This is a genomic window from Acetobacteroides hydrogenigenes, from assembly GCF_004340205.1.
In the GTDB taxonomy this organism is placed as follows: domain Bacteria; phylum Bacteroidota; class Bacteroidia; order Bacteroidales; family ZOR0009; genus Acetobacteroides; species Acetobacteroides hydrogenigenes.
The window spans coordinates 57,672-115,342 of sequence record NZ_SLWB01000010.1; the positions used below are offsets into that span (position 1 = coordinate 57,672).

The 57,671-nt window shown below is 43.9% G+C and carries 41 protein-coding genes, 1 other RNA gene and 1 pseudogene (2 of these 43 cut by a window edge); 19 read left to right on the top strand and 24 right to left on the bottom strand.

The features are described from left to right. Positions 1-195, bottom strand: partial view of a DUF6261 family protein gene (locus CLV25_RS10720; RefSeq protein WP_131839651.1) — the beginning only. It extends 555 nt beyond the left edge of the window; the window shows 195 of its 750 coding nt (coding positions 1-195); its start codon is at positions 193-195; its stop codon lies off the left edge, out of view. A 762-nt stretch (positions 196-957) separates the two neighbouring features. On the opposite strand from CLV25_RS10720, the gene CLV25_RS10725 reads away from it, so the two are divergent. Both CLV25_RS10725 and CLV25_RS10730 read left to right on the top strand, forming a co-directional pair. Beyond that, positions 958-2,526, top strand: a complete 1,569-nt coding sequence (locus CLV25_RS10725) for a sulfatase family protein (RefSeq protein ID WP_131839652.1) — start codon at positions 958-960, stop codon at positions 2,524-2,526. A 72-nt stretch (positions 2,527-2,598) separates the two neighbouring features. Continuing rightward, a complete protein-coding gene (locus CLV25_RS10730; RefSeq protein ID WP_131839653.1) occupies positions 2,599-3,828 on the top strand; it encodes an anaerobic sulfatase-maturation protein in 1,230 nt (409 codons plus the stop codon). Positions 3,829-3,890: 62 nt separating this feature from the next. Here CLV25_RS10730 and CLV25_RS10735 read toward each other — a convergent pair whose 3' ends face one another. From CLV25_RS10735 to rhaD, 8 genes are all read right to left on the bottom strand, one after another. Beyond that, positions 3,891-5,285 (bottom strand): arylsulfatase, encoded by a 1,395-nt coding sequence (locus tag CLV25_RS10735; RefSeq protein ID WP_131839654.1) that lies wholly within the window; start codon positions 5,283-5,285, stop codon positions 3,891-3,893. 46 nt (positions 5,286-5,331) lie between these two features. Further along, positions 5,332-7,365 carry a family 20 glycosylhydrolase gene (locus CLV25_RS10740; protein WP_131839655.1) on the bottom strand — a complete coding sequence of 678 codons (2,034 nt, stop codon included), beginning with the start codon at positions 7,363-7,365 and terminating at the stop codon, positions 5,332-5,334. Positions 7,366-7,375: 10 nt separating this feature from the next. Further along, a complete protein-coding gene (locus CLV25_RS10745; protein WP_131839656.1) occupies positions 7,376-8,038 on the bottom strand; it encodes a GDSL-type esterase/lipase family protein in 663 nt (220 codons plus the stop codon). A 54-nt stretch (positions 8,039-8,092) separates the two neighbouring features. Continuing rightward, positions 8,093-10,150, bottom strand: coding sequence for a GDSL-type esterase/lipase family protein (locus CLV25_RS10750; protein WP_131839657.1), 2,058 nt, complete (start codon positions 10,148-10,150; stop codon positions 8,093-8,095). A gap of 471 nt (positions 10,151-10,621) precedes the next feature. Beyond that, entirely contained in the window at positions 10,622-11,884 is a 1,263-nt protein-coding gene (locus CLV25_RS10755; RefSeq protein ID WP_131839658.1) for a sugar MFS transporter, read from the bottom strand. Between the two features lie 28 nt (positions 11,885-11,912). After that, the gene (locus CLV25_RS10760; protein WP_131839659.1) at positions 11,913-13,700 is read right to left on the bottom strand and encodes an L-fucose isomerase; all 1,788 of its coding nucleotides are present in this window, start codon (positions 13,698-13,700) and stop codon (positions 11,913-11,915) included. Between the two features lie 39 nt (positions 13,701-13,739). Next, the gene (locus CLV25_RS10765) at positions 13,740-15,212 is read right to left on the bottom strand and encodes a rhamnulokinase (protein ID WP_131839660.1); all 1,473 of its coding nucleotides are present in this window, start codon (positions 15,210-15,212) and stop codon (positions 13,740-13,742) included. A 9-nt stretch (positions 15,213-15,221) separates the two neighbouring features. Continuing rightward, on the bottom strand, positions 15,222-16,016 hold the full coding sequence (gene rhaD, locus CLV25_RS10770) for a rhamnulose-1-phosphate aldolase (protein ID WP_131839661.1): 795 nt from the start codon (positions 16,014-16,016) through the stop codon (positions 15,222-15,224). A 222-nt stretch (positions 16,017-16,238) separates the two neighbouring features. Here rhaD and CLV25_RS10775 point away from each other — a divergent pair, with 222 nt between their 5' ends. Further along, positions 16,239-17,174, top strand: coding sequence for a helix-turn-helix domain-containing protein (locus CLV25_RS10775; protein WP_131839662.1), 936 nt, complete (start codon positions 16,239-16,241; stop codon positions 17,172-17,174). 90 nt (positions 17,175-17,264) lie between these two features. Here CLV25_RS10775 and CLV25_RS10780 read toward each other — a convergent pair whose 3' ends face one another. The 5 genes and pseudogenes from CLV25_RS10780 to CLV25_RS10800 all read right to left on the bottom strand — a co-directional run bounded on the left by CLV25_RS10780 (position 17,265) and on the right by CLV25_RS10800 (position 22,006). Then, positions 17,265-17,621 (bottom strand): L-rhamnose mutarotase, encoded by a 357-nt coding sequence (locus tag CLV25_RS10780; RefSeq protein ID WP_131839663.1) that lies wholly within the window; start codon positions 17,619-17,621, stop codon positions 17,265-17,267. A gap of 310 nt (positions 17,622-17,931) precedes the next feature. Further along, positions 17,932-19,464 (bottom strand): annotated as a pseudogene (locus CLV25_RS10785) (sulfatase family protein). Positions 19,465-19,977: 513 nt separating this feature from the next. Further along, positions 19,978-20,382, bottom strand: a transfer-messenger RNA (tmRNA) gene (ssrA, locus tag CLV25_RS10790). A gap of 52 nt (positions 20,383-20,434) precedes the next feature. After that, positions 20,435-21,085, bottom strand: coding sequence for a ribulose-phosphate 3-epimerase (rpe, locus tag CLV25_RS10795; RefSeq protein ID WP_131839664.1), 651 nt, complete (start codon positions 21,083-21,085; stop codon positions 20,435-20,437). Positions 21,086-21,145: 60 nt separating this feature from the next. Then, positions 21,146-22,006, bottom strand: coding sequence for a sigma-70 family RNA polymerase sigma factor (locus tag CLV25_RS10800; RefSeq protein WP_131839665.1), 861 nt, complete (start codon positions 22,004-22,006; stop codon positions 21,146-21,148). Between the two features lie 269 nt (positions 22,007-22,275). Here CLV25_RS10800 and rho point away from each other — a divergent pair, with 269 nt between their 5' ends. The 8 genes from rho (at position 22,276) to queC (ending at position 34,918) form a co-directional block, all read left to right on the top strand. Next, on the top strand, positions 22,276-24,165 hold the full coding sequence (gene rho, locus CLV25_RS10805; RefSeq protein ID WP_131839666.1) for a transcription termination factor Rho: 1,890 nt from the start codon (positions 22,276-22,278) through the stop codon (positions 24,163-24,165). A 239-nt stretch (positions 24,166-24,404) separates the two neighbouring features. After that, complete coding sequence (gene nifJ / locus CLV25_RS10810; RefSeq protein ID WP_131839667.1) at positions 24,405-27,935, top strand: pyruvate:ferredoxin (flavodoxin) oxidoreductase; 3,531 nt, start codon at positions 24,405-24,407, stop codon at positions 27,933-27,935. Between the two features lie 88 nt (positions 27,936-28,023). Beyond that, on the top strand, positions 28,024-30,996 hold the full coding sequence (locus CLV25_RS10815) for a sensor histidine kinase (protein WP_131839668.1): 2,973 nt from the start codon (positions 28,024-28,026) through the stop codon (positions 30,994-30,996). 4 nt (positions 30,997-31,000) lie between these two features. Continuing rightward, a complete protein-coding gene (locus CLV25_RS10820; protein WP_131839669.1) occupies positions 31,001-31,750 on the top strand; it encodes a LytR/AlgR family response regulator transcription factor in 750 nt (249 codons plus the stop codon). 39 nt (positions 31,751-31,789) lie between these two features. After that, positions 31,790-32,215, top strand: a complete 426-nt coding sequence (gene ruvX, locus CLV25_RS10825) for a Holliday junction resolvase RuvX (RefSeq protein ID WP_131839670.1) — start codon at positions 31,790-31,792, stop codon at positions 32,213-32,215. Positions 32,216-32,220: 5 nt separating this feature from the next. Continuing rightward, complete coding sequence (def, locus tag CLV25_RS10830; RefSeq protein ID WP_131839671.1) at positions 32,221-32,772, top strand: peptide deformylase; 552 nt, start codon at positions 32,221-32,223, stop codon at positions 32,770-32,772. A gap of 17 nt (positions 32,773-32,789) precedes the next feature. Beyond that, a complete protein-coding gene (trkA, locus tag CLV25_RS10835; RefSeq protein ID WP_131839672.1) occupies positions 32,790-34,130 on the top strand; it encodes a Trk system potassium transporter TrkA in 1,341 nt (446 codons plus the stop codon). Positions 34,131-34,216: 86 nt separating this feature from the next. Continuing rightward, on the top strand, positions 34,217-34,918 hold the full coding sequence (gene queC / locus CLV25_RS10840) for a 7-cyano-7-deazaguanine synthase QueC (RefSeq protein ID WP_207895642.1): 702 nt from the start codon (positions 34,217-34,219) through the stop codon (positions 34,916-34,918). A 74-nt stretch (positions 34,919-34,992) separates the two neighbouring features. Here the strand turns inward: queC and CLV25_RS10845 are convergent, their stop codons facing one another. Then, positions 34,993-35,865: a TraB/GumN family protein gene (locus CLV25_RS10845; protein ID WP_131839673.1), complete on the bottom strand. Its 873-nt coding sequence runs from the start codon at positions 35,863-35,865 to the stop codon at positions 34,993-34,995. 158 nt (positions 35,866-36,023) lie between these two features. On the opposite strand from CLV25_RS10845, the gene CLV25_RS10850 reads away from it, so the two are divergent. Continuing rightward, entirely contained in the window at positions 36,024-36,659 is a 636-nt protein-coding gene (locus CLV25_RS10850) for a hemopexin repeat-containing protein (RefSeq protein ID WP_165877065.1), read from the top strand. 42 nt (positions 36,660-36,701) lie between these two features. Here CLV25_RS10850 and CLV25_RS10855 read toward each other — a convergent pair whose 3' ends face one another. The 8 genes from CLV25_RS10855 to CLV25_RS10890 all read right to left on the bottom strand — a co-directional run bounded on the left by CLV25_RS10855 (position 36,702) and on the right by CLV25_RS10890 (position 47,083). Then, positions 36,702-37,322, bottom strand: a complete 621-nt coding sequence (locus tag CLV25_RS10855; RefSeq protein WP_131839675.1) for an HAD family hydrolase — start codon at positions 37,320-37,322, stop codon at positions 36,702-36,704. A gap of 748 nt (positions 37,323-38,070) precedes the next feature. Continuing rightward, entirely contained in the window at positions 38,071-39,378 is a 1,308-nt protein-coding gene (locus CLV25_RS10860; protein ID WP_131839676.1) for a TolC family protein, read from the bottom strand. Between the two features lie 119 nt (positions 39,379-39,497). Beyond that, positions 39,498-42,560 (bottom strand): efflux RND transporter permease subunit, encoded by a 3,063-nt coding sequence (locus tag CLV25_RS10865; RefSeq protein WP_131839677.1) that lies wholly within the window; start codon positions 42,558-42,560, stop codon positions 39,498-39,500. A gap of 28 nt (positions 42,561-42,588) precedes the next feature. After that, a complete protein-coding gene (locus CLV25_RS10870; RefSeq protein ID WP_131839678.1) occupies positions 42,589-43,641 on the bottom strand; it encodes an efflux RND transporter periplasmic adaptor subunit in 1,053 nt (350 codons plus the stop codon). 169 nt (positions 43,642-43,810) lie between these two features. Then, on the bottom strand, positions 43,811-44,431 hold the full coding sequence (locus CLV25_RS10875; RefSeq protein ID WP_131839679.1) for a pseudouridine synthase: 621 nt from the start codon (positions 44,429-44,431) through the stop codon (positions 43,811-43,813). Further along, a complete protein-coding gene (locus tag CLV25_RS10880) occupies positions 44,422-44,943 on the bottom strand; it encodes a nitroreductase family protein (protein ID WP_131839680.1) in 522 nt (173 codons plus the stop codon). The genes CLV25_RS10875 and CLV25_RS10880 overlap by 10 nt, the downstream gene beginning before the upstream one ends. A gap of 536 nt (positions 44,944-45,479) precedes the next feature. After that, complete coding sequence (locus CLV25_RS10885; protein ID WP_131839681.1) at positions 45,480-46,307, bottom strand: MBL fold metallo-hydrolase; 828 nt, start codon at positions 46,305-46,307, stop codon at positions 45,480-45,482. Between the two features lie 14 nt (positions 46,308-46,321). After that, entirely contained in the window at positions 46,322-47,083 is a 762-nt protein-coding gene (locus tag CLV25_RS10890) for an SDR family oxidoreductase (RefSeq protein ID WP_131839682.1), read from the bottom strand. 219 nt (positions 47,084-47,302) lie between these two features. Between CLV25_RS10890 and ubiE the strand changes: the two genes are divergently transcribed. From ubiE to CLV25_RS10905, 3 genes are read left to right on the top strand one after another with little or no spacing between them, the layout of a single operon-like run. Continuing rightward, entirely contained in the window at positions 47,303-49,915 is a 2,613-nt protein-coding gene (gene ubiE / locus CLV25_RS16050) for a bifunctional demethylmenaquinone methyltransferase/2-methoxy-6-polyprenyl-1,4-benzoquinol methylase UbiE (protein WP_243649628.1), read from the top strand. Positions 49,916-49,920: 5 nt separating this feature from the next. Next, positions 49,921-50,673 carry a type IX secretion/gliding motility protein PorT/SprT gene (gene porT / locus CLV25_RS10900; RefSeq protein WP_131839683.1) on the top strand — a complete coding sequence of 251 codons (753 nt, stop codon included), beginning with the start codon at positions 49,921-49,923 and terminating at the stop codon, positions 50,671-50,673. A 36-nt stretch (positions 50,674-50,709) separates the two neighbouring features. After that, positions 50,710-52,269: an NAD(P)/FAD-dependent oxidoreductase gene (locus tag CLV25_RS10905; RefSeq protein ID WP_131839684.1), complete on the top strand. Its 1,560-nt coding sequence runs from the start codon at positions 50,710-50,712 to the stop codon at positions 52,267-52,269. On the opposite strand, the gene CLV25_RS10910 is transcribed toward CLV25_RS10905, so the two are convergent. Then, positions 52,266-53,003 carry an RNA methyltransferase gene (locus tag CLV25_RS10910; protein WP_131839685.1) on the bottom strand — a complete coding sequence of 246 codons (738 nt, stop codon included), beginning with the start codon at positions 53,001-53,003 and terminating at the stop codon, positions 52,266-52,268. The genes CLV25_RS10905 and CLV25_RS10910 overlap by 4 nt on opposite strands. Positions 53,004-53,400: 397 nt before the next feature. Between CLV25_RS10910 and tamL the strand changes: the two genes are divergently transcribed. From tamL to CLV25_RS10930, 4 genes are all read left to right on the top strand, one after another. Then, the gene (tamL, locus tag CLV25_RS10915) at positions 53,401-55,791 is read left to right on the top strand and encodes a translocation and assembly module lipoprotein TamL (RefSeq protein WP_131839686.1); all 2,391 of its coding nucleotides are present in this window, start codon (positions 53,401-53,403) and stop codon (positions 55,789-55,791) included. 7 nt (positions 55,792-55,798) lie between these two features. Further along, a complete protein-coding gene (locus CLV25_RS10920) occupies positions 55,799-56,710 on the top strand; it encodes a ComEA family DNA-binding protein (protein ID WP_131839687.1) in 912 nt (303 codons plus the stop codon). 76 nt (positions 56,711-56,786) lie between these two features. Further along, the gene (rpsU, locus tag CLV25_RS10925) at positions 56,787-56,978 is read left to right on the top strand and encodes a 30S ribosomal protein S21 (protein WP_131839688.1); all 192 of its coding nucleotides are present in this window, start codon (positions 56,787-56,789) and stop codon (positions 56,976-56,978) included. Positions 56,979-57,035: 57 nt separating this feature from the next. Continuing rightward, positions 57,036-57,671 carry the 5' portion of a tyrosine-type recombinase/integrase gene (locus tag CLV25_RS10930; protein ID WP_131839689.1) on the top strand. Its footprint extends 252 nt past the window's final position, so the window shows 636 of its 888 coding nt (coding positions 1-636); its start codon is at positions 57,036-57,038; the stop codon falls past the right edge of the window.

Consider the following 57,671-nt stretch of genomic DNA (forward strand, 5'->3'; position numbering starts at 1 on the left):
CAGGCTGCTGATGCTGGCGTTGCTCACCTTTTGCAGCGCCTGGTTCAGGGTTTCGACCTTACCCTCCATATCCTGTACGAGCAGCGCAAATTCGGCATCCTGATCCTGATCGCGCTTAACGATTTGGAGCATCTTTTCGGCAAATAGCGCTTTCTCGAGTATCCGCATATCGTGGTAGAAGAATCCTTTGATCATGAGCAAATAAATGAGTGGGTACCGCCCTAAATTTATAAAGAAAGAACGGTTAAATATCCTTTACTGTGAAACTATTTTAGCTGATGCTGCCTGAGGATCGGCTGAACAGCGCTGCGCAGGGGGTGCGGGAATGGGGGTAGGGCTTATCGTGGCTCCGCGAAGGGGTACGGCGTGCAGGAAAGGATGTTCACGGCGCCGCGAATGGGCTATTTTAACTTGATTATTGAATTCACGGCGCCGTGAATTAGGTTTTGCATTGTGGTTATGAGATCACGGCACCGTGAATGGGCTGATTTGGTGTGATTATCATATGCGCGTGCCTGTTGATTTGTTTTCGCATTGCTTTAATGCATACACGGCGGCGGGAGTATTGTGTGCTATTGTGTTTGGTTGAATCCCGGCGCCGTGAATTGTCTTTTTGGGTGTGGTTGGGGGTTTCCCGGCGCCGGGAATAGATTGCCCTTTGGCCTTTAGACGATGCAAGTGGTGGGTTATGAAGGGCGAGGTCACGGCTAGGCTATGGGCGGCAGCAGCCTACCGGTAGCGGAATTTTGGTGAACTATTCAACCTGCCAGATTGTGGCTCCTGTCTGCTACGGAGTATTGGCATGCTGCCTGGTGTGTAATTTGCACATCGTCAGCGGGTATGCCGTGTGGCTGGACGTCTTTTTGCTTGGGTAAAAAAAGCCTAAAAGCAGGCCGAAAAGTTGCCGCATTCAGCAAAAGATACGCATCTTTGATTCTGTTACTAAAGCACAACCAAATGAATTACACGAAGCTAACCACGCTCGGACTTTGCTCCATGGGGATCGTAACCCCCGCGCTGTCTAAGAATGGGCAAGCCGAGAAGAAGCCGAACCGTAGGCCAAACATCATCTTTATGATGAGCGACGACCATGCCTACCAGGCTATCAGCGCCTATGGCTCTATCGTCAACAAAACACCAAACATCGACCGCATTGCCAACGATGGTGCCATCTTTACGCACAACTACTGCGCCAACTCCATTAGCACCCCCAGCCGCGCCTGTGCGCTTACGGGCAAGCATAGCCACAAAAATGGGGTGCTTACGTGGGATGCAATTGATACAGCACAGGTAACTTTCCCCAAGCTGCTTCGTAGCAACGGCTACAGAACCGGTATCTTTGGGAAGTGGCACTTGGGAAGCAATCCGGCAGGCTTCGACGAGTGGATGGTATATCCAGGTCAGGGCAGCTACTACAATCCCGACTACCTAACGGCAAAAGGTCCGGTTCAGATCGAAGGCTACTCCGAGGAGGTTACCACCGATTTAGCGCTCGACTTCCTAAAGCGCCAGTCGAACCCCGACCAGCCCTTCCTGCTGGTTTGCAACTTTAAGGCGCCTCACCGTTCGTGGATGCCCGGGCCAAAGTACCTCACCATGTACGCCAACGACACCATCCCCGAACCCGAAACCCTTTTCGACGACTACAGCGACCGCGCTACGCCTGCCTCGCAGCATAAGATGGGTATCGACAAGCACATGCACATGGGCTACGACCTGAAGGTTCCGATGGGCGAAGACTATTGGGATAAGGTTGGAGGCTACGAAAGGATGACCCCTGCCCAAAAGGAGGCCTGGAACAAGGCCTATGGCCCCGAGATCTACAAGTTCCTTATCGAAAGGCCAAAGGGTAAGGATTTGGTGCGATGGAAGTACCAGCACTACATGAAGGACTACCTGCGCTGCGTTGCCGCGGTTGACGATAATATTGGTAGAATACTGGACTACCTTAAGGAGAACAACCTCGAGGAGAATACCATTGTGGTGTACTGCGCCGATCAGGGCTTTTACCTGGGCGAGCACGGCTGGTTCGACAAGCGCTGGATGTACGAGGAGTCGTTCCGCATGCCGCTGCTGATGCGCTGGCCTAACGGCATCAAGAAGGGGATAACGATCGATCAGCTTACGCAGAACATCGACTTTGCCCCAACCTTGCTAGAGGCGGCAGGCATTAAGGCTCCTAAGGAGATGCAGGGGAAGAGCATGCTGCCCTTGCTCGAGGGCAAGAAGGTGAAGTGGCGCGATGCGCTCTACTACCACTACTACGACCATATCGGCGAGCATGGTGTGGCAAGGCACTACGGGGTGCGTACCGATAGGTACAAGCTTATTCACTACTACACCACCAACGAGTGGGAGCTCTTCGATCTAGATAAAGACCCAAAGGAGATGCATAGCCAGTACAGCAACCCTGCCTATGCCGATGTAAAGAAGATGCTTCTTAAGAAGCTCGAGCAGCTAAAGGTGGAGTACAAGATCCCCGATTCGCTGACCAAGGAGCTGATGGAGAAGTTTGATAAAAAGTAAATTACCATAAAAAGGGGAAGGTTTCTTCCTCTTTTTTGCTTTCTTTGATGCCCTAATTAGCCATTTATCGTAATGAATAAGACAATTGCCCCATTTGCAAGGCATCTCTACGTAATGCTTAAGCCTGTTGGGTCGATATGCAACCTCGACTGTAGCTACTGCTACTACCTCGAAAAGGAAAACCTCTACGCCAACACCGCAAAGCACTTCATGAGCGAGGAGCTGCTCGAGCGGTTCATTAAGGATTACCTCCGCTCGCAAACCAAGGCCGAGGTGCTCTTTACCTGGCATGGCGGCGAGGCGCTTATGCGCCCCATAAAGTTCTACCAAAAGGCGCTAGACCTGCAGAAGAAGTACGGAGGAGGACGCCCAATCGACAACTCCATCCAAACCAACGGGGTGCTGCTTACCGACGAGTGGTGCGAGTTCTTTAAGCGGAACAACTTCCTTGTGGGGATATCTATAGATGGTCCTCGCGAATTCCACGATAAGCATAGACGCTCGAAGCAGGGGCACTCCACCTTCGACCAGGTGATGCGCGGAGTAGAGCTGCTGAAGAAGCATCAGGTGGAGTTTAACGCCATGGCCGTTATCAATAGCGATAACGTGAAGCATCCTTTGGAGGTGTACAACTTCTTTAAGGAGATCGGATGTCAGTTCATCCAATTCTCGCCAATCGTAGAGCGTATCTCTAGTAACGATAACGGATTGAAGTTCTCGAGCCCGACAGAATCGGGTATTGCAGAGGTCGCCCCATATACGGTAGACCCTGATGAGTTTGCCAACTTCTACCTTAAGATATTCGACGAGTGGGTACGAAAGGATGTGGGCAGCATCTACATTCAGCTGTTCGATTCGACCCTTGCCAACTGGGTAGGCCAGCCACCGGGCGTTTGCACCCTGGCGAAGACCTGCGGGCATGCCGGCGTAATGGAGTTCAACGGCGATGTGTACTCGTGCGACCACTTCGTTTACCCCGAGTTTAAGATTGGAAACATCTACTCGCAGAACCTCACCTCGATGATGTATTCCGACAAGCAGCAGCGCTTTGGCAGCAACAAGTTTACATCGCTTCCTCGCCAGTGCAGGGAGTGCCGATACCTGTTTGCTTGCTACGGCGAGTGTCCCAAGAATCGTTTTATTACCGATAAGTATGGCGAGCCGGGGCTGAACTATCTCTGTAACGGGTTTTACAAGTTCTTCGACCACGTTCGGCCCTACATGGACTACATGAAGGAGGAGTACGAAAACCAACGCCCACCAGCTAATGTGATGAGTTGGGTAAATAGGGGAATGAAGTAGGTATATAATGTAAGGTATAAAGCAAAAAGGCAGATGGGGTTAATCATCTGCCTTTTTCTATGCTATAAATCCCAGTACGGATTGCTAGTTCGTGCGGTGAGGAAAATCGTCTCCATCTTTTTCATTACCTCCGGATTCGACTTCGCCACATCGACCTTTTCGTAAGGATCGGAGCTCAAGTCGTAAAGCTCCGTCTTGGTCTTTTCGGGGATGGCAATGTTCAACCTAACAGCTTTCCATTTGCCCATCCTTATCGCCTGACGCTTGCCCATCTCGTGGAACTCCCAGTAGAGGTATTCGTGCTCCTTTGTCTTCTTGCCAAACAGTGCAGGTGTAAAGGATATGCCGTCGATATTCTTTGGCGCCTTAATTGAGGTAATATCGCAAATGGTTGGCATAATATCCCAGAATGCGCCCACGTGGTTGCTTACCTGTCCACCCTTTATCGATTTAGGCCACGAAACAATCAGTGGTGTGCGAACGCCTCCTTCGTATAGGTCGCGCTTAACACCCCGGTAGCCTCCGTTGCTGTTGAAGAAGTATGGATCGTTGCCACCCTCAACGTGAGGACCATTATCGGAGGCAAACATGATTACCGTATTCTCGTCGATTCCTTGGGCTTTAAGCAGCGATTTAAGTTCGCCAACTTGTCCGTCTAGCCAGGTTACCATGGCTGCGTATGCGGCATGGGGATAATCCTGTTTGCCGTAGTGCTGCCCTGGGAATGGCTTTTCGGGGTACTTTCCAATGAAATCCTTCAAGTATTTTTCGGGAAGAACCATCTCGGCATGAGGTACCGTTACCGCAAGGTATAGGAAGAACGGATTTTTCGAGTTCGACTTGATGAACGATTTGGCATGGTTCATAATTTCTTCCTGCGACCAGGTTTTTCTGGCCATTCCCTTGTTCTCGGGATATTCTACCTTTTTATTATTTTCCCAAAGATGCTCCGGGAATGCAAAGTGCGCCTGATACTGGCAGTTGTAGCCAAAGAAGTAGTCGAAGCCCATATGGTTTGGATCCGATTCCGATCCTGGATAGCCGAGTCCCCATTTACCTGTTAAACCTGTTTTGTATCCGGCATCTTTTAGCAGCTTCGCAATAGTGATGGTACTTGCCGGCATTGGCTGTTGTCCTTCCGGATCGATCTCCTTGTTTCCTCTTATGGCAGCATGTCCGGTATGCATCCCTGTTAGCAGCGCACAGCGCGATGGTGCACTTACGCTACTCCCCGTATAGTGATTTGTGAAGCGTACGCCGCTAGAGGCTAATGCGTCGAGATTTGGAGTCGTGTATTTTTGCTGTCCGTAGCACGACAGGTCGCCGTACCCCATGTCGTCGGCAAGGATGAAGATGATGTTCGGCTTTTGCACCTTTGCCTTCTTTTCCCCCTTTGCGGCAAACGAGGGAACGGTACTAAGTAAAAGTCCTGCAGCCAGCAGCTCTTTGTTACTCATGGTTGACTTCTGTTTAGTGTTGTAACTATTGTGATTTAAAGCGTGGCTAGTTTTCTTTAGTTGTAAACCTTAATCCATCCATGTTTAGCGGGGCAAACGTAAACGACCATCGTTGTGCTTGGTAGGATTTGGGCACTTTTATGAGTACCACGTTTTTGCCCTTTTGGAGATGTACCTTTGTAGGCTTTCTCGACCAGTAGAATTCCTCGTCTTCGTAGGGCATTTCCTCTTCAGGCTGGGCCCATGTTGGTCGAAGTATTCTGTATTGGCCAGGCTTACTCCAAACAGGAGGAGTAAGTCGTGAGCCATTAATCCACACATCACCTCCGTTGGCATCCCAGCTACCTTGCTGGGGAATTCCTGCATATTGCCTGTTCGAACGAGCTGGGGTTTCGAATCCTATCCAGCAATCAACAGTTTTGCTTTTATCCGAATAGATATAGGCGTAAGCATAGGCAACCAGCGAATCCTTTCCTTCAACCTTGTAGGCTCTTTTTAGTGCTTCCATGTCAATAGTACCACCTGAATACGAAACCCAGCGTAGGCTATCGGGTAAGCTTGCTAGTGCTTTGGTTGTCGATTTGGCAGTATGCTCTTCTTTCGATTTAAAAGGAATTGATACATTCCATTGGATAGTCGAGTTTGCAGTCCAAGGGAAAGGTTCTGACGCGAGAATACCCGTTTTGTGTACGTCCATGCGTTTCTCAAAATCTTCAAGATTATTCCTCATCTCGATATTCGACAGCTCGAGCAGGTTAGGATTTTTTACGAATGGAAGTTCTCCTCCATGCCAGTACCTCTCGGCAAATGCTAGAGTTGCAGGCCAAACCGGATTGTGCCTAAATATATTTTTCTTGTCGGCCACTTTTACATCGGGCCAGCAGCAAAGAATTCCCCCTAATGCAAGGCTATCGCCTTTTACTTTGCCGCAGGCCTTGTTCAGTATAATTCTGTTGACTAAAATGAGTGGATCGTATCCGTTAACGTAGCCTATCGATGAGTCGAAGAGTGGTGAGCTTAGGTTGACATCGTTCTGCTTATCCTCGCTTGTAAATGCGGCATCCTTCCAAATTTGGTTGATGGTTGCAGGCGACGCTTTCAATCCTGGATTCCAAACAACCGCCTTCCTTCCCGATTGGTAGACTAGATCTTCCATTTTGGCCATAAATTCTTTGGGATTGTCAATGTGAACCTCGTCGGAGCCTAAGTGGATATATGGGCAATCAGATGCAGGAATTTCTGAAAAGAACTCCTTAAAGCACTTCTCAAGAACCTCTATTCCTTGTGGCGACGCCATGGTAAAGCCAAAGGCTGTTTTAAAGTATGCGCTGTGTCCCGGAACGTCAATTTCGGGGATTACCAAGATGTTTCGTTCCTTTGCATAGGCGATGAGGTCACGAATCTGATCGTAGGTATAAAAAGTTCCTTGGTCGCGCCCTTTACGTTGGTAGGTTGGGTCGTTTAGTATAGGATAGGCCTTACACTCAATTCTCCAACCCGGATGATCGGTTAGGTGCCAGTGGAATACGTTCAACTTGTATAGAGCAAAGATGTCAAGCTGTCGTTTTAGGTCTTCGATGGTTTGAAAGTTTCTTCCAACATCGTGCATAAAACCCCTAAACATAAAGTTAGGCGAATCTTCGATCGCAACCTGAGGAAGGGTGTACGCCTTACCTTTTTTCTCCATTAGCTGCATTAGTGTTTGGAATGCGTAGAAGCAACCCCCATTGTCGCTATAGGTTATGCTTGCTTTATTACCTTCAATATTAAGTTTATAGCCCTCTTTAGGGATGCTTGTCTCTTTGAGAAGGGAAACAGTAATGTAGCCTTTCTGAGGAGCATTGGTAGAGATTTGCAGTGCTGGAACAAACCTGTTCAATTGGGCAATAGCACCAGATAGGTTTGTTGAATGGTCTTCGTCAGCAAGGATAACCAGCGTCTTAAAAGAAACTTTTTCCGCTTTTAGCTGCTCTACCTTTTGAGGGTAGGGGATAAGTGGAAGCTTTGCATTGTTCCCTCTAGATGTAGCCGTAAAGACTACCATTGCGGAAAGCAATGCAATTCTGGTGATTCTTTTCATGGGCGATAAGCTATTTTAAATGGTGTTTAATAAGGCTGCTCCATAGTAGGTATCCATCACCCAAAAGATGAAGGCCGTCGTTGGTATACTTAGGGTTCATCAATTCGGAGTCGGATTGCTTGAAAGAGCTGTATAGATCGATAAACGTGTATCCTTTTTCTTCGCAAATAGTCTTGATTAAGGCATTTAAAGCAATAATTTCTTTGCCTTTGCTTACATGGCCATCAAACATTTTAAACGAAGCGTTAACTGGCAGTACGCTTTGGAGGTACACCTTGGTACGTGGCGACCTGACTTTTAGTGCATCTGTAATTTTTTCGATGTTCTTGGCGATGGTGTCGGGCGACATGCCCTTGGCTAAATCGTTTATCCCAATCATTATAAATATTTTCTTGGGAGTTAGGCGTGCTGCAACGTCGATTCTTGCCAGCACACCTTCGGTGCCATCGCCGCTAATTCCAAAATTCAGAATTGAAGAATTGTTGAAAAGCGTACACCATTCGCCTCCATCAGTTATCGAATCTCCGATAAAAATTACTCCGTTGTTTTTAGTTGTCATCTTCTCGAAAAGTGTGGCTCGTTGATAGTAGTAGGTTGAAAACTTTCGAGTTTGAGCCTTCGTTGCTCCTAGGCAAAGGGTTAGCGCTAGTAGTAGAATTATACTCTTCTTCATGGATTGTTGTTGTAAAATGAGGGTGTGTAAAAGCTTCGTTGTCTTTTTTGTTTTCTAGTACTCTGTAGTAAACGAGGATGCTGGAAGATTTGCCGAATTTACCAAGTTTGCTCGGGAGTATGGTTTCCACCCATACCTCACGTACATTGGCTTTAGAACCAGGCTAGAGCGAAGCGATAGCTTGTCTCCTTTTAATACGGCTTTTGCAGGGTAAAATAGTCTGTCTTCTCCTGCTATTTCAAATTCTCTTAGTTCTTTGCCATCCGAACTTCTAAGCCCTTTGGCATTGTCAAACGAAATCAATGCTTCACTTCCCTTGTATTCTACGCTTTTGAATAGCGGGCTAAGCAAGGTTCCCTTTTGGCCGTAGCATTCAGACAAAGCCCAAAGGGCTAATCGCTCTCCTACTTCCTTTTTTCGTGTAGGATGAACATCGGTGGAATCGCCCAAATCGCTGCATACGACCATGCCTAGGCGTGGTCGAGCAGAGAGCAATCTTCGTTGTTCATCACGAAACATAGGCCAAGACGGTCTGTTTAGGCTCGATAGCTGAACGTAGCCAATTGGGAGTTCTTCTTTCCATCGGCTTCTCCAGCAATCAACCCATTCGGTGAATAGCGCGTTAAAAGCTTCCTTGTTGTGGGCATTCGATTCGCCCTGATACCAAATTACTCCTCGCATGGCCATAGGAATAATTGGTTCGATGCCTGCTTCAAATAGGTAGGATGGATGGTAGGGATGTCGTTGTAGGGGATTGGATGCAGAAGCGATATTTTGTTTGCATCGTTCGCGAACCCATGGCTGAACCAAATCGTTATTGTCCCAATTGTTGAATATGTCTACAACTTTGGGACTGTGCTCCAGTTCATAACGTCCAATCCACGATTCGATAGGAGAGCCTCCAACTGCATTTAGAACTAAGCCTACAGGAACTCCCAACTTTTTTGATAGTGATTGTCCAAAATAGTACGCTACAGCCGAGAATTCTTTTGCTGATTGTGGAGTCGAAATCTCCCACATACCGGCAAAGTACTTTAGTTCGTTAACCATACGAAGGGTGGTGTCGTTCCATGCTGCTGCGTTTGTCTCGGCAACAGGACGGAAGTTCAACAGCCTAACATTGGCGTTGGAGGCATTTTCGATGTCATTTGCTGCTCCGTATGCCGATTTAAGAGGAAATTGCATGTTGGATTGTCCAGAGCATAGCCAAACTTCTCCGATAAAAATGTCTTTTAAAACTGCTGTTTGTTCTTTTGCAGTAACTGTCATGCTGTACGGGCCTCCTGCTTTTTGTTTAGGAAGCGTTACCATCCAGTCGCCAGAAGGCGAAGCAATGCTCTGTACTGTCATCCCCATAAACGAAACAACCACGGTATCACCTGCGTTGGCCTTGCCCCAAATTGACAATGGTTTTTCTCTTTGAAGAACCATGTGGTCGGAAAATGGAGCGGCTAAGCGTAATCCATCCCAATCTTTAGAGAGATGGGCGTAAACTGTTTTTGCAATAATTGCGGCTCCTTCGGCATTAGGATGTAGCGCATCTTTAAAAAGTTCGGGTCGATTGTGTAATGGGATATACAAATCGATTAAAGGCGAATTCGTTGCTTTGGCAACAGCCTCTATGGCATTCTGGACTTGCCAGTACCAGTCGCGCGTGCTCGATTTAAATCTAGGATGCCAGCTGAAAATAGGGGAGACCTTGCATATCCATACGTCTACCGTGGGATTTGCTTGCCTAAAAGAATCGATAAGCTTATGGTAATCTGGTATGAAATTGTACATGTAGTTAGGCCAGTTTCTTGGATCTGTATCGTTTAAGCCAAGGCTGATAATTACCACGTCAGGCTTATAGGCTAGAGCCTCCTTGTAGAAATCTTGTATGATATATGGTCTATGCCCTTTTTCTAGCAAGGTTGCTCCGCTAACTCCGAAATTTTTCACCTCATAGGAGTCTCCCAACATCTTTCCTAGCTGGTATGGATAGCATTCGGTTTCGCGATTGGGAAGTAGGTATCCCCAAGTTACGCTATTTCCAACACAGGCAACCTTTACTTTTTGTGCAAAGCTGTTGAGCGAGATAAAAAGGGAAAAGAGAAAGAGTAAGCGATACATAGTATTGTGAACTTTAGAGGTTGTTTCAAATTCCTAACATGTGAACTTAACCTTAGTTAAGCGACAATTTGAAAAAATAGAACTTTCGTCAAATTGCAGATGATCTTTTCGGTAATTGAGTATTGAACGAACTAGAATGTGCAATTAGAACATTGCCAAATTACATAATAAATAAAAAGGAAATAGATTTTAAAGTGTTGAATTTTAAGAAGGTAATGTTGTTGATTTGGTAAGATATTGAAATTAAATAGGATATATCAGAGAGGCTCTATTGTTAAAAATGTGCTTTTTTATACATTTGCCCTTAATTGTGGCTGAAAGAATGTGGTTTTGTTTTTTTTTATGATGTTGATATATAGGCGTATATTGTACAAAAGGGAAGGTTGTTAGTTGTGGTGTAAGAACTTTACTTTTTGATAAAAAAAGAGGACACCTGTAAAAGATATCCTCTTTTTATGAATTTTTTAGTACTTATTTTAGCTTATATCCCCATAAACCATATGCTGCAATTGCTGCAAAGCATACCAGTGGGATTGAAAAACCAATAGCCATCGATCCGGTAATATCGGCAATGTAGCCCATCAGCATTGGGCAGATGGCTCCACCAGCAACTCCCATAACGATGTACGAGGATGCCTTCTTGGTGTGGCGGCCAAGATCTCTAATTCCCAGCGCAAAAATGGTTGGAAACATCACCGACATAAAGAAGTAGGTTACGAATAGGGCAACAATCGACACCCATCCTAGTGCTAGCAGCACGGTAAGCATCAAAACGGTATTGGCAATGGCGTAGGCAGCTAAAAGAACATTAGGTTTAACGTACCTCATAATGAAGCTGCCCGACAGACGACCAATCATAAACAATCCCATTCCACCAAACGAAAGGATAAGCGCTGCATCCTGATTTGATATTGAAGGAATCTCTTCTGTTACGTAGTTGATGAAGAAGCTGTTTACGCCGGTTTGTGCGGCAACGTAAAGAAACTGGGTTAGGATTGCCAGCTTAAAGTGACGGTACTGGAAGAGGCTCTTCTTCTCGGGAACTGTAGCTGCAGCAGCCTCTTCTGACCCATGAGCATGAGCATGCTCGCTGATCTCAGGAAGCGGAGTTCTTATAAAGAAGATGGCAACAAGCAGCACCAAAAAGCCAACGCCCACGTAAGGGATGGCAAGCGATGAGAACTGATCGCCGCCGTCGGTGTTACCAAAGATCACCAAGCCCCCAATAAGCGGACCAACAATCCAACCTAGCCCATTAAACGACTGCGACAGGTTGATACGCTGCGCTGCCGACTTTGAAGGGCCAAGAACAGTTGTGTAGGGGTTTGCGGCTGTCTCAAGGCAGGTTAATCCGCAGGCAATAATAAACAGGCAGATTAGGAACGAAGGGAAAGTCTGCACGTAGGTTGCTGCAGGATAGAATAGGAACGCGCCAATTGCAAAAACCAGCAGTCCAAGAATTATCCCCTTCTTATACCCAAAACGGTTCATTATTAACCCGGCAGGAATTGCCATGATAAGGTAACCTCCGTAAAGGGCAGCCTGAACCAGACCGGACTCGGCACGTGAGATTCCTAAGATTTCCTGAAAGTGCTTGTTAAGCACATCAAGCAAGCTGTGGGCAAAGCCCCACAGGAAGAAGAGCGAGGTAACGAGAATGAACGGAACCAGATAGCTGGTTCCGTTTAATCTTACCAACGAGCTCTTCGGAGCATTCGTAGTTGGTGTATTCATTAGGTTAAGGTGTTATTCTTACAGCTTGCTACTTGTAGATAGGGCCAAAGGTAGAGCAGGCTCTGAAGTCTGCACCTTCGATATCCATTCCAAACGCAGCCCAAGTGCTAGGACGGAAGATCTTATCCTCGGCAACATTGTGCATGCAAACAGGTATGCGAAGCATCGACGCTAAGGTAATCAAATCTGCGCCAATATGACCATACGAGAAAGCACCATGATTAGCACCCCAGTTAGCCATTACGCTGTACACATCCTTAAACGCACCTTCACCGGTAAGACGTGGAGCAAACCAGGTAGTTGGCCAGGTTGGATTAGTTCTTTCATCTAGTGCCTCGTTAACCTCTTTAGGAAGTTCAACGGTATAACCTTCTGCAATCTGAAGTACTGGCCCTAAGCCCTTAATGATATTTACACGCGAAAGGGTGATAGGCATGCCACCCTTCGATAGAAAGCAGGATGAGTATCCGCCACCTCTAAAGTATTCGAGATCGGCAACTGGCCAAGATGTAGCATCTAGGCACTTTTGTGCTTCTTCTTCGCTGATTTCCCAATGAGGCTTCATTGCTGGCTTGCCCTCGATTGATTGCTCGCCGCTGCCATCGAGTGCCGATGAACCTGAGTTAATAAGGTGAATAAGTCCGTTAGATGCTAAGCCTTCAACGCTATATCCGGTTACACGCTTGATAGCATCGGGGCTCCAGTAGGTTCTTACATCCGAGAATACTTGTGCAGTATTGGTAAGAAGATGGCCAAACATCATAGCTACGCCGTTAAGCGAGTCGTTTTCGGTGGCAACAAGGAAAGCCTGACGGATACCGTTCCAGTCGAACGATGAGTTCATTATAGCCTCCATAAAGTCACCATTAGGGAAGTGGTCGGTCCACTGACGTTGTCCCTGGAATCCGCTAAGGATTGCGTTGTGGCCAAGCGACTCCTCAACGAAGCCTAGCTCAGCAAGGCGAGGATTTCCGACCATAAGATCGCGGGCAATGAGAGTCATCTTAACAACAGTTTCCCAGTCCTTATCGAGTTCCTCGCGGCTCTTCTTGTTCTTATCCTTATTGATATCTCTGCCTTCTTTGCAGTTCTTCTTTGTCCATGCCAATGCTTTTTCGAACTCTACCTTGTCGTAGATCTCCTCCTCAATACGACGGGTAAACTCGCACATGTCGATGTACTCGTTGCGCATACCAAGGTAGGTTTGGAAGAAGTCTGCATCAACAATCGATCCGGCGATACCCATAGATACCGATCCCATCGATAGGTACGACTTGCCCCTCATGGTTGCAACGGCAATACCCGCCTTTGCAAACTGAAGCAACTTTGCCTTTACATCTTCTGGAATTTCGTTGCTATCGGCATCCTGAACATCCTTTCCATAGATACCGAATGCAGGAAGCCCCTTTTGGCTATGACCTGCCAAAGCAGCAGCTAGGTAAACTGCACCAGGACGCTCGGTTCCGTTGAATCCCCAAATAGCCTTTGGACGATGTGGGTCCATGTCGATAGTCTCGCTACCGTAGCACCAGCAAGGGGTAACGGTAATGCTAACGCCAACGCCCATGCGCTCGAACTTTTCGGCAGCCATAGCAGCTTCAGCAACGCCTCCGATGCAGGTATCGGCAATCACGCACTCCACAGGAGTACCATCGCCATGACGAAGGTTAGCGGTAAGAAAATCGGCAGCCATTTGTGCCATTCTCATAGTTTGCTCTTCGAGCGATTCGCGAACACCTTTGCGGCGGCCGTCGATGCATGGTCTGATTCCTATTTTAGGAAGAGAGCCCTTTAGTCTTGTTGATAATGCGGTCATCTTTGATTTCTGGTTTAGTAGGTATTAGTGCTCAAAAAATTATTTCATTGCAGCAACGATACTTCTATAACGAGCATAGGCATCGTTCCACTGTTGTGCTTCTGTTGGATAATAGGTAACAGGAATGCTGGATGCTGCGGCAACCGATCGTATTTCGTCTACCGACTCAAGCCCTCCCATTCCCCACGCCTGCGTAAGCAGATTGCCCGCCGCTGTTCCCTCGGGAAGTACAGCGGTAACGTTTACCCGACAGGCGTTGGCCGTAAGCTGGCAAAGCAGCTTATTGTTGATTCCGCCACCGGTAATCATTATATCCTCAGCAGGTGCTATGGCTTGAATATCGTCGAATGTCTCGCGATACTTCAAGGCAAGCGATTCTATAACAACACGCGCAAGCTGTCCGTGCGTTTGAGGTACAGGTTGATTGGTTGCTACGCAGTAGTCGGCTATCGCCTTGCACATATCCTCGGGGTTGAGGAACGATGCATGGTCGATGTCGACGAAGGCCGTGAAAGACTCAGCCTTTTGCGCCAAATGTACCAGCGTTGGATAGTCGTACTCGGTACCCGAATCCTTTATAGAGCGGCGGGTTTGCTGAAGCACCCAAAGCCCCATAAGGTTTTTAAGAAGGTAATTACGCCCTTCTATCCCACCCTCGTTGGTGAAGCTCTTGGCAAGCGCCTCATCGGTAATAATTACCTTATCGGTTTCGACACCCATAAGCGACCAAGTTCCAGAGCTGATAAAAGCCGAGCGCGAGCTGGTAAACGGAATTGCGGCAATAGCAGAAGCGGTATCGTGCGTGGCAACTGCAACAACAGGTATTGCATGTCCTCCAATTCGCGATGCAACAGTTTTGTTCAACGTCCCGATTTTAGTTCCTGCGCTTACTACATTCTGCATGATGCTTGTAGAGATTCCCAGCGTTGCAAACAATTCGCTATCCCAGCTATTGGTGCTGCGGTTGTAGAGCTGCGATGTTGTTGCAAAGGAGAACTCGGTAGCCTTTACTCCAGTAAGGAAGTAAGCAAGCAAGTCGGGGATAAACAGCAGGTCCGATGCAGCATTAACCATCTTAGGATGATGCTTCTTTGCGGCGAATAGCTGAAAAAGGGTATTGTACGAGGCAAAAAGGTTTCCTGTTCTGCGGTAGATTTCCTCCTTAGGCATCAGGCTGCAGAACTCTTCGATAAGACCAGTGGTTCGAGGATCGCGGTAGGCAAAAGGAAGCCCCATCAGCGAGCCATCCTCGGCCAGCAAACCGTAATCTACACCCCAGGTGTCAATACCAATACTTTCGGGAACAACACCTTCGACGTTTACGCACTGCTCAATGCCCTTTACAATCTCGGCATAGAGCGATCCGATATTCCAATGGTACTGCCCGTTGATGTTAAGCATGCCGTTGGCAAAACGATGAATCTCGCGCATCTCGAGCTTCCCCTCGCTAATAGTTCCCAGAATCAGGCGACCGCTTTCGGCGCCCAAATCGACGGCTAGGTAGCAACTCATGTCGACAGATTATAGGAAAGCTTCGAGGTCCTTCATCTCCTGCTGGCTCATTCCCTCGGGAACGAATCCTGCTTGAAGGCACATCAGGTAAATCTTCGCGCCCTTGTTGGCAACATCAATATAGTCGAAAGCCTTAATGGCATCCTCGCCTGTAGCCAAAGCGCCATGCTTGCTCCATAGGATAACCGAACGCTTTGTTAAACCTTCGATGGTTAAGTTGGCCAGCGCCTCGCTTCCTGGAAGTTCGTAAGGAGCAACGCATATTCCCTTAGGAACAAATACGCGGATTTCGGGAAGCATGCTCCAAAGCGCATTGTTGAGCTGCTCCTCGTTCTTTCCAATTTCCTTATGATGGCTGATGGCAATAAGCTCCAGCGGGTGGGTGTGCAGCACGCAACGGTGACCGTTACCCTGCTTAACGTTGAAGAGGTGGATTGCCAGGTGCGATACAAACTCGCTGGTAGGACGGATATTTGGATTTCCCTCGCCACCCCAAACGATGTGGTAACCGGTAGCATCATCATTTATGGCGATAATGCAGGCTGCCCTTTCGGGGGTAAAGCGAAGATCGCGTAGGCGCTCGCCTGTTCCGGTGATGAAGATTAGCATCCCCGACGCTTCGGCGGGCATCTTACACTCGTAAAAAGTCTTGCCCTCTTTATCGGCGGCAGAGATAGATTGTAGGCCTGTAATGTTTAGCGAAATGTTTCCGGCGTTACGCTCGGCCCACTCGCGCTGCCAGAGGTAACCTGCTACCTCCGATATCTTTCCGATCTCTTCTGCTACTTTCTGATTAAGTTCCATACTCTCTCCGAATCGTTATGTTTGTATTATTCTCACTCCATTAGGCCAACATCAGCAAATATCTGAGGTTTTGTACCGCGTTGTTAGCATTTAAAAACCGTTACAAGCACTTCTTAAACAAACAAACGCTAATCCTTGCGTTATTGTATTAAATGCACTCACATCTACTTGCAAACATATTTGATTGTTAAGCTTGTGTTTAAATCTAAAAAGCCCATATTTGTGTACAATTCAAACATCTTTCATGTAAAGCCCATGCTGATCGAGAAAAGGAAGTACGATCCCTCCGAAAATAAGCAGCACTTCGCCAGCTTCTTCGTTAAGGTTCACTGCTGTAGGCTATGGTATCTCAGCGAGTGGGAGCTAACCGATACGGCTTTCCCTTTTTGGCGCCTATACTATAACACCATAGATGGCGCAAAGGTTTTATACAACGGGGTGGAGGCCGAGCTCAACGAGGATGTCATTGCCATTATACCGCCCAACACATCGTACTCGTGCACGCTAAAGGGCTCGTTTAATCAGGAGGAGGTCCATGAAGGGATATCGGGAGGACGTATCGAAGGGGAGTACAGTAAGGCGGAGTTTAAACGAAAGAATATAGTGGACCATCTCTTCGTCCACTTCAACATCGGCTACCCGTTCGACTTTGCCAAGCCGGGCATCTACCTTATTCAACCCGACAGGGCGATGCTCGATAAACTCGATGCGCTAAGGCACTCATGCATCGCCAACTCGTTCGAAGATGTTAATTCGCTAATGAAGCTATACTCGCTGATAGTAGAGCTGCTGGGGGGAATTCCGGGAACCGTATGGCAGTCGAGCAACCTCGATAGCCGAATGACGAAGATCATGCACCACATCGACAAGCACCTCAACGCCAAGCTAACCAACGAGGAACTGGCAGAGTACGCCAATATGGCCACCAACTCGTTTGCCCGACTATTCCGCCAGTCGGTTGGCGAAACCATACAGCACTACATCACCCGTAGGAGGTTGGAAAAGGCGCAGATGCTGCTGCACCACAGCACGCATAACATCGACAGCATCGCGCAGGAGTGCGGCTTCTGCGACCGCTACCACTTTACCCGAACCTTTAACCAGTACCTGTCTATGACTCCCGTTGCCTATCGGAAGCTGCATACCTATGGAGGATAAGATAGCTGAAGAAAGCATACTACCCCAATAAGAAGCAACGCCTGACAGGGTTTGAAACCTTGTCAGGCGTTCTTATCTTAAGTGACTATACTAGCGATTTAAGTTATATATACGCTCCATCAGCTGCCATTTCTGAGCAGCAGTTGCATCTGCCGAGGCATCCTGATACTTGGACATGTAGGCCTCCCACTCTGCCTGAAGCGGCTTACCAGCCAGCTCCCCCATTGCCTTATCGTGATCGAAATCGGCAACGGTATCCATTATCATGAAAAGGGTAAAGCCATAAATGTAGATCTCCATGCTAAGGATGCCCACCTCGCGCATGCCCTGCTCTATTTCGGGCCAAACATTTCGGTGGGTCTCCAGGTAGCTACTTATCAGGCTGCTGTCGTTGCGCAGCGATAGGGTTTTGCAGTACCTCTTGTAGGTTGGCTTACCTTCTTCCATAGGTTGTTGATTTTTATTCTTCAAAGTAAGCAAAGAAATCGAATACGCGAAGCATTTTGGTTAAGAGACGAGCAGAAAAGGCAGTGTGTTTAGTGATGGCAAAATAGAATTAGAGGAGGTGATTTCCCCCTTTTAAGGGAACAGATGGGTCTATAGAAAAAAGGAGTTTCCGAAAACTACATTAAAGGCTGCTTATTTGCACATCAACCTATATTGCACGACGTTCTTGTCATTGCTAGTCTTAACGAAAATAGGAGGTTGAATAATGTTTTCCCCTCCTTTTTTTGTGTTTACTCAGCAATTTAATGCTTTATCTTTTAGCCTTTTCACCTTCGATGTAGGTCTTTAACTTGGCTACCATATCTGGATTTTCAGCGGCAACGTTGTTCTTTTCGCCTCGATCTTTTTTGATTTTGTACAGCTGAGGCTCTTTGCTGTTCCCCAATTCGGTGTCGGTTAGTTTGTTATATGCTGGTCCATTGCTGGGATCAATATATTTCCACTTCCCTGTAGAAACCGATAGTGCTCCTGCATGCTCGATGATATAGTCGCGACCTTCTCTCTCCTTGCCTAGGAAAGTAGAAAGGTAGCTGTGGCTATCGGTTGCTGCGCCATTTTCGATCTTTACGTTTAGGAGTTCGGAGAATGAGGCAAAAAGATCAACCTGCGACACAAGTGCATCAGAAATGCGAGGTTTAACCTTTGCCGGCCACTTTACGATGAAAGGAACGCGCGTTCCAGCCTCAAAGTTGCTATACTTACCACCACGGAATGGTCCCCAAGGGCGATGCTGTCCAAGTAGTTCTACAGCACGGTCTTGGTAGCCATCATCAACAACAGGACCATTGTCGCTGGTAAGCACAATAAAGGTGTTTTCGGTTAGCCCAAGTTTGTCCAAGGTTTTCAGCACTTCTCCTACGCTCTAGTCAAACTCTAAGATAGCATCGCCACGTGCGCCCATTCCGCTTTTACCTACAAATTGAGGATGAGGAACTCGAGGTACGTGCACGTCGTTGGTGGCAAAGTAAAGGAAGAAAGGTTGATCCTTGTTTTCTTCAATAAACTTCACTGCTTTGCTGGTGATGCTGTCTGCAATGTATTCGTCGGTCCAAAGGGCGCTCTTGCCGCCTTTCATGTAGCCAATGCGCGAAATCCCATTAACAATGGCTTGATTGTGGCTGTGGTTGACACTTGGCTTTAGCTTGGTAAGCAGTTCTGGATGATCTTTCCCTAGCGGTTCACCAGGAAACGGGGTTTTGTAGCTTACTTGAATAGGATCGCTTGGATCGAGGTTAACTACTTGCTGGTTTTCTACAAAAACGCAGGGAACTCGGTCTCCTGTTGCTGCCATAATGTAGGAGTAGTCGAAGCCGATATCCTTTAATCCAGGTGTGATAACGCCATTCCAATCTTGGGTACCTGTTTTATCTCCTAGCCCAAGGTGCCATTTCCCCACGGCTGCTGTTGCGTATCCAGCGCTCTTAAAGACATCAGCAAGGGTTGTTTGTTCGGGGCGGATAATCATTCCTGCATCACCAGGAGCAACACCTGTATCAGGGCGTCGCCATGCGTATTGCCCTGTTAGGAGGGAGTATCTTGAAGGTGTGCTCGTTGCTGCAGTAGCATGGGCATCGGTAAATCGAACGCCTTTCGCAGCGAGTGCTTCTACGTTAGGAGTACTAATGGTCTTCTCTCCATAGCAGCTTAAATCACCGTAGCCGATATCGTCGGCCAGAATGAAAATGACGTTAGGCTTTTCGGCGTGCTTTTGTGCCAATGACTCTGATGCTGGAATTATAAGGGCAGATGTAGCTCCAATAATCTGAACGATTTTCTTTCCCATAAGTGGTTAACTATTAGTGATTTTTAGGTTGTGATCTGTTGGCTGTAGTAACAGTTACTTACTAGTGAAATTCATGCCTTTTTAATGTAAGTTACTACAAGCATTTCTTTCTAAAATTTCGAAAGATGCTCATTTAAAACTCCGTAAATATATAAAATGATGCATTGTGTTTGTTCTGATTGCTTTTCATGTTTAACATGTTTGTACATTAAGGATTAATTATTGTAATATGATGTTTGTTAGTTTATTTACATTTTAATAGAGGGGAAATGCTTGTCGCAAATCGTTCGTGTGATTTCCATTTTGCCTACCGGTATTTGTTGCGGAATGAATTTTTCTTATTATTTCTCTGAACTATAATGTTGTATGTAGGTAACTTAATGGAAGGGGGCAGGTTGGCTCTATAAAACATTGAAAGAAGGATTTAGGGAAGAACAAGTATATACTCTGTAGTTGTCTGTCACTGTCCTTCCAAAAAGAAAAGGCTATAAATCGAATGACTTATAGCCTCTTTTGTGGAGCTGGAGGGTGTCGAACCCTCGTCCAAACAAGGAACCCAAATGGTCGCTACATGCTTAGTCTTCACCTGAGTTTTCGGAATTTTACCTGACAGTAGACCTTCTAGTAAAATTCTTATCCCCTAAATCTTGCAGATGCTTAAGGGCGTCACACCTGCCAGCTCTATGGTTTTTGAAACCCCATATGCCTTTGTCCAAAGAGCAGGAACTCGGGCGGGATTCTCGTCTCTGAGCCACCTTGGACCCTGAGATTAAGCTAATTCACTTAGTGATATTAAGCAGCGAGAGCGTAGCTATTTTCGCCATTTATAAGTTGAGACCTGATATTTACGAGCTAGCATCACGACGCTCGGCATGCTACCACTCCGACTCGGCTTGCTGTCAAAACCAATACAGCCCCTTCGGATGATTTGCATTTATACTACGAAAATAGTCATGCAAAGATACGTTATTTAGGCGTTTTTCAAACCCTCAATTGCTAATAGCGGATCTTTCGATCTAAATACGGCGCTACCTGCAACTAAACAGTCGGCCCCTGCATCGTAAAGGGCTTTAGCATTGGTGCTATCAACTCCACCATCAATCTGGATAATGGTAGATGCTCCTTGCTGTTCTATCATTTTTCGAAGTTCTATTACCTTATTGTAGGTGTTTTCGATGAATTTTTGACCTCCAAATCCTGGGTTTACGCTCATCAAAAGCACCATATCCACATCGTTTATAATGTTTTTTAGAAGCGATACGGGGGTGTGAGGATTTAGCGATACGCCGGCCTTCATACCATTATCTTTGATATGCTGAATGGTGCGATGAAGGTGGGGGCAAGCCTCGTAGTGAACGGTGAGTATTTCTGCTCCTGCCTTTCTGAATACCTCAACATAGCGATCGGGGTCTACTATCATTAGGTGTACATCCATAGGCTTTTTTAGCAAAGGCTTAATGCTTTCCAAAACCGGAATTCCATAAGATATGTTGGGAACGAATACGCCATCCATGATGTCGAGATGCAGCCAGTCTGCTTGGCTTTTATTTATCATCTCGATCTCCTTTTCGAGATGAAGGAAGTCTGCTGCTAAAAGCGAAGGGGATACTAAACGTGGCATTCTTTGAATTTTTCTGCAAAAATAGAAAAAGGCGGGTAATCCGCCTATTCATACCTTATATTATAAGTATCCTCTAAGAACCTTTTCTTTGGCCATACACTTAAGCTTTCGGAGCGCTTTTTCTTTGATTTGTCGAACACGCTCGCGGGTAAGATCAACCTTAAGTCCGATTTCGTCTAATGTATGGGGATGGTTTCCGTTTAACCCAAAGTATAGTTGGAGTATAACGGATTCTCGGTCTGTTAACGAGTTCAGGATGCGATGTATTTCCGTTTTAAGGGAGTCGTAGGATAAATCTCCATCTGGCGTTTGCTCTTCAGCATCTAGCAGGATGTCGTGCAGCGCCATATCCTCATCAACACCTATGGGGGCATCCATCGAAACAGGACGAGATGAACTTTTAAGCACTTCTCTTATTTCTCTCGGACCGATTTCTACTACATCGGCAATTTCTTCGATTGAAGGCTCTCTTTCAAATTGTTGCTCAAGTTCAGCAAAGGCTTTGTTTATTTTGTTAAGAGATCCAATCTTATTTAGGGGAAGTCTCACTATTCGAGCTTGTTCGGCTAAGGCCTGTAGTATAGCCTGACGAATCCACCAAACAGCGTAGGAGATAAACTTAAAACCCCGGGTGTCATCAAACCTCTGGGTTGCTTTAATCAGACCTAAATTTCCTTCGTTTATAAGGTCGGAGAGCGTAAGACCTTGATTTTGGTATTGTTTTGCAACCGATACTACGAATCGTAGGTTGGCGCGTATCATCTTTTCTATGGCTTTTTGGTCTCCTTGCTTTATTCGTCTGGCTAGCAAGATCTCTTCTTCTGCTGATATTAAATCTTCTTTCCCAATCTCGTGCAAATACTTGTCTAACGATGGGGTTTCTCTGTTTGTGACCTGTTTCGTTATTTTAAGCTGCCTCATACCTTTAGGTTGGTTAACAGATTTTAGTTAAAAATAGACTAAAAAAATGAAATAACAAACAATTTGCTACATAAAGTGATGTTTCTTACTCTCCTTTTTACTCTCTTTCAACAAAAATGTTTGATAAAAGTTGCAATTTCTTCGGAGTTGTTTTATACTTGCAAAGATTTAGGTCTTCTAATAAAATCAACTCCCTTTCGTTATTTACGAGTTTTTCTCACAACAATTCCATGAATAAGTTTCAAGCGGAATAATTCATAGTTCATTATATGTATGATATTTTAGAGCTGAACGGCAAACTGCTATCTGATTTAAAAGAGATAGCCAAGCAGCTTAATATTAAGCGCGTAGATTCGCTTAAAAAGCAAGATTTGATATATAAAATACTGGATGAGCAGGCATTACAGGCTGCAACTGCTACTCCACAAAAAGAATTAGCGTCACGGAAAAAGGCGGATGCTCCTAGAAAGGAAGAAAAGAGGGAGCAGAAGCCATTGGCAGATGGGGTGTCGAAAAAGGTAGAAGAGGCTGCGAAGGTTGCTGGGGCTACAGAAGAAGTCAAATCTCAGCCTTCCGATGATCTTAAGATTAAGCGAGAGCGTCTTAAAAAGGGAAGTGTTCGTTTTGAACGTGTTGTTGGCTATACAGGTGCGCCTTCCACTCAATCAGATACCACATCAGAGGATGCTCTACAAAGTACAGATAGAGCACAAGGTAAATCAGAAAAAAGTTTCTCACGCCAACAAGAGGGTAAGCAACGCCCAGAAAAGGCGCAGCAGCAGCGCCAACCTGTAGAGCAGAAAAACGTTGCGTCAAAGAAACCCTCTTCTGAAAAGGTTGTGCTCGACGAAATCATCGAAGATTCTGAACTGGAATCTGCCGTTGCAATCGAAGATGATAGCGATGTGTTTGCACCTTCGGATGTAAAGCGAATTTCAGAAGATATTGTTGCGACTGCAATGCCTGAAGATCTTTTTGATGTGCGTAGCCAAGAGCCTCAACCTTCGGTATCTTCAAAGAAGAACGATCGTTATGAGTTTGATGGTAGAATAAAGGCTTCTGGGGTATTGGAGATAATGCCTGATGGGTATGGCTTCATGCGCTCTTCGGACTACAACTACCTCAACTCTCCTGACGACATTTACGTATCCATGTCGCAGATTAAGCTTTTTGGGCTTAAAACTGGCGATACCATAACGGGTGAAATTCGACCTCCGAAAGAAGGTGAGAAGTATTTTCCTCTCATAAAGGTACAGTCTATAAACGGGCGTGATCCCGATTTTATTCGCGATCGCGTTCCTTTCGACTATCTGACCCCTCTTTTCCCAACCGAAAAGTTCTCTTTGGTTGGTAAGGGGCACAACAATTTATCTGCTCGTGTCGTAGATCTTTTCTCTCCAATAGGAAAAGGACAAAGAGGCCTTATTGTTGCTCAGCCTAAGACTGGTAAAACGATGCTTTTGAAGGAAATTGCAAATGCAATTGCCGATAACCATCCAGAGGTATACATGATCGTGCTTCTTATTGATGAGCGCCCTGAGGAGGTTACCGACATGGCTCGTAGCGTCAAGGCCGAGGTTGTTGCCTCAACCTTCGATGAACCTGCAGAGCGACATGTTAAGGTTGCCAACATTGTCCTTGAAAAGGCTAAGCGTCTTGTCGAATGTGGGCATGATGTTGTTATTCTTCTAGACTCAATTACTCGTCTTGCGCGCGCATACAATACCGTTCAGCCAGCATCCGGCAAGGTGCTTTCGGGAGGTGTTGATGCTAATGCATTGCACAAACCAAAGCGTTTCTTTGGAGCCGCTCGTAATATCGAAAACGGAGGTTCGCTTACAATCCTAGCTACAGCACTTACCGATACTGGCTCAAAGATGGATGATGTAATCTTTGAAGAATTTAAGGGTACTGGTAACATGGAGCTACAGCTGGATAGGAAACTTGCAAACCGAAGAGTATTCCCTGCTGTTGATGTTACCCTTTCGAGCACTCGTAGGGATGATCTACTCCTTGACAAGGAAACGCTGCAGCGTATTTGGATACTCCGAAACTATCTTTCGGATATGAATTCGGTGGAGGCGATGACCTTCTTACGAGATAGGATGTCAAAAACAACGTCGAATGAAGAATTCCTAATATCGATGAATAGCGATTAAGCATATTGAAAAGAAGGCCCTAGAGGCCTTCTTTTTTATTAAATAGAGTTATATTTTTATTTCCTTTTAAATATTTTAATTCTTCAATTAGTTGGAATTCGTGTGTTTAAATTGTTATTCAATTAGCAGTTGAATTGGCGAATTCTCAAACAAATTTTCAAGGGTGTCGAAACGATTATTTTCTTTATTTTTGTGCCACGACTAAAGCAAATGCTTATTCCTTAATAAATTAAGTGACGATGACAAAAAGCAAAAAGTTCATTACCTGTGATGGTAACTATGCTGCTGCGCATATCGCCTATATGTTCAGCGAGGTTGCAGCAATCTATCCCATCACCCCTTCGTCCACAATGGCAGAATATGTCGACGAGTGGGCTGCTAATGGTAAGAAAAACATTTTTGGAGAGACTGTAAAAGTTGTAGAAATGCAGTCGGAAGCTGGAGCTGCCGGTGCAGTACACGGATCTCTTCAAGCAGGAGCATTAACCACCACATTCACCGCTTCGCAAGGTTTGATGCTGATGCTACCAAACATGTATAAGATATCAGGGGAAATGCTTCCTGGCGTTTTCCACGTATCTGCTCGTGCTTTGGCTGCTCAGGCTCTTTCTATTTTTGGCGATCACCAAGACGTTATGGCTGCTCGTCCTACCGGATTTGCCATGTTGGCAACAGGTTCGGTTCAGGAGGTTATGGACCTTGCTGGTATTGCCCACCTGACCTCAATTAAAACCCGCATTCCTTTTCTTCATTTCTTTGATGGATTCCGTACTTCTCACGAAATTCAAAAGATTGAAGAGATGGATATGACCGATTTGGAATCGCTTATTGACCATAAGGCTCTACAGGAATTTCGCGATAGAGCGCTAAATCCAGAGCATCCAGTTACCCGTGGTACTGCACAAAACCCTGATATTTACTTCCAAACACGTGAGGTAAGCAATAAGTACTACGATGCTATTCCTGATATTGTAGCAGACTACATGAAGCAGATCAGCAAGATCACTGGTCGTGAGTATAAGCCTTATACTTTCTATGGCGATCCTAATGCTGAAAATATCATCATTGCCATGGGCTCTGTAACTGATCCAATTAAGGAGGTTATCGATCACCTAATGGCAAAGGGCGAAAAGGTAGGTTTGCTTAACATTCACCTTTACCGTCCATTCTCTGCCAAGTACTTCTTCGACGTGCTTCCAAAATCTGTTAAGCGCGTTGCTGTACTTGATAGAACAAAAGAACCAGGTGCTAACGGCGAACCACTTTACCTCGAAATCAAGGATCTATTCTACGGAAAGGAGAATGCTCCGGTTATCGTTGGTGGACGTTATGGACTATCCTCAAAGGATACCACTCCAGCACAAATTCTTTCGGTATACGAGAACCTTAAGATGAACGAGCCAAAGGATCACTTTACCATTGGTATAGTTGATGATGTTACCTTTAAATCCCTTCCAGTGCTTCCTGAGGTATCGCTGGCTGCTGCTGGAACTTTTGAAGGTAAATTCTATGGTTTAGGTTCTGATGGTACCGTTGGCGCAAATAAGAATACCATTAAAATTATAGGAAACTCGACCGATAAGTACTGCCAAGCATACTTTGCATACGATTCGAAGAAGTCGGGTGGTATTACCATCTCTCACCTTCGTTTTGGCGATTCTCCAATTCGTTCATCATACCTAGTTTCGACTCCTGACTTTGTTGCTTGTCATGTTCCTTCCTACTTGTGGAAGTACGATATGCTTCGAGGTATCAAGGAAAACGGAACATTCCTTTTGAACTCAGTTTGGGATGTTGAGGAAACCAAGGCAAAACTTCCAAGTTCAGTTAAGAAGATTCTTGCCGAAAAGAAGGTTAACTTCTATATCATTAATGCAACCGCTATTGCTGAAAAAATAGGTCTTGGAAACCGTACAAACACAATTCTTCAATCTGCATTCTTTAAAATTGCGAACGTAATTCCTTACGAAAAGGCGGTAGAGCAAATGAAGAAGGCCATTGTAAAGAGCTATGGCAAGAAGGGGGAGGAAATTGTTAATATGAACAATGCTGCGGTTGATCGTGGTGGAGAGGTAGTTAAGATTGAAGTTCCTGCAGAATGGGCTTCGATTGTTGCAGAACCGCTCACGTTCAATACGAATGCTCCTGAGTTCATTCAAAAGATTGTAGATCCAATCAACGCTCAAATGGGCGATGATCTACCTGTTAGCGCATTCCTTGGCTACGAGGATGGCACATTCCCTGCTGGAACTACAGCTTATGAAAAACGAGGCATTGCAGTTAGCGTTCCTGAATGGCAAGGCTCTAATTGTATCCAGTGTAATCAGTGTGCTTACGTATGTCCTCATGCTGCAATACGTCCGTTCCTTCTAACACAGGACGAGGCCGCAGGCGTTCCTGCTGGTACCGAACTCGTGAAGGGTAATGGTGCAGTAAAGGAATTCCAGTTCCGTATTCAGGTTAGTCCGCTCGACTGTACCGGTTGTGGTAACTGTGCCGATGTTTGTCCTGCTCCTAACAAGGCTCTTGTAATGAAGCACCTTGATACTCAAATGGGCGAGGTAGAACGTTGGGACTACATGCATAACAAGGTTGGCTACAAAGATACTATTCTAGATAAGACGAAGACTGTCAAGAATCTTCAGTTTGCTCAACCTCTATTCGAGTTCTCTGGTGCTTGTGCCGGTTGTGGCGAAACCCCATACATCAAGGCAATCACCCAACTTTTTGGAGATAGAATGATGGTAGCCAATGCAACAGGATGTTCTTCTATCTATGGAGGTTCCGCTCCTGCAACGCCATACTGTACTAATGCGAAGGGACATGGTCCTGCTTGGGCTAACTCGCTATTCGAGGATAACGCTGAGTTTGGTTTAGGTATGCACGTTGGTATGGAGAAGATGCGTGAGACCATCAAGAATAAGCTTGCTGCAAATCTTGATAACTTTAGCGCAGAAACTACTGCTGCTGCTAAGGAGTGGATCGAAAATATGGCCTTTGCAGAAAAGAGTCGTGCTGCATCTGCTAAACTAGAGGCTGCTCTTGCTTCCGAAACTTCGGAATTGGCAAAAGAGTTGCTAGCCGTAAAAAACTACTTCGTAAAGAAATCGCAGTGGATATTTGGAGGTGATGGATGGGCATATGATATCGGATTCGGAGGTCTTGATCATGTAATTGCATCTGGTGAAGATGTGAATATCCTTGTTATGGATACAGAGGTTTACTCTAATACTGGAGGTCAGTCTTCTAAGTCGACTCCTGTTGCTGCAGTTGCAAAATTTGCTGCTTCAGGTAAGCGTATTCGTAAGAAAGATCTGGGAATGATTGCTATGTCGTATGGCTACGTATATGTTGCTCAGGTTGCAATGGGTGCAAATCAGAACCAATATTTCCAGGCCATTAAAGAAGCCGAAGCATATCCTGGTCCTTCGCTTATAATTGCATATTCACCATGTATCAACCATGGTTTGAAGAATGGTATGGGTCACTCGCAGAAGGAGGCCAAGATGGCTGTAGAATGTGGTTACTGGCATCTGTATCGCTATAACCCATTGTTGGAGGCCGAAGGTAAAAATCCATTTACAATTGACTCAAAAGAACCAGACTGGTCGAAATTCCAGAACTTCCTTATGAACGAGGTTCGCTATACTTCGCTTAAGAAGGGATTTCCTGAGGTGGCTGATGAGCTATTCGTAGCTTCTGAGGAGAATGCAAAGTGGAGATACAATTCATATAAGCGATTAGCTAATATGGATTATTCCGCAGAATAGCCTCTGGAAATAATAAATTGAAGGGCAGGAAAAAATCCTGCCCTTTTTTTATATATTGGTCGAGCAAACCTTTCAGCCTTGATAACCAATGACACGTTTTTTAGGTGTATTACTTTATCTCACCTTTAGCCTGCTAAGCCTTAGCGTAGAAGCTCAGATCCCTTTTTTACGACAGTATACTGTTTCTGAAGGGTTGCCTACTAATGAGGTATTTTGTGTATATCAAGATTATAAAGGATGTGTTTGGTTTGCAACTGCTTACGGGGTGTGTTGGTTTGACGGTCGTCACTTTTTTTCAGCCGAAAACCCTAAAGAATTTAGAAATTCGTCGATACTGGAAATCAAAGAGGATCACAAAAAGCAGCTTTGGTTTGTCTCCTTAAAAGGAAACTTGTACTACCAAAAGTCGGATAGAGTTATACCGTTTGTGTATAATTCTGAAATCCAGGATAAACTCAATACGAATAAAGGGCATATAAAAAATTCATTTCTCCCATTTTCAGACTCGTCAGCGGTGATCTCGTTCAAAGAAAGAGGTGCTGTTATTGTTGGAAGGAATGGGATTGTTAGCTACAAGTATCCAAATCAGAGAAACCTGGTTCTTGTCGACTACTCTAAGGGCAATCCATTTATATCGTTTCACTATCAGAACTCGATTACTGAGAGTAATGTGGAGGTATTAGACTCAAAAAAGCCTCCGCTGGTTCTTCGTTTGGGGTTGGCACCAACTCATCTTTATGCTATTAGGCTAAAGAACGGCAATAAGGTTTTTTCTTTAGATCGAATTGTTTACGTAGTTGGGGATGGATGGGTGAAAAAGTATGAAATGGAGAATGCGGTGACAGGAATTTACGAAGATCGGGATTCGCATATCTGGCTTTCTGTTAATGGGCATGGTGCATATTGCTATTCGAAAGAGAACTTTACGGAAAAGCCACTGTTGAGAATTCTTGAAAAGGAGGTAGTAACGTCGATACTTCAGGATAGGGAGAATTCTTTTTGGTTTTCGACGCTAAATTCAGGTGTTTTTTTTGCTCCTTCTTTATCTTTCCTTAATTACACCACGAAAAGTGGCTTACTTTCGGATAAAATTACGAAAGTAACGAGTACTGGAGATGACGTATGGGTGGGCTATGCCGACGGGTTTGTATCTAAGATTAGCGAAAACGGTTCTATAAAGCATTTTGCTAGTAAAGGTAGTAACTCGGTTAGCGTTAAGGATCTTTGTTTCTTTAAGGACGATAACACTGTTTGGGTTTGCTCTGATATTCTTTACCTAATTAAAAATAGCAATGTAAATCCTGTTGAAAAGAGACTTGTAGCAGGTAATAAAAATCCAAACTATGCGCTACTCCCTCGTGCTCTCGAAAAATCTCGCGATGGTGGAGTTTGGATTGCCTCTAATAGAGGTTTTAAAAAGGTTAAAGATGGAAAAGTAGTTTATGATTCTCACGAAACAGGTGATTTTTCAGGCGTAGTATACTCTCTAGACGAAGAAAATAATGGAGACCTGTGGATTGCTTCAAATGCGCTATTCCTTTACTCAAAGGGGAAGGTTCGGCAAATAGCCGAAAAGAATCCATTGTTGAATACGAGCATCATAAAGGGGAAGATTAATGAGTTTGACAACCGATTTTGGTTTGGAACCAAGAGTAATGGAGTCATAGTTTTTACAGGTAAAAAGTTTGTTCAGATAAAGGGACTTCAGTCTAATAACGTGTCGAGTTTTGATTTTAGGAAAAATCAAGTATGGGTTGGAACAAACTGTGGTGTAGATTGTATCACTATTGATCAAGTTGAACCAATTCGTTATCGGATTAAGCACTATAACACCTCACATGGGCTTATTAGCGATGATGTAAAAGACATTTGCATATCTGGCGATCGAGTATTTCTTGCTACATTCTCTGGCTTGTCATGTTTTGATATCTCTAAGGATGTGGATAATAAGGTAGCCCCTGCTGTTCGTATTTCATCGATGAGGGTGAACGATAAGGATATGAACTTTCATCGATTGTTAATGCTTAATCATGATCAAAACTTTATTGATATATCCTTTAACGCTTTTACCTATAAGCGAAAGGGTGACGTTCGTTACCGTTATAAGGTAGAGGGGTTGAGCGATAAGTGGTTTTATACTACAGAAGAAACAATTAGGTTATACAAACTTCCCCCTGGTGATTATAGGTTAACTATTGCAGCAGAAAATAATGATCGTGTTTGGTCAAATAACCCCGCCTCTGTTCGCTTTTCGATTGCGAAACCATTTTGGTCAACATACTGGTTTAACGGATTATGCCTTATTGTAATTGCTCTTATTGCTTTTGCTATTTTCCGTACGCGTTTGCGCATCGTTCAGAAAATTAGTATGCACGAGCAAAAGGAAAATCTGTGGAAAAATCAGAGTCTTAGCTTGCAGATGAATCCTCATTTTATATTCAACACCCTTAATTCGATACAGCTATACATACTAAAATGCGATGTAGATTCATCGTTGCACTATCTCTCAAAGTTTTCTAGTTTGATGAGAAAAACGCTAGAGAACTCCAGTAAGATGAATATTACGCTGAAAGAAGAGTTGGAATCTCTCGAACTTTACCTTGAACTCGAATCGCTTCGCTGTGAAGGAAAGTTTTTATACCGTATAGAGTGCGATCCAAGTATTTCTCTTGCCGATAGCTATATTCCTACACTGCTAATTCAACCGTATGTAGAAAACTCCATATGGCATGGTATCATGCCTAAGGCAAGTAGTGGACATATTCTTATAAAGATTCAGAACGTAGGAGCGTTTATAAAGTGCAGCATTACGGATGACGGGATTGGTCGCGTGAAGTCGCAGGAAATCCAGAGGATGAGCTTAGTTAGAAGACATAAATCGTTTGCAACCAAGATTACAAGCAGTCGTATAGAAATTCTAAAATCGCTATATAGCAAAGATTTTAGTCTCGAGTATGTGGACAAATACGATAATGATGGTAATGCTTTAGGAACCGAGGTAATTCTTATATTTCCTCGAGATTATATCACAGTTAGACATGTAACCCAAATTGTTGAATAGCAGTATGGACGCGATAAAGGCAATTATAGTGGATGACGAACGAGCAGCAGTGGAATCGCTTAGCATCATGCTTGAGAAGTATTGTGATGACTTGAGCGTTGTTGCAACTGCTTTATCGGTAAGCGAAGCAAAAAGGGAAATTGTAAGGTATATGCCCGATGTTGTTTTTCTGGACATTATGATGCCCGAGGGGTCGGGTTTTGACATATTAGAAGAACTTCCTGATCGAAGTTTTGATATTGTTTTTGTGACAGCATACAATGATTTGGCGATAAAGGCACTAAAGTATTGTGCTATTGATTTTATTCAAAAACCGGTTTGTAAGGATGAACTTACAAAGGCTATCGAAAAGGTGAAGAATAACAAGGGAATAGTTAGGAATTCTTCGCTACAATATGCCGTTTTGTTCGAAAACTTGGGGAACGAACTTCCCCAAAAGCTATGCTTAACAACACCATCAGGTGTTGAAGTTGTAGATATAGAACAAGTAATAGCCTTTGAAGCAGTAGAGGATGGGGTTGTTGCTCATATTCTTAATGGTAGAACTGTAGAGTCGGATAAGGGTATTGATGATCTTGAGGATACGGTGATCGACAATCTGTTTTTCAGAGTAACTAATGAACTTTTGCTGAACCTCAAGAATGTAGAGATTATCTCTAAGAATGAAATATTTATGCGTGGTGGTCTCTGCTTTAAGGTGCCTACGGATAGGATTGGTGATATAAAAATAAGATATGGTAATCCGCCTTATTAATTGGCTAGTTTGTTAACTTTGTAGCTAATTTTGATAATATTGGGACGATTACTTGCAATTGATTATGGGAGAAAGAGAGTCGGTATAGCGGTTACCGATCCAATGCAGCTAATTGCAACGGGGCTTTGTACAATCCCAGCGAATGAAATAATTGCTTTCTTAAAGAACTACCTAAGTAAAGAAAGCGTAGATTGTATTGTTGTTGGGCTGCCTAAGCAGATGAACAACAGCGATTCGGAGTCGATGGTTTACATAAAACCTTTTCTTAAGCTGCTTGCCAAACATTTTCCTGAAACTAAGGTTGATGCATACGATGAGCGCTTTACATCGAAAATTGCTCAACAAGCGATATTAGATGGAGGTGTGAAAAAGATGGATCGTCGAGAGAAATCGCTGGTGGATATGGTTAGCGCTACGATCATCCTGCAGTCGTACATGCAAAGTAAGGAGTTACGAAAATTTTGAAACAAATGATACTGCCAATTTATGTTTATGGATCGCCTGTGCTAAAGAAGGTAGCAGGGAATATCGATCCAAACTACGAAGGGTTAGAAGCCTTCTTAAAGGATATGTGGGAGACAATGTACCATGCAGACGGAGTGGGGCTCGCAGCGCCTCAGGTTGGAAAGTCGGTTAGGGTGTTTGTTATAGATGGAAGCGGATTTGCAGAAGAAGACCCTCGATTGGAGAATTTTAAGAAAACGTTCATCAACGCTCAAATATTGGAGCGTAGCGGAGAGCCTTGGCCTTTTAACGAGGGGTGCTTAAGCCTACCCGGTTTGCGCGAGGATGTTTATCGTGAGTCTTCCATAAAGATTAAGTATCAGGATGAAAACTTCGTAGAGCATGTAGAAGTATATGATGGCATAGCGGCACGAATTATTCAGCATGAGTACGACCATCTGGATGGGATACTTTTTGTTGATCGCCTTTCTCCGTTGAGAAAAAGGCTTGTAAAGGGTAAGCTAACTGCTATGGCAAAGGGCAAGTTTAGTGCCGACTATAAGTGTAAGCAAGGATAGCAAGAAATTTTGCGGCGATGAAAATAATAATTGCAGGAGCAGGCGAAGTGGGAACGCATCTCGCTAAGATGCTGAGCTACGAGTATCACGACCTAGTGGTAATTGATGACGATGAGCAGCGCAGAAAGCAGCTTGCTTTAAATGTAGATGTGCCATGTATTGCAGGAAGCCCGTCTTCATTTGAAATGCTTTCGCAGGCAGGGGTAGAGAAGGCTGATCTTTTTATTGCCGTCACCCCTTCTGAGGAAACTAATATCATTTCGGCATCGCTTGCAAAAAGGCTTGGAGCTCGAAAGGTAATTGCTCGTATAGATAAAAATGAGTATCTGCTACCTAGCAACAAGGAGGTATTTGTAGATATGGGCATTGACTATCTTTACTATCCAGAAAAAATTGCTGGTCGAGAGGTGGTCGATCTTCTTAGCCAATCCTTCTCAACAGAATTTGTCGATTTTGCCAATAAAAAGCTGAAGCTAATCGTCTTTAAGCTCGAAGATTCATCTCCAATTATTAATAAAACATTGCTGCAGGCAACTGCATCTCGAACCAATTTAAACTATAGGGCTGTTGCTATCTCGCGTAATGGCGAGACAATAATACCAACAGCCACCGAGCGGTTTAAGGTTGGCGATATTATTTATGTTATTACCAACGAAGCTGGAGCTCCAGAACTGGTTAGGTATACGGGGAAGTCGCCATTAGAGATAAAGAACGTGATGATTCTTGGTGGAAGCCGTATTGGAATTTGGATTGCCCGAGATCTGGAGAATAAGGTTGGGGTAAAGATGGTGGAGATTAGCCGCGATCGTTGTCAGAAGCTTGTAGATGAACTTCCACATACGCTGGTGCTTAACGGTGATGGCCGTAACTCCGACTTCCTGATAGAGGAAGGCCTTGAGCATGTTGATGCCTTTATTGCAGTTACCGGTAATTCGGAAATCAACATATTGGCTTGTATGCTTGCAAAGCGCTTGGGCGTTCGGAAAACGATTGCCGAAATCGAGAATCTCGACTACATTAAGCTTGCCGAAAGTGTTGGCGTAGATACGGTGATCAACAAAAAGTTGATAACTGCCGGACGCATCTTCCGATTTACTATGAGTACCGATGTTCAATCGATTAAGGTGCTTTCGGGATCGGATGCCGAGGTTATGGAGTTCATCGTAAAGCCAAGTAGTCCTGCCGTTCGTGGTCCGGTTAAAACAATTAACTTCCCTAAGGATGCCATGATTGGAGGCTTGGTTCGTGGCGATTTGAGCATAATTGTTACAGGAGATACCGTTATCCTGCCCTACGATAGGGTGGTGGTGTTTGCGCTGCCGTCGGCAATCAATAAGATAGGACGATATTTCAACTAGAATAGAAAAGGAGGATGACGCAAATCCTCCTTTTTTGGCTGCGCATTTGGCCTGTCCTATATGCGCCTTTTTAAAAAGAATACAGAATGACAGCATTAGAGATGTACGAAAAATCGGTAACGGGGAAGAAGGCTTTGGTTATTTTTTCAGGAGGGCAGGATAGCACAACCTGTTTGCTTTGGGCCCTTAAGCGTTTTGATGAGGTACGCGCCATTAGCTATCGCTATGGGCAGCGGCATGATGTAGAGCTGGACTTAGCCGCTGATATCTGCGCTCAGCTGGGGGTAGTGCAAACAGTCGTAGATCTATCGGCCCAATTTGCAGAGCTCAACGAGTCGGCATTGCTTACCGCTACCGAAGACGTGAACGAGGAAACCTCGCGTGGGCTTCCAGCTTCGTTTGTTCCTAACCGAAACCTTATATTTTTGGTATACGCCCACACTTTTGCTCAAAAAATTGGGTTTGACACGCTGGTTACTGGTGTTTGCCAAACCGACTATTCGGGCTATCCCGACTGTCGCTACGACTTTGTTCAGGCGGCTAAGAGCACCATGAATATGGCTAGCGAGGTGAACATAGAGGTTGAAACGCCAATTATGTGGCTTAATAAGGCTGAAACGTTTATGCTTGCTGATCTTTGCGGTGGGATTGATATCATCGTAGGTAAAACGCTTACCTGCTATAATGCAGAACTTACCATGAACCGCTACGGCTTTGGCTGCGGTAAGTGCAACGCCTGTTTACTAAGAGAAAAGGGCTACGACGAGTATGTTGCTATGAAAAGGTAGCGTTACAGTACGAGTTTATAAAAAAAGCGTAGGCGATTATTCGTCTACGCTTTTTTTATAAACTCATACTTCTGCTACTTAATGGTTACGGGCTCTACGGAGTATCCTTTCTTTTTTAAGAGCTCAACAACCCCGTTGCTTCCGGGTAAGTGTGCGGCACCAACAGCAACAAAGGCTCCTCCGTTGCCAATTATCTTCTCTAGGCGAGGAATCCAGCTTACGTTTCGATCGGTGATTAGCACTTGGCTAAACTGGGGAAAGTCCTTGTTTGACTTTTCCGTTAGCTCAGCAATCTTGTTGAGCTGCTGGTTTGTGTAGGCGTTGAGCAGCTGCTGGTACTCCTCTCTTGCCTTATTCATGTCCGACACCATCTCTACCAGCTGCTTTGCTTGTTGCTCCATTGGCAGCTTGTCGAAGGCGTCAACCTGTTCGGCAACGGTTTCGATTCCATCAACGGGCTTGCCCATTTGCTTGGCCGCTGCAAGGAGATGCTGCTCGTAGCTAATGGTAGAAGAGCCTACGATTTTGGGTAACAGTAGGCTGGTAAATACGAATGGCTTAAACGCGGTAACCTGTTCAAATGGTATGCCGGCCGAGTCTGATAGATATCGGGAAAGCTTCTTCACCTCTTCAGCCGTTAGGAGATCCTTCATGGTCTTCCCTTTTAGAACAATTAGTGAGGGGAGCGTTGCCAGCTCTTCGGTGCTGTCCATATCGATTTCGAGAACTAGCTTGTCCGACGATTTTAAGGCTTCGTTGATTGCTTCAGGAAAAAAGAACTGGCTTTGGGGTATTGAGTGGATGGTTCCAAAGATGTAGGTTGGCTTTGTAGACCCTTGGGAGGTGACTTTCCAAAGCAGCGAGGCCGATTGCGCCTGCGATCCAGCGGCAACGAGCATCACCCCAACAAATAGTAGCATTCTTTTTAGCAAAAAAGTTTTTTTCATCGTATAAGTATTTGGTTTTGGACGAAGCTATACAATCAGAACGACATAAACAACCTCTAGAAAAGAACTAAAAAGCGCATTAAGGTGTTCTTAATGTAGCGAGCAGTGGCTTGGGGGTTATGCAGTTTGTATTACATATTAAATTAGGAGGTAATGGTATGGGCTTAAAAATTGATGCTGCATTTCAGCGAAATGACAACCAACGTGTTTACTTCTTTATTGGGGAGTATGTTTATAGGTACGACCTTGAGATTTCGGATAAGCTAGATGCGGGGTATCCTCAAAAGATTAAGGATTACTGGCCCGGATTGCCTTATGATAGGGTTGATGCAGTTTTCAAGGCCAACCATGCCGATAAGCTCTACTTCTTTTCGGGCAATACCTACGTACGCTACGACATCTACGCCGAAAAGGTAGATGAAGGGTACCCCAAAAACATTAAGGAGAACTGGCATGGCGTTCCCTACGATTCTGTAGATACCGCCTGCGCCCGGATGAAGGTATTTGTTGACATCGATACCGAAATTTTTGACAAGGTTCTTCTGTTTAAGGGCGACGAGTATGTTGCCTACAACTTGGATATCGACAGAGTTGCCGATGGCTATCCGAAGAAAATTAAGGATGTGCTAACGGGGCTTCCTTTCGACCGATTCGATGCCATTTTCCAGCACCTCGATCATCCGTTGTTCTACATCTTTAGGGGCGACGAGTATATCGAGTACGACTTCGAGTTTAAGAAGGTGAAGGAGGGATTCCCTAAGAAAATTGCCGATAGGTGGAAGGGAATTGGCTAGAATAGGAGGGGAGCAGGCCTACAGCTGCTCCCTTTTTTATGGCTACAGCTCAACGCCAAAGCTGGCGAGCTGCTCCTTTAGCTGCTCTGCATCGGAAAAGCAAACGCCGTTAAGTCCTAGCTGCTGGCCTGCCTCCACGTTCTTTCGGTTGTCGTCTATAAAAATGGCCTCCGAGGGGGTTACCTTGTACCGCTCGAAGAGGATCTTGTATATCTTGGGGAACGGTTTTCGCGTCTTTTCGGCGCCCGAAACCACGATGCCATCGAACCAGTGGAGGAACTCGAAGTGGCGCATTGCGGTTGGGAACGTTTCGGCGCTCCAGTTGGTAAGGGCCAGCAGCTGGTATCCGTTGCGCTGCTTCAGCTGGCGTAGCACCTCTACCGTTTGGGCGTTAGAGCCGCCCAGCATCTCCTCCCAGCGGCCGTAGTAGGCCTCTATCCACTCGCGGTACTGGGGGTATTCGGCCACCTTCTCGGCAATGGCCTGCTCCCAGCTCTTGCCGGCATCCTGATTCTCGTTCCAGCTGTAGGGGCAAATCTCGGTAAGGAACCACCGCATCTTCTGCTCGTCGTTATCGAAAATCTTACGGTAAACGTACTCTGGATTCCAGTCGATGAGAACGCCCCCTAGGTCGAAAATGATTGTTTTGATGTTGTTGCCCATGATTCGGTTTTTTGGTGAACAGCAAATGTAGCAAATGAAAGCCTCGCTGGGCCGCGTTTACCAAACGTAAGCTCTGTTTATCGTTCTGTACGAATGGAGGAGATCTTTTACGACCCGAAGTAGTGCTCTGAAGGTTGTCGGAAGGCTAACATTACGTTATTTTGGAGCTCCGTAGGCCGACGGAGGGGCAAAACTGCGACCCGAGAGGTTACCTGTAGATGTTGCATTTTTCGTGACAAAAGTGTTGCGAAAAATACAAGTGTATTATTAATACTACATATTTTGTACTGAAAAATACAAGTGAAAAATTTGTGTTTAGTGTTATTAGATTAAAATTACAAGTGAATTTTATATCCACAGAATGAGGATTGAAAAAAAACACTTGTATTTTTTTGAATGCCATTTTTATCATGAAAAATACACTTGTAGTTTTTTTGATAAAAAATGATTTGAAAAATACACATTCTCCAGCAGTCCCAAACCGACATAAAATGGGCCTCCGAAAGGTGGCGGAGCCGTAAAGTAAGACTCCGAAGGGCTGCCGCAGGGTGGCAGAAGGCACTTAGGGCGCATGTTTGGGCTACCGACGGTTGGCGGAGGCTAAAAGTAGGAGCGGTTATGCCTCCTGTTGGGCGGCGAAGACCTGTGGCATTGCAGTAGGCCTGAGGCGGTGATGATTGCAGGCTATCGAACGTAAAAAAGGCGAATCCGGTATGAGGGTTCGCCTTTCGTATGCTTTGGGCTGTTGCTACTCGGGGAGGATGAGCGTTCCTGAGATGCGGCGGAGCTCCACCTCGGTATCCTTTAGGGTTACCTGAGCGTTTATTAGCCTGTACGAAACGTCGATAAAGCTCTTCTGCGTTTCGCGCATGTCGATGTCGCTAATGGAGCCCTGCTCGTAGGCCTTTAGGGCGATGTTCAGGTTTTTCTGCGCCAGCTCCAGCGCCTTCTTTTCGATGGCCACTACCGATTGGGCTGTGGTGTAAGCGTTGTAGGTTTTCAGGATGGCCGATCTTAGCTCCTGCTCCAGCTGCTGGGTGCGTACCTCCATGGTGCTGCTCTGCAGCTGGGCATTTTTAATGCTTCGGCGGGTATTAAAGCCGTTGAAAAGCGTTACACCAGCCGTTACGCCAACGTATGGGCCGTGGGTTTGGTACTTTTTGTTAGACGAGCTGGTGTAGTCGTACTTGTTGTAGCTGTAGCTGGTGTTGAGGCTAACGGTGGGCAGCATGGCCGATTTGGCATCCTTTACGTTTAGCAGCTGAATGGCGACCTCTTGGCGAGCCTCTATAAGGCTTGGGTTCTGCTCCATAGCCTTGGCCACAAGCTCCTGGTAGACTATTGGGCTGGCCGATAGGGGCTGTTCCTGTACCTCGAAGGCGGTTTCGGGGGCACGGCCTAGCAGCTGGTTGAGGTCGGCTTTTAGGTTGCTTAGGTTAAGCTGCTGCTGCACTAGGTTCGAGCTGTCGCTCTTGTAGTCTACCTCGGATTTTAGTAGCGTTACCTCGGATGCCGACCCGATGCTTCGGGCCGTTCGAGCAATCTTTACGCGCTGCTCGGAGATGCTTAGCGCTTCGTCAAACACCTTTACCAGCTGCTTCTGCTGGACAACGGCGTTGTAGGTCGATATGATTTGCGCGGTAGCGCTCTCCATGCTTGCTCTTAGGCTCGTTTCGCCCTGCTTCTGTAGGAGCGTAAGCTTATCTTTTGCGATAAACATGCCCATTCCATCGAAAAGCGTCCACGAAAGCGAGATGCCCGCCGAGGCGTTTACGGTGCGGGGATCTGCCGAAACGGTAGCTCCGTCGAGCTTGGTGGTTTCGTCGGACGATTTACGGATGTTTCCCCCTACCGAGGCATCGATGCGGGGAAGGAATCCTGCATTGCCGTACGTGTTGTTGTTGGTGGCAATGCTGTACTCGTTTTTGGCTATGCGGATGGAGTACCCATTTTCGAGCCCCAGCCTTACGGCATCCTGCAGGGTTAGCAGCTCCTGAGCCGAGGTGCCAATCCCGCAGCAGGCGCTGGCGATGAGCAGTAGTATTGTTTTTTTCATCCGAATAAAATTTTTTTAAGGTTGAATGCAATCCGCATAGCCACGCTTTCGTCATTTCTGTTTGCAGCGGCTAGCCATGCAGGTTGCAATGTTCGTTTCTTTACGGCACTAGCGGGTTTCTACTCCAGATCTTTGCTGTGCTTGATGTTGGCCGTCTTCTTCGACATGTAGGTGTATAGGGCCGGGATAACGTAGAGCGTTAGCACCAGCGCAAATATTAGTCCACCTACTACCGCAATACCTAATGGGATACGGCTGGTTGATGCCGCCCCAAGTGCAAGCGCAATCGGAAGGTTGCCAAACACAGTAGCCAAGCTGGTCATCAGAATAGGGCGAAGGCGGAGCGCGGAGGCCTCAATGGCGGCAGCGCGTAGGCTCATTCCTTCCTGCTTTTTCTGGTTGGCGAATTCTACAATAAGGATTCCGTTTTTGGTAACAATGCCTATCAGAACGATGATGCCAATCTGGCTAAAGATGTTCATCGTTTGCCCAAATAGCCAAAGCGAAAGCAGGGCTCCCGATAGGGCCAGAGGTACGGTAAACATGATGATAAGCGGATCGCGGAAGCTCTCGAACTGGGCCGCCAGAACGAGGTAGATCAGCACGATTGCAAGGATAAACGCGAAGTATAGGCTGTTCGAACTTTCCTCGAACTGCTGCGAAATACCCGATAGGGTGGTGGAGAAGGAGTCGTCGAGCGTTTCTTTGGCGATGCTTCGCATCTCGTCGATGCCTTGCCCCATGGTTTTGCCCGGAGCGGGGTTGGCCGATACGGTTGCCGATATGTAGCGGTTGTAGCGGAAGCGCTGCGGTGGCGTGCTCTCCTCGATGGTGGAAACAAGTTCGCCTAGCTGGATTAGCGCACCCGAGCTGCTGCGGATGAATATGCTCTTGATGTCGTCCGGGTCGTCGCGCAAGCTACGCGAGGCTTGGCCGATTACCTGGTACTGCTTACCGTTCATTATGAAGTAGCCGTAACGTTGGCCACTGAAGTAGAGCTGTAGGGCCTCCGATATGTCGGACACGGTAACGCCTGCCGATCGGGCCTTATCGCGGTCAATTCGTATCTGCATCTCGGGCTTGTTAAACTTCAGGTTAACGTCAACCGCTTGGAAAACGGGGCTAGCCTGCGCCTTATCTAGGAAGCGGGGAAGGTACTCCTTCAGCTTTTCGAAGTTGGGCGCTTGTATTACAAAGCTAACGGGCATTCCGCCACCTCTTCCGGTGTTAATGGTTTGCTCCTGAATGGCGAATGTCTTAGCAAAGTTGTTCTTTTTGGCTACGTCCGAGAGCATCTCTGCAATTTCCTGTTGCGAGCGCGAGCGCTCGGTCTTAGGCACTAGCGAAATTCTAATAAAGCCGTTGTTTACGCTCCCACCTCCATACGAGGTTAGGGCAATAACGCTTTCTACTTCGGGAATGGTATCTACAACTTGGGCTAGGTTTAGTATGTAGCTGTCCATTTTTTCGAACCCTGTACCCTCTGGTGCGGTTGCCATAAGCGACACACGCCCCTTATCCTCGAGAGGTGCAAGCTCCGAAGGGAGCATCTTTCCAATGAATAAGATAATGCCTAGCGAGATGAGCATTATTACAATGGCTAGCCATCGGTTATGTATAAATCGGGTTAGCGATTTTTGGTAGCTGCTGCTTAGCCATTCGAAGAATCGTTCCGAAAGCAGGTAGAACTTGCTCTGGCTCTTCTTGTGAACAAGAACTCGGGCGCACATCATTGGCGTTAGGGTCAACGATACGAAGCACGAGATGAGGATTGAAGAGGCAACAACAATACCAAATTCGCGGAATAGCCTACCCGTAACCCCTTCGAGGAAGATGATTGGGAAGAAAACGGCAATAAGCGTAATGGTGGTGGAGAGAACTGCAAAGAAAATTTCCTTTGTTCCCTCCATGCTGGCCTTGTAGGTATCTTCGCCACGCTCAATCTTTTTAAAGATATTCTCAAGAACAACTATCGCATCGTCAACCACAAGTCCTGTTGTGAGCACAACCCCTAGCAGCGTAAGCACATTGATGGAAAAACCGGCAACGTACATCACAAAGAAGCTGCCGATGAGCGATATTGGAATGGCTATAATAGGGATAAGCGTCGTTCTCCAGCTGCGGAGGAAGAAGAAGATAACCAGCACTACAAGAATGAAGGCGAGCAGAATGGTTTCCTCTACTTCAAATATTGCTTTGCGGATATTTGTGGTAACGTCCCAAACCGGGTTAATGCTGATATCCTTAGGGAGTTCCCTCTTTAGCTGCTCTACGCGCTTGTAAGCCTCGTTGGCAATTTCGATTTGGTTAGAGCCTGGTTGGGGAATTAGCGCAATGGCAACCTGAGGAACTAGCCCTTTGCCACGGTTAATGCTTCGTTCGTTTTCGGGCTTTAGGTTGGCAACGCCAACATCTCTAAGCTTAATAATGGAGCCATCGGCTTCTTTTAGTATCAGGTTGTTGAATTCCTCCACGGTGGTAAGCCTTCCAAGTGTTCGGATGCTTAATTCCATATTGTAGCCTTCAACGCGTCCGGCAGGCAGCTCAATATTTTCCTTTGCAAGGGCCGTACGGATATCGCTGGGGGTAATTTTGTAGGCCGCCATTTTTGCAGGGTCTAGTTCCAACTTCATCGCGTAGCGCTTTTCTCCCCAAATGGCAACCTGGCTTACTCCATTTATGGTTTGAAGCCTTTCTTTAAGAACGTTGTTTGCTAAGTCGGAAAGTTCCAATAAACCTCGCTTGTTACTTTGAACGGAGAACGATATTACCGGGTCGGAGTCGGCATCGGCCTTCGAAACAACAGGAGGGTCGACATCTTTGGGAAGTAGGCGGATTGCCTGCGAAACGCGGTCGCGCACATCGTTGGTGGCGCTTTCCATATCCTTCCCTAAATCAAACTCAACGGTAATTCGGCTTCTCCCATCCGAAGACGCTGATGAAAGCGATTTTATACCTTGAATACCGTTTATGGAAGCTTCGAGAGGTTCGGTGATTTGAGCCTCAATAACATCGGCATTTGCCCCTGTATAGCTTGTGTTTACGGTAACAACGGGAGGGTCGATGCTGGGATACTCGCGAATACCCAGGTAGCTAAATCCTACGAAACCAAAAAGAACGATTACAATGGAATATACCATTGTAAGAACCGGACGTTTTATGCTTGTCGAGTAAATGCTCATAGTAAACGATTAAGAGGTTAGGATCAGATTACTCGACTGTAACATTTACAGGCATTTCGTTCTTTAGCATCATAAGCCCTGTGGTAATTACGGTATCTCCTTGTGTAATCCCTTTGATAATTTCTACGTGGGTTCCTGTTCTAAAGCCTGTTCTTACTTCGGTAAGCACAGCCTTACCTCCTTTTACAACGTATAGGTTTTGAGTACCTAGCTGTGGAACTATGGTTTCAGCAGGAACAAGAAGTGCAACGCCTCCTTGTAGCGGAATGCTTACTTTAATGTATGATCCGGGTAAAAGTTTGTTTTTTACATTTGAGGCATACCCTCGAACCTTAACCGTTCTTGAAAGTTGGTCAATCTCGGGTTCTATGGCATATATCTTGGCTTTGTAATCGGCATCATCACCTTCAACAGTAAAGCTAATTTCTTGTCCTTTGAGGATAGACATGGAGTAGCGTTCGGGTAAGTTGAATTCAACTTTTAGGGGGTGGGTTTGTACCAGCTTCGCAATAGTGCTATTTTGGCTGACAAATGCACCTAGGCTTACGGTTCGGAGTCCCACGGTTCCATCAAATGGAGCCCGTATTTCTGTTTTGGCAATTTGTGCATGGGTCATTTGAATATCGGCACGAATAGCGTCGAGCGATGTTTTAGCTTGCTCGTACTCTTGTTGGCTTATTCCGTTCACCGCAAGAAGGGCTTTCTTTCTTTTTTCTTCATTGCTAAGCTGGGTTTCTTGTGCTATTTGACGCTTTAGGGTTGCTTGCAGATCAGCATCGTTAAGCTTTGCTAAAAGCGCTCCTTTCCTGATGGAAGCCCCTTCTGCGATGTTTAGAATCGTAATCTTACCTTGCGATTCTGCTTTTAGCTCAACCTGTTCATTTGCCAAAAGCGTCCCATTAAGCGAGACCTCGTCTTCTAGTTTTGAAGCCTTGGCAATAAGCGCATTAACGGCTAAAGGCTTTTTGTCCTTGTCTTTCCCTTTGGGTTTGCCTCCTTTTTGATTGGAGCAAGCTGTAATTAGCATAAATGATGCTAGAAGTAGCACTACTGTTTTTGAAGTTGCCTTTAAAGATTGCATGGGCTGTAACTTAGTTCACAAATAGATTTTAGTAACCTTTAGACGCGGTTCTTTTTGAAAACTTTTACTTCTCACATTGTTTTCTTACTTTTTTGAGGATAAACGCAAATGCTTATAGGTTGAATATCGTTAGATTAACAATCCTAGATGTGAGATTTCTAAGGTTGTATTAGTAAAAAAGGGTTGCAATTTCGGCCTCTTCTAAGATTTTGACGTCTCCAGAATTCATGTTGTCAATGTATAGTGGCCCTATTGCACTTCTAATAAGTCTTAAAGTAGGAAAACCTACGGCTGCCGTCATTTTTCTCACCTGTCGATTTTTGCCTTCTGTAATGGATAATTCAATCCAACTTGTAGGTACGTTAACCCTAAATCTTATTGGAGGAACTCGTTCTGGTAGCGTAGGTTCTACAATTCTATTGACTATTGCAGGACGTGTTTTATATTCTCCATTTATGTTTATAATAACACCCTTTCGTAGTTGCTCTATTGCTTCATCGCTAATCTCTCGATCTACTTGTACCCAGTATGTTTTTTTATAGTGATTTTTGGGACTTAGAAGTTTGCTGTTAAGACTTTTGTCGTTGGTAATTAAGAGCAAACCCTCGCTATCGTGGTCCAATCTTCCTACCGGGTAGGCATCTCTCGGGAAAGCAAAACCTAAATCGGCAAGAGTAGGCTTTTCGCCTTCCTTGCTAAACTGAGAGAGCATGCCATATGGCTTGTAAACTACAAAGTAGCAGAAGTTTTTACCGCTACTTTGCTTGCGTTTCTGTACTTTTACTCCCATCTCTCCCACTTTAGCAGTTCTGGTTTGAACTTATCCTTTGGTTTGTTTTCTCCAGAGGGATGTCCAACCGGAATAACGTTTAGCGGAATTACAAAATCTGGAAGATTAAGACATTTACTCACAAATTCGACTCTGTCGGTGTCAGGATAAACGCCAGTCCATACTGCTCCAAGTCCAAGAGATTCTGCCGCAAGCAGCAAGTTTTCAGTGGCAGCAGAGCAATCCACAACCCATTTGTTCTTATCCTCTTCTTTAGTCCTAGAGAGGTCGCCACATACGATAATGGCGCAAGGGGCGTCTTTTACCATTTTTGCATAGGGAAGCCCGTCTGAGAGTTGTATGAGCATTCCCTTCTGGGTAATAGCAATAAACGTCCATGGTTGCCTGTTTTTTGCTGATGGGGCAGCCATTGCTGCTCTCACGAGTAGTTCTATGGTTTCTCGCTCAATGGCTTGTTTTGAGTATTGGCGAACACTCTTTCTTTCAAGAATGCATTTAATTGTATTGTTCATTGTTCGTGCTTTTGGGTTGCCTTTCAAATTTAGTAAATGGCAGAGTAAACCTCAAAAAATAATTTGAGCCGTTTTATAAGTTATTGCTCTTGTTTACTTTTTAATTATAGAAGTAATTGACTGTGCAATTTTTTGCATGGTGTAATGTATTGATATATAATACTGTGTAAAACGCCATGCTTTTAATTTCTCTTCTGAATGTGATAATTGGCAAACTAGCACTACTTGCTGGTCAAAAAAGAGCCTACATTTGTAACAAAGACAGTGAATACTCTCAAAAAAAGTTTTGCTGCGATATCTAATGCTTGTTTTGAGACTTTCAACTTAATAAACACCATGAAGTTACAAGAACAGTTAAGTTAGTTTGTTCTGAAATTGCTTAAATGTTAGTTGGAAATTGATCGCTTAAAAAGGGAAACCGCTCAAATTCTTGAGCGGTTTCCCTTTTTAAGCGATCAAGGTAATTTCAGAATCTTTGATTTGCGATGTTAATTGTAAATCTCTATTGGGCTGTTTGTAGATGTTTGTAGCTTGTGTTAGTATATATTCCTAATTCGAACATCAATCTTTTTGTAAGTTTCTAATTTACTTTTCAACGCATTAAGGTCTGATCCTTTATAGTGATAAGGGTATACAATTTTAGGATTAATTATTTTGACGGTCGAATCAAACATGTTGATATCCATTGTGTAAGGTAGGTTTAATGGTATGAATGCGACATCAATCTCTTTTAAATTTGCCATCTCTGGGACATCCTCAGTGTCGCCCGCTACATAAAACTTTTTATTTCCGATTGTTAGTACATAACCGTTTCCTTCTCCTTTTGGATGAAATAAAGTTCCATTGTCTGTTTTATGTTTGATATTGTATGCAGGAACTGCTTCAACGTTTATCCCAAGTATGATCTTTTTCTGCCCGTTCTTTAGTATGATTGCTGGCTTTATATTGCTGTACTGTTCTGGTGCAACAATTATTGTGTTTTTTGTTGATAAACGCTCTATTTCTTTTGCATCAAAATGGTCAAAATGACTGTGAGTTATAATAATAGCATCGGCTTTAAGAGGGGTGGCTTCCTTTGTAAAGGCCTTGCATGGGTCTATGTATATATTTTTGCCATTAAATTGCAACAGTAGGCTGGCATGTCCTAAAAGCGTAATGTTTAGGTCGCCTTCATTTGTCGTAAAAGTTTCTTTGTTATTTGCCTGCTTAAACGATAGTATCCCCATAAGGATGGCGCTTAGAATCAGCAAGTGTTCAAATTTTGTAGCCATTGGAGTTTTTGTTTTTATGGCAAGATAAAAAATGTCTGTTTTAGATGCGCTTCCAAATGAAAAAAGACCGCTTACTTGCGGCCTTTTTTGCATTATGAATAACTTGGTTACAAATTTCTAGTTACGTATGTCGAACTCGCTTGCTGTGTAGGAGTTACTTCGATGTCGTTAATGCTTACGTGGGCAGGTCTTGTTAAGACAAATAAAATTGTTTGCGCTATATCTTCGGCAAAAAGAGGCGTAATGCCAGAATAAACATTTTTCGCCTTGTCTTCGTCGCCATGGAAGCGGACAATTGAAAATTCCGTTTCTACCATTCCAGGGCGAATCTGCGTTACCTTAATGTTGGATTTGAGCAAGTCTATGCGCATTGCTTTTGAAAGGGCATTAACAGCATGCTTTGTAGCACAGTAAACATTCCCGTTTTCGTAAACCTCCGAGCCTGCAATTGAGCCTATATTTACAATATGGCCACCCTTGTGCTCAATCATTATGGGGGCAACCCTGCGGGTTACATATAGCAATCCTTTGATGTTGGTATCAATCATACGCTCCCAGTCTTCTTCCAGTCCTTCTTGGACATGGTTTAATCCTGCGGCTAGTCCTGCATTGTTTATCAGAACATCAATTTTTCTCCAACGTTCGTGAAGGTTGCTAATAGCAGCATCTACTTGATCCTTGTCTCTTACATCAAAACTTAAAGGAAGCACATCCGCCTTATACTTAACCTCAATTTCTTTCTTTAAGTTGTCTAAAAGTTCTGTACGCCGTCCGGTGATTATTAGGTTATAGCCGTTTTCTGCGAGAAGAAGTGCAGTGGCTCTGCCAATTCCTGAAGTCGCACCAGTTACAAGTGCAATTTTTTTCATTTGGTCTGTTGTGTTTTTGAGCTGTTGCAAAAATGTCCTGCAAAGGTACGAAAAAGGATTTTAAGGAATAGCTAAAGACCTTCTCGTTTCGTAGAATCGAGATTTTAAAGAGTTAAATATTAAGGTTATATCTGAAATGTTAATTAGTTGTTTAGCATTAAATTGGAGTGTCTTGTATTTCAATAAGTATTTTTTATATTTGATGCTAAAGTGCTTCCTATGTTAATAGCAAAAACGGGAAATTCACCTACCGAAAATGATCAAATTGGTCATTTCTTATCAGCAAAAATTGCCGATTATAATGCAATGCCCGATTCGCGTAAGAGTCTTATTAGGATGTTGTTTCGGCATTGTATTGCCTGCTCTGATAGTGCATTTGATGATCTGCCTATTAATTTTAGGATTCACCAAAGTATTTTTGGACAACGAGATGCAGGGATGAGTTCTATTGTGCTGAGCAATCCGAAGCCCTCCTTCTCCTTGCTCTCCGGTGTAGTCCCTTTTTACAACCGAACCTCCTTTCATCTGGGGAAAATTATTGACTATACTGCTAAATTCTATGCTTCGAGTGGATGTGCTGTAGTTGCTTCTCGAATGGCTTACTCGAAAACTCTTACTAAACCGATGCTTATTTCGTTAGATATTGGGTTGTCTAATGATTCTGAGGCTTTCTCGCTTACTCATCCATTTTATAAAGTGTATGCGGTTACTTTTTCTGGAGAGTCGAGTTCGTCGTTGCTGAAGGAGTATGATTTTTTTGATATCCTATGCTCTTTAAGGAGCGTGGGGAGCGATATCTTTTATAGTCTGATAGAGGAAGAGTCTGATTGCTGCTTCGTTGTTCGGTTAGCTACCCAGTTTGGATACAAGTTTTTGCTTGATACGGATTTGCTGAAGGAATCTGCCGGGCATAAAACGTTTTTGTGCGTTGTTTCTCCTACTGCTGTAGATAGGTTTGAAGAGGTGTGTAAAAACCTTAATGCTGTTTCTTGCGGAACTGTTTTTGAAGGAGTTGAAGAGAGTGTCTTTATAAGAAATGGAGAAAGGCTTCTTTTTTCCTCAATTCTAGTTAACGAAATTATTCTTTTAGCGGTAAGCTATCAATGCTATGGTAGTTCATCTGTAAAGTTGCATAGGAGCGAGGAGACTTTTGTTCCTCAAAGTCATCATGTAGAACGCTCTATTCAAGATGTTCTCGAAAACATCGAATATGTATCTCCAAGTTTGCTAGCGTCTCGTTTTGACTCGTGTATTAATACATATCAAACGAGCGTTGCTCGTTCTCCGTACGTAACGTATTTTGCCGTAAAAGGTATAGGTAGATTCATGGTGTCATTAGATACGTATGTACACGATGCCGATTTAGGAGGAGCGTTGGACTCTACCTTGAGGGTGATTTTTGAGCATCAGGCTTATGGTGCTACCCCTAGTTTAGCCTTAATTCGGTTGATTGAGCGGACTGGTAGTAATGGCGGTTATGGGCAGAGAATGATTGATGAGTTAATTAGATTTTTGGATATATTCTCGATACGATGCAAAATTGAGCGTGAAGAGATTGCTAGTATATCGGCTGATTATGTTTTATCCTTTGGACTAGTCTCTAAGTTGGAACATAAGGTTTCCGAACTAATGTCGGGTTTTAAGCAGAAAGGTGAACTAATTTATTCCATAGACCTTGCTTCTTGTGGAACTGGTTGCTCAACATCTTCCAACGAGGAATTGCCTTTTTCAAATCGCATAATATCAAACTTGGTTAGTTCCAAAATAGTAAATGCCATTTCTCCAATTTCACGAGGAGGCCTTTTCTTTTCTCTATTTTCGATGGGTGAAAGCCTGAATTTAGGCTTCGATATAACTGGTGATACGGAACAATCCTCAGAAAAATTTTTGTTTGATGACTCTATTGGGCGTACTGTTTTAGCCGTATCAGAAGAGCATGAAGCTCATTTTGTTGATTTTATGCAAGAAACGGGGGTGCCTATAACATTGCTGGGGCATGTAACTAAAGGAGAAATAAGAATAGACGATGTTTCGTATGGTTTTATTGCTGATTTAAAAAAGAAAGTTTCCTTTGCATTCGATAATAATATAAAGAAAATGGCATCGAAAAAGGTTGTTAAGCCCTACGCAGATTCACAATCGACGAAGAAGGAACAGGTTGCAAGCATGTTTGACAATATTGCGTATAAGTATGATTTTTTAAATCACTTTCTTTCGTTAGGGATAGATAAGCTTTGGCGTAAAAAGTTGGTAAAGGAAGTTGGCAAGTATAGGCCTTCTCGAATTCTTGATGTTGCGACAGGAACTGGAGATCTTGCAATCGCATTGTCTAAGCTTAGACCTCAGAATATTGTAGGGATTGATATCTCCACAAAAATGGTAGAAGTGGGGGTTGAAAAGGTAAAAAAGGAAAAACTTGATGGTGTAATTTTTCTTCAAAAAGGTGATTCTGAAATCATTAACTTTGACAGCAGCACCTTCGATTTTGCTACAGTTGCTTTTGGCGTTCGAAATTTTGAGAATCCGCTACTTGGCTTAAGAGAAATGCATCGAGTCCTAAAGCCTGGAGGAGGTGTGGCTGTTTTGGAGTTTGCCATGCCAACAAAATTTCCCATTAGAAATCTTTACAAGTTTTATTTCTTTAGGATACTTCCATTTGTTGGTAGGTTCTTTTCTAAGGATCGGTCGGCATATACTTATTTACCCGAATCGGTGGAGGCTTTCCCAAGTGGAGCAAGTTTCTTAGCGTTACTTAAAGAAGCTGGTTTTACAAAAGCGAGGATCATTCCATTAACTTTTGGTGTTGCAAATATCTATATCGGAGAGAAGTAGTGAGTATGAATAGTAGGGGAAGGTTTGCTCTTTTAGTGATTGTTGCCGTGTTTTTGGCAAACTTTTCTTATGGGCAGTTAAAAAAGAGTCGTCCCCTTACCAACCCTGCTTATGATTTAGGAAAGCGTATCCACTTTGGATTTTCATTAGGGATAAACAGCATGGATGCAGAGGTTGATTGTAAAAGATTCTTTGCTGTCGATGAGTATGGTAAGACCGTTTTGCTTTGGACAGATATATCTCAAGTACTTCCTGGTTTTAATGTAAACATCATATCTGAGTTAAGAATAACCCGTAATCTTGGACTTCGAGTATTGCCTGGAATGTCGTTTGGACAGCGAACGTTTTCGTTCTATGCTATAACAAATGCGGCTAACGAAAAGGACTCCCTTTACCATAAGATGAAAATTGAATCCTCAATGATAGAGGTTCCTATTCTTTTAAAGTATAGTGCCGTTAGGCATAGCGATATTAGACCTTATTTAATAGGCGGATTTACTCCTCGCTATGATTTAGCGGCCCGTAAAAGATTCACCGATGATGTTTATTTGGGTTTGAACAAGCTGAACTTTTATGTTGAACTTGGTTTCGGCTTTGACTTTTATCTTCCTTATTTCAAATTTGGCACAGAAATAAAGTACACTAGGGGGCTGAACAATATGCTCTCGGATCGGACTAGGGATGGATATGAGTATTTCCCCCAATCGATAGATGGGATAATTACCGATATGGTCGTAATATCTTTTAACTTCGAATAGGATTTAAATTCTTACTTTTGTGGTAAAATAAAGTCAATGCCACAGGATTTAAATCTGTTACTTACGCCAAAACAGGCGTCGGACAAGCAATACTACCTGCCAATAATAGCAAAACTGCTAAATGTAGATCCTATTCAAATCGCCTTTGTTATGGTTACTCGGCGTTCTATTGATGCTCGTAGCCGAGATGTTAAGGTGAGTATGGGCGTTCGGGTGTTTTTAGATGAGCAAGTTCCTCAAATTTTGAGCCACCAGTTCGAGTACGGAGATGTTTCTAAAAGGGATGAGGTCGTTATTGTAGGCTCAGGTCCTGCTGGATTATTTGCTGCGCTTCGTTTAATAGAGCTTGGTTATAAGCCAGTTGTCTTGGAAAGAGGAAAAGATGTTTCGTCACGAAAGCGAGATGTTGCTTCTTTAAACAGAAATCAACCGATTAATGTCGATTCAAATTATGCATTTGGAGAGGGTGGGGCAGGTACATTTTCTGATGGCAAGTTGTACACTCGTTCGAAAAAGCGAGGAGACTACCGCAAAGCATTAGAAGCACTTTGTTTTCACGGTGCTAGCGAGAATATTCTTTCTGATGCTCATCCCCATATTGGGACCAACGTTCTTCCTCGTATTATTGGTAACATTCGAAAAACAATAATTGCAGCAGGTGGGAAGGTTTACTTTGACTCGCGAGTTACAGATATCCTTCTAAAGGAAGGCAAGGCCGTAGGTGTAAAAACAGCCAATGGAGATATTGTAACAGGTCGTGCTGTAATCTTGGCAACAGGGCACTCTGCTCGGGATATATACCATCTGCTACATCAAAAAGGTATTCTACTCGAAGCAAAATCTTTTGCAATGGGAGTTCGCGTAGAGCATCCACAAGCGTTGATAGATACGATTCAATATCATAAGGAGAGTCGAGGGGAGTATCTTCCCGCTGCCGCATATAGCTTGGTTAATCAGGTGGCCGGGAGAGGAGTTTACTCTTTTTGCATGTGTCCTGGGGGCTTTATAGTTCCTGCAACAACTGGTTTAGGAGAGGTTGTTGTAAATGGCATGTCTCCTTCGGAGCGTAATTCTAGGTTTGCAAATTCGGGTATTGTTGTTGAAACGCGAATAGAGGATGCCGCTGCTTATGCAAAGCATGGAGTGTTGGCTGGGTTATACATGCAGATGGAACTCGAAAGTCTTGCGTTTAAGAATGGAGGGAATGGGGTAGTTGCACCTGCACAGCGATTAGCGGATTTTGTGCAAGGAAAGATATCTCAGGATCTACCTTTAACTTCTTACCATCCAGGTGTTCAGTCTTCACCAATGCATCAGTGGTTGCCAGGCTTTTTCTCTAAACGACTTCAGGAAGGATTTAAAACCTTTAATGGAAAGATGAGAGGCTTTTTAACGAACGAAGCCTTAATCCTTGGGGTGGAATCGAGAACATCGTCTCCTGTTCGTATTCCTCGCGATAGCAATACCCTTCAGCATCCTCAGATTGAGGGGCTATTCCCTTGTGCCGAGGGTGCTGGTTATGCTGGTGGGATTGTTTCTGCGGCGATCGATGGTGAGAGGGTTGCTGATAAGGTTGCCGATTGGGCAAAGCACTAAAAAATACGTCGTTTGAATTCTGAGCAGCATATTGCTGTTGCAATGGCTACGTTTAGTGATTCTACATTTTCTGCTTTAAATGATGGGATGGTTATCTTATGGGTGATTAGATACTCTATCTCTTTGCTTATTCCAGAGCCTTCATTTCCCATAACGATAATTCCATTCCTGGGTAGTTTGGCTGTGTAAATATTTTCTCCGCTCATAAAGGTACCAAAGATTGGAATGTTATGCTGTTTGGCTTCTTTTAGTAGTTTGTGTAAGTTTGTGTATATAATTTTTACACGGGCAATGGCACCCATTGTTGCCTGAACAACCTTAGGGTTGAAGCAGTCTGCTGTATTTATGCTGCATACAATGGTTTGTATGCCAAACCAATCTGCCAATCGTATAATGGTTCCTAAATTACCTGGATCCTGGACATCGTCGAGTATAATCGTTAGTTGAGAACCTTCAGTTTGATAGTTGTTCGTGCTATTAGGAATTCTGATCAGGGCTAGATAGCTCGTTGGTTTTTGTAAAAAAGATATGCGTTCCATCTCAACTTCGCTGATGATGGACGTTTTTTTTGCAGGGATTTCGTTTGGACAGGTTGCGTATAGTATCTCTACTTGGAATCCCGCGTCTATAATCTCTCTTATTGCCTTGAGGCCTTCAGCAACAAACAATCCTTGCTCATATCTATACTTTTTTTGAGCAAGTTTTTTTACTTCTGCAATTTCTTTTTTTGTCATTTGCCGTATTTGAGATGCAAAGGTAAGCGTTTAATCTTTTGTAGAGCAAACAACTAGATCAATAAAGCCTATTTGAATAAGATAAAATTGTTAAGTATAGAGATTGCCTGTGCAATAGTTTTCATTTGGAGCATTTTTTTTGATAGAAAAAGTTGGAATTTGGATTTATTTCGTAGTTTTGCACCTAAATTCTTATAAGCGGTTATGCTTAGGGGGATTTTAGCAATTCGCTCGAATTGCTAAAGACTAATAGATAAGTGGTTAACTTCGCTACTATTAAGTAGCAATGGTGTTTAGAGGTTGAAAGTGCTCGATGTGAATCGAGCATTTTTTTTATATTTATCAATATTTTCGTCATTCCCATTATATTTGTTTTTAAAATGTAACCAATCCTTTCGTGAAAAAACTGATTTTTATCTTATTGTGCACCTTGATTCTGGGAGGATGCTCTCAAACAAAGTTTGTTCCCAAAGGAGCCTATCTGCTAACGGATATCGATTTAAAGGCAGATAATAAGAAAGTTAGTAAGAGTGCATTGACTGGAATCGTTCAGCAGCAACCCGTGAAAAGAATTTTAGGTATTCCAGCAGAATTGTGGATTTACAACTTGTCGGATAGCACTGGGAAAACGCGATTCAAACGTTGGATTAACAAAACATTTCAGAAGATAGGGGAGCCTCCTGTTATTTTCGATTCTTCTTTATACGCTAGTTCTCTTGTAGGTATTAATCAGTATTTGATCTCAAAAGGATACTACAACGCGGTTGTCAGCGATACCTTAACATACCAGAAAAATAAATATGTAAAGGCTAAGATTCGTATTAAAACGAATGCTCCTTATAGATTGTCAGATTACATAATTACGGGCTCTGACTCAACATTGGTTCAAAGAGTAAAATCTAATTCCTCTTTTTCGTTACTAAAGCAAGGAATGATCTTCGATTCTGATATACTTGAAAAGGAGCGAGAACGAATTGCCTCATCGCTTAGAAATGAGGGATATTTCTTTTTCAATAAGAGTCATATTGTTTATGAAGCAGACTCTTCTGTTGGACAAAAAAGAGTGAGTTTGAATCTTATTGTAAAAAATGGGTTGGTCTATAATGCTGATAGTGGAAGCGTTGAGGAGAAAAAACACGAGAAATTCATTATTAAAGAGATAAATGTATATACGAATTACGAACCAACAGAAGCCTTAGTCGACAAGGACTATTTAGGTAAGTTTTCTTCGTATACCTATAGTGGGTTGAATATAAAGTATCTGAACAAGAGAAATGTTACGTCGGAATTAATTAATGGAGCCGTTCAGATTAAGCCAAACGAACTGTATGATAACTCTAAAGTAAATGCTACCTACGATAACTTTTCTGGATTGAGAATGTTTCGTACTGTAAATATTCAGTTTAAGGAATTAGCCAAAGATTCTATTCTTAGTTCTAGTGCAGGTACAACAAGTGCAATTTCGGCTGTGAATTTTGTAGCCACGAAAGAACTTGCTTGCAATATCTTCCTTACGCCAATGTTGCTTCAGAGCTATAAGGTTGAGGGAGAGTTGTATATGTCTTCGGAAATTTGGGGAGTTGCAGGAAGTTTGGGATATTCACATTTAAATTTATTAAAAGGAGGAGAGTTGCTAAATCTGAGTTTTAATGGGTCTATAGACTTCTTGAAAGGAAATAGAGAGGAAGATGTTATTAACAAAGTGGATAAGTCAACAGAATATGGCGTTTTGTCATCTATATACATTCCGAGATTCTTACTGCCTTTTAATCTTCAGAAAAGGTTGATATTGCAGAGTCCTAAAACTCAATTTACTGGAGGGTATAACTATCAAAGCCGTCCTTACTATACACGGAGCTTGGTTAATTTTGGATTTGGTTATAGTTGGATAACTAAAAAGAAACTGGAAATATCGTATACCCCCATTAATCTGAGCATCATTAAGATGTCGAACGATGATGAACTTAAGGAAAACCTGAAAACCAAGCCTTTATTATATGCCGCATTTTCCGATCATTTTATTTCATCGGGGGTGCTTTCTGTTGTCTACAACACGCAGAGAATTAATAGTCAGGATAGCTACTATTACTCCATTTTAAATTTAGAATTGGGTGGAAACTTAGTCAGCTTATTTAATCCGCTACTAAAAAGGGTAAAAAGTGACGCAGATGCATCTGTGTCGAGTTCTATTTGGGGAATGCCATATGCTCAATTTATAGGGACTGACTATACTTTAGTTTACAATCAGCGTCTAGATTCTAAAAATAGAATGGTATTCCGTTTTCAAGTAGGTGCTTCTTTCCCATACGGGAACTCTGCAGCATTACCTTACGAAAAGTACTACTTTGTAGGAGGTGCAAATAGTATGCGCGGATGGCAGGTTCGGATGCTTGGGCCTGGTGCAATATCTGATTCTGAGGATGATTTAGACGTGATTAAAGGACAGCGTGCATTGGGAGATTTTAAACTTGAAGGGAATCTTGAATATAGGTATAAACTCTTTTGGTCTTTTGAGGGTGCTCTATTTCTTGACGCCGGAAATGTATGGTTCCTTCCAAGAGATCATATGGCTTCAAAGGCTACTTTTAAGGTTGATACTTTTCTGAGTCAAATAGCTGCAAATACAGGCTTAGGTCTAAGGTTGAATTTAGGCTACCTTATTGCACGATTTGATGTTGGAATGCGAATGATTGATCCTTCTAAGCCATATGGAAGCCGCTTTTTGCTTAACCAGATTCCAACTAGTGATTACTTTTCATATCATATTGGTATAGGTTATCCTTTTTAGAGTAGTAATGTCTGCGCTTAAACGATATATAAAGGAATTCTTCACTTTTGCCAAATGGGAGCAGAGGGGGATTGTTTTACTATCAGGGGCACTAGTCCTTATAGCTATTTTCATTCTTTTCTATAATCCTAAACAAGAAGTCTTTGTGGCTCCTGCAATATCGAAGTATATCCAAGATTTTGAGAAGCAGGTGCTTCTGTCTGAAAAAAAAGCATCATTTAATTCGGACATAAATTGGAACGAACCACTAGGTAGGAAGAAGGATGCTATTACTCTTTTTAAGTTTGATCCGAATACGGCAACATTGGAAGACTTCAGAATTTTAGGTTTTTCGTTAAAGCAGGCGCAGGTGCTATTAAATTATAGGGCGAAAGGAGGACGTTTTAGGACACCGGAGGATTTTGGGAGGTCTTTTGTCGTGTCTGAAGAGCATTATAAACTGCTTGCTGCTTATATCGTTATCAATCGTATCGGGGATGATTCTGTAAAGAGGTTTATTCCAAATTCTTCCATGGCACATCAATTGGTTGATATTAATACTGCAGATAGTGTAAAACTAAAAATGTTGAGGGGTATTGGGCCCGCGATTGCAAAACGAATTATAGATTATCGTAATAGATTAGGTGGTTTTACTCGAAATGAGCAACTTCTAGAGATTTATGGTATCGACTCTTCGAGGTATTTGCTGTTGAGCAATCAGCTTGAGAAACCTTCTAAATGGAATAGAATACGCATAAATTTAGCTGAGGTTGAAGAACTTAAACGGCATCCTTATTTGTCATCTTACGAGGCTCGAAACATTGTATACTTTCGTATTAAGAAAGGGCCGATAAGGTCATTACAGCAGCTCGTCGAGAATCGAATTATTTCAAAATCTACGGCTGAAAAGTTAAGCGAGTACATTGATTACTCAAATTGAGTAAAGAAAATCAAAACGCTTGTTTTTTAAATCAAAAATTTAGTAACTTTGCGGCTCGAAAACAAAAACTGTAACCATGATAATCGTTCCAATCAAAGAAGGAGAAAACATTGAGAAGGCTCTTAAAAAGTTTAAGAGAAAATTTGAGAAGACAGGCATTCTTAAAGAGTTAAGAAATCGTCAGTACTTTACTAAGCCATCTATTGAGCGTAGAGAGCAAATTAAGAAGGCTATTTACATCCAGCAACTACAACGTACTGAAGAGTAGTAGAAATTAACTGAGAGTCCTTTACAAGATTGTCAAAAAAAGGCTATCTTAGAAGGTATGATAGCTCAGTTTGGACAATACCTTCTTGCGGAAAAAAGATATTCTCCACAAACTGTAAAAGCATATAAAACAGATCTTTTACAGTTTGTGGATTTTTTAGGTTATACCCCTGATGAATTTGCTCCATGCGAAGTGACGCATGTGCTCGTAAGGGAGTGGGTTGTTAGTCTTGTTAAATCAGGATTAGCTCCATGCTCTGTAAATCGTAAAATAGCAACGCTAAACTCCTACTTTAAGTATCTAAAAAGGGCTGGAGTAATTAATAAAAACCCAGCGGCAAAAGTTGTTCATCCAAAGCAACCCAAACGTCTTCCCTCATTTGTTAGTTATGAAGCCACTGAGCGATTTGCGCATAGTAGTGCGGATGATTTTTTGTCATTGAGGAATCTTCTAATTGTTGAACTCCTCTACACCAGCGGAATTCGAAGTGCAGAACTAATGGGATTAAAACTTGAAGATGTTGACTGCCAGTGTTTAACTCTACGAGTGCTAGGAAAAGGGAAAAAAGAACGAATAATTCCGATAATTCCGAGTACTAATTCTCTTTTAAAATGCTATATTAGCAAAAGAGAGGACTTCCTTAACGGGCTTTCGGCACCTTACCTCATTTTAACTGCTAAGGGTGAACAAATA

Coding starts and splice junctions, on each gene's coding strand:
- CLV25_RS10910 (WP_131839685.1), bottom strand. CDS start 53,003: ATGACAAAAAAAGAAATTGCAGAAGTAAAAAAACTTGCTCAAAAAAAG.
- CLV25_RS10780 (WP_131839663.1), bottom strand. CDS start 17,621: ATGGAAGAAGGTAAGCCAACCTACAAGAGGTACTGCAAAACCCTATCG.
- CLV25_RS10880 (WP_131839680.1), bottom strand. CDS start 44,943: ATGAACAATACAATTAAATGCATTCTTGAAAGAAAGAGTGTTCGCCAA.
- CLV25_RS10860 (WP_131839676.1), bottom strand. CDS start 39,378: ATGAAAAAAACAATACTACTGCTCATCGCCAGCGCCTGCTGCGGGATT.
- CLV25_RS10850 (WP_165877065.1), top strand. CDS start 36,024: ATGGGCTTAAAAATTGATGCTGCATTTCAGCGAAATGACAACCAACGT.
- CLV25_RS10855 (WP_131839675.1), bottom strand. CDS start 37,322: ATGGGCAACAACATCAAAACAATCATTTTCGACCTAGGGGGCGTTCTC.
- CLV25_RS10865 (WP_131839677.1), bottom strand. CDS start 42,560: ATGAGCATTTACTCGACAAGCATAAAACGTCCGGTTCTTACAATGGTA.
- CLV25_RS10870 (WP_131839678.1), bottom strand. CDS start 43,641: ATGCAATCTTTAAAGGCAACTTCAAAAACAGTAGTGCTACTTCTAGCA.
- CLV25_RS10765 (WP_131839660.1), bottom strand. CDS start 15,212: ATGAGTTGCTACCTAGCCGTCGATTTGGGCGCCGAAAGCGGTCGCCTG.
- CLV25_RS10760 (WP_131839659.1), bottom strand. CDS start 13,700: ATGACCGCATTATCAACAAGACTAAAGGGCTCTCTTCCTAAAATAGGA.
- rpe (WP_131839664.1), bottom strand. CDS start 21,085: ATGCCACGTTTAGTATCCCCTTCGCTTTTAGCAGCAGACTTCCTTCAT.
- queC (WP_207895642.1), top strand. CDS start 34,217: ATGACAGCATTAGAGATGTACGAAAAATCGGTAACGGGGAAGAAGGCT.
- porT (WP_131839683.1), top strand. CDS start 49,921: ATGAATAGTAGGGGAAGGTTTGCTCTTTTAGTGATTGTTGCCGTGTTT.
- CLV25_RS10885 (WP_131839681.1), bottom strand. CDS start 46,307: ATGCAAAAAAGGCCGCAAGTAAGCGGTCTTTTTTCATTTGGAAGCGCA.
- CLV25_RS10875 (WP_131839679.1), bottom strand. CDS start 44,431: ATGGGAGTAAAAGTACAGAAACGCAAGCAAAGTAGCGGTAAAAACTTC.
- CLV25_RS10815 (WP_131839668.1), top strand. CDS start 28,024: ATGACACGTTTTTTAGGTGTATTACTTTATCTCACCTTTAGCCTGCTA.
- rhaD (WP_131839661.1), bottom strand. CDS start 16,016: ATGGAACTTAATCAGAAAGTAGCAGAAGAGATCGGAAAGATATCGGAG.
- rho (WP_131839666.1), top strand. CDS start 22,276: ATGTATGATATTTTAGAGCTGAACGGCAAACTGCTATCTGATTTAAAA.
- CLV25_RS10920 (WP_131839687.1), top strand. CDS start 55,799: ATGTCTGCGCTTAAACGATATATAAAGGAATTCTTCACTTTTGCCAAA.
- CLV25_RS10755 (WP_131839658.1), bottom strand. CDS start 11,884: ATGAATACACCAACTACGAATGCTCCGAAGAGCTCGTTGGTAAGATTA.
- CLV25_RS10745 (WP_131839656.1), bottom strand. CDS start 8,038: ATGAAGAAGAGTATAATTCTACTACTAGCGCTAACCCTTTGCCTAGGA.
- trkA (WP_131839672.1), top strand. CDS start 32,790: ATGAAAATAATAATTGCAGGAGCAGGCGAAGTGGGAACGCATCTCGCT.
- CLV25_RS10800 (WP_131839665.1), bottom strand. CDS start 22,006: ATGAGGCAGCTTAAAATAACGAAACAGGTCACAAACAGAGAAACCCCA.
- CLV25_RS10845 (WP_131839673.1), bottom strand. CDS start 35,865: ATGAAAAAAACTTTTTTGCTAAAAAGAATGCTACTATTTGTTGGGGTG.
- CLV25_RS10905 (WP_131839684.1), top strand. CDS start 50,710: ATGCCACAGGATTTAAATCTGTTACTTACGCCAAAACAGGCGTCGGAC.
- def (WP_131839671.1), top strand. CDS start 32,221: ATGATACTGCCAATTTATGTTTATGGATCGCCTGTGCTAAAGAAGGTA.
- CLV25_RS10730 (WP_131839653.1), top strand. CDS start 2,599: ATGAATAAGACAATTGCCCCATTTGCAAGGCATCTCTACGTAATGCTT.
- CLV25_RS10740 (WP_131839655.1), bottom strand. CDS start 7,365: ATGAAAAGAATCACCAGAATTGCATTGCTTTCCGCAATGGTAGTCTTT.
- ubiE (WP_243649628.1), top strand. CDS start 47,303: ATGTTAATAGCAAAAACGGGAAATTCACCTACCGAAAATGATCAAATT.
- rpsU (WP_131839688.1), top strand. CDS start 56,787: ATGATAATCGTTCCAATCAAAGAAGGAGAAAACATTGAGAAGGCTCTT.
- CLV25_RS10820 (WP_131839669.1), top strand. CDS start 31,001: ATGGACGCGATAAAGGCAATTATAGTGGATGACGAACGAGCAGCAGTG.
- CLV25_RS10890 (WP_131839682.1), bottom strand. CDS start 47,083: ATGAAAAAAATTGCACTTGTAACTGGTGCGACTTCAGGAATTGGCAGA.
- CLV25_RS10735 (WP_131839654.1), bottom strand. CDS start 5,285: ATGAGTAACAAAGAGCTGCTGGCTGCAGGACTTTTACTTAGTACCGTT.
- nifJ (WP_131839667.1), top strand. CDS start 24,405: ATGACAAAAAGCAAAAAGTTCATTACCTGTGATGGTAACTATGCTGCT.
- CLV25_RS10725 (WP_131839652.1), top strand. CDS start 958: ATGAATTACACGAAGCTAACCACGCTCGGACTTTGCTCCATGGGGATC.
- CLV25_RS10750 (WP_131839657.1), bottom strand. CDS start 10,150: ATGTATCGCTTACTCTTTCTCTTTTCCCTTTTTATCTCGCTCAACAGC.